Source organism: Janthinobacterium violaceinigrum (assembly GCF_009208555.1).
GTDB lineage: Bacteria > Pseudomonadota > Gammaproteobacteria > Burkholderiales > Burkholderiaceae_D > Janthinobacterium > Janthinobacterium violaceinigrum.
Genome location: NZ_WFLI01000015.1, coordinates 1 through 55,387, shown reverse-complemented (window position 1 = coordinate 55,387; position 55,387 = coordinate 1). Strand labels below are relative to the sequence as shown.

The window sequence follows — 55,387 nt, the reverse complement described above, 5'->3', positions numbered from 1 at the left end:
CTTGCGCGTGGCTGTGCGACAACTGCAGCATCTGCGTGTCGAGCGCGGCCAGGGTGCTGGAGCGCGTGGTATAAAAATTGGCGATGGCGACGGCCAGCATGGCCAGCACGACGATGGAAACGGCGATGGCGATCAGCCGCGCCTTAAGAGAGGACAACATGGTGCATCCAATAAAAAAGATAAAATCGGGAGGGATGCGCCATGGTCGATGAATAAGATTTTGTCGTCAAGCAATACTGACTCTCAATTACCCATAAACAACAATTGATACCATATATTAATCATATCTCGCCGCGCAGCTTGCGCAGGGCCGCCGATTCGCCGCCCGTCGCCGCGATGCGGAAACGGGCAAATGCCTGTTCCAGCTCGGGGTAACGGCGCAAGCCGCCTTCCGTAAAATAAGGCCCGCCGGGGATGTCGCCCCAGGCCACAGGGGCGGTCAAGGCGCCGGCAGCGGCCTGCGCCAGCAGCGGCGCCAGCGCGCTGCGCAGGCCGGCCACTTCCCCATCGGCGGGCGCCAGGCGCGCCAGCAACTGTTCCAGTTCGGCGGCAAGGGCCTGCAAGCGCAGCTGGTCCATCATCTCTCCTCAATTCTTGATCGTGCCGATCAGCACGGGGGCCGACCACAAGTTGCGGTTCGGTAGCAAATACTGTTGCGCCCCGCCCCTGCGCCGCACCAGGCCGCCCAGCTCCTGCGTGGGCGCCACCTGGCTGACGAAGACGTTCACCGTGCCCTTGGGCATGATCTGGTACACATCATACAGCGGCGCCTCGCTCTTCAAGGGCAAGCCGAAACAGTCGGCCAGGCTGGCGCACTGGCCCGAGGCCAGCTGCAGCTGCGCGCTGGTGGTGAAGTACGGCGAATACGGCGACACGCTCTGCCCATGGGGCACGATTTTCACCAGCGCGGCCGACATGGCTTGCACGTCGGGCAAGGTGCTGCCGGAAGCGAGCTGCTCGACCGCCCGCGCATATATCGTCTCGGCGGGGGCGGCAGGATCGGCCGCGCGCAATTCGCGCAGGAACTGCTGCCCTGCCGTGCTGTCCAGGTAGGGGTCGATGGCTGCGCGCTGCAAGCCCGCCGTCTTGAAAGTGCTGAGGTCATTGATTTCGCGCGCATGCACGGCGCGCAAGGCGTCGATATCCTGCGCCGGCATGGCCGTGGACGCGGCGGCAATGGGGATGGGCAGCGGCACCGGCGTGGGCGCGTTGTCCAGCTGTGCCCGGACACCGGGCGCGACGGCAAGCAGAAAGGCGGCGGCCAGCCCGCATAGTGTACGCATGCTGCATCTCCTTGGAAGACTCGTTCAGGGGAAGATCCCATCCCGAATCTACAAGGAGCAAACCGCGCCAACGCGAGCTGCATCAAGGCCGGCGCAGACTGGCGCGCTGGCCAGCATTCGCCTTCGATGCAGCGCAAACGCCGCGCATAAAAAACCGCCAGGGCTTGCGCGCCGGCGGTTTTTGAGCATGCGGCCGAAGCCGCATTTAGCCTAACTTAAGCGGCTGGCGCTTCGTTGCCTTCGGCAGCTTTCATCGACAGTTTCAGACGGCCGCGGTCGTCCGTTTCCAGCACTTTTACGCGGACCAGCTGGCCTTCTTTCAGGTAGTCGGCCACGGCGTTGACGCGCTCGTTGGCGATCTGCGAGATGTGCAGCAAGCCGTCCTTGCCTGGCATGACTTGCACGATGGCGCCGAAGTCCAGCAGTTTCAGCACGGTGCCTTCGTAGGTCTTGCCCACTTCGACGGAAGCGGTCAGTTCTTCGATGCGGCGCTTGGCTTCCTGGCCGGCAGCAGCATCGACGGAAGCGATGGTGACCACGCCTTCGTCGCTGATGTCGATCTGGGTGCCCGTCTCTTCGGTCAGCGCGCGGATCACGGCGCCGCCCTTGCCGATCACGTCACGGATTTTTTCCGGGTTGATCTTGATGGTGATCAGACGCGGTGCGAAATCGGACAGTTCGGTTTTGACGTGCGGCATGGCTTTTTGCATTTCGCCCAGGATGTGCTCGCGGCCTTCCTTGGCTTGCGCCAGTGCCACTTGCATGATTTCCTTGGTGATGCCCATGATCTTGATGTCCATCTGCAGCGCCGTGATACCGTTGCGGGTACCGGCTACCTTGAAGTCCATGTCGCCCAGGTGATCTTCGTCGCCCAGGATGTCGGACAGCACGGCAAACTTGCCGCCTTCCTTGATCAGGCCCATGGCGATACCGGCCACGTGTTCTTTCATCGGCACGCCGGCGTCCATCAGTGCCAGGCAGCCGCCGCACACCGATGCCATCGACGACGAACCGTTCGATTCCGTGATTTCCGATACCAGGCGCACCGAGTAGCTGAACTCTTCAGCGGCTGGCAGGGCGGCGATCAGCGCGCGCTTGGCCAGGCGGCCGTGGCCGATTTCGCGGCGTTTTGGCGTACCGACACGGCCCGTTTCGCCGGTGGCGAACGGAGGCATGTTGTAATGCAGCATGAACGAATCGGTGAACTCGCCCATCAGCGCGTCGATCTTCTGGCTGTCGCGGGCGGTGCCCAGGGTGGCAACGACCAGCGCTTGCGTTTCGCCGCGCGTGAACAGGGCCGAACCGTGGGTGCGTGGCAGCACGCTGGTGCGGATCGAGATCGGACGCACGGTGCGCGTGTCGCGGCCGTCGATGCGTGGCTCGCCGTCCAGGATTTGCGTACGCACGATTTTCGCTTCGATGTCGAACAGGATGTTGTTCACTTCGGCGCTGTCGATCGCTGCGCCGCCGGCAGCAGCTGCTTCAGCGCTCAGGTCGGCGATCACTTCCGACGTCGCTGCTTTCAGCTTGGCCGTACGCTCTTGCTTGTCCTTGGTTTGATACGCATCGTTGATCTTGGCGTTGGCGAAATGCGCGACGCGGGCGATCAGTGCTTCGTTTTTCGGCGCAGGCGCCCATTCCACTTCCGGCTTGCCGCCGTCACGCACCAGGTCGTGAATCGCGTCGATGACGACTTTCATCTGGTCGTGGCCGAAGACCACGGCGCCCAGCATGATTTCTTCGGACAGTTGCTGCGCTTCCGATTCGACCATCAGCACGGCCGTTTCGGTACCGGCGACAACCAGGTCCATTTGCGACGTTTTCAGTTGCTGGACGGTCGGGTTCAGGATGTACTGGCCATTGGCGTAACCGACGCGCGCAGCGCCGATCGGGCCGTTGAAAGGCACGCCCGATACGCACAGGGCAGCCGATGCGCCGATCATGGCGGCGATGTCCGGATCGATTTCAGGGTTGACCGACAGCACGTGAATGATGACTTGCACTTCATTCAGGTAGCCTTCCGGGAACAGCGGACGGATAGGACGGTCGATCAGACGGGAAGTCAGTGTTTCTTTTTCGGAAGGACGGCCTTCGCGCTTGAAAAAACCGCCCGGGATTTTACCGGCAGCATAGGTTTTCTCGACATAATCAACCGTCAAAGGGAAGAAATCCTGGCCTGGCTTGGCATCTTTGCGTGCCACCACCGTTGCCAGAACGACGGTATCTTCGATCGACACCAGCACTGCGCCGGATGCCTGACGTGCGATTTCGCCGGTTTCCAGGGTCACTTGATGTTGACCGTACTGGAAGGTTTTCGTAACTTTGTTAAACATGGGGTATCCCTTTTCTAATTGCCGACAGATTTTCAGGGGCTGTCGTTCACCTCACCACAGGCGGCGTAAAAATGCTGCCTTTACTTGTTACCACCTTTGCTACATTGCTGCTAAAACATGATATCGGTAAGAGAATACTTCACTTACGGATATAAATCCGGAATTCAAATGACAAAATGCCCGCGTCAGCGAACTGGCGCAGGCATTTCTGTATAAACCTTGTACGGCAAAAATTACTTGCGCAGACCAAGTTTAGCGATCAGGTCGCGATAACGGGTAGCGTCTTTAGCCTTCAGGTAGGACAACAGGCTCTTACGACGGTTGACCATCATGATCAGGCCGCGGCGGGAGTGGTGATCTTTCGAGTGGGCTTTGAAGTGGCCGTTCAGTTCGTTGATGCGAGCTGTCAGCAGTGCAACTTGCACTTCAGGGGAGCCGGTGTCGTTTTGACCACGTGCGTTGTCCGCGATGATAGCGGCTTTGTTGATGTTTTCTACTGTCATGATAAACCTTTCACATGCGGTGCACAGAGTCTGAACCCTATCCACCGTGAACTACGATTATTAAAATACTGGCCGATGCTTCCAACCAGACGCGCAAGTATATCGGAAAAATGCCCGCCTGTATCCTGCCGTGCGCGCTTTTCTCGGTGCATGATAGGGTTTTCCTGCATTTCAGGAGGTCAAACATGAAAAAGCTGCTCAAATTAGCAACACCGCTGCTGCTTGCCGCGCTGGCCGGCTGCGCCAGCTGGAACGCCCCGCCGCCGCAGGCGGGCGAACCGCGCGCCGCCGTGGAAGCGCGCCTGGGCCGGCCGACCAACATCTACCAGTTGCCCACGGGGCTGGAGCTGGAATACGCAACGGGACCGTACGGCCAGTACACCTATATGGCCCGCTTCGGTCCCGACGACAAGTTAATTTCCTATGAGCAAGTGCTCGACACGCCGGGCTTTGCCCGCATCAAGGTGGGCGTGTCGACCCAGCAGGACGTGCTGCACACCCTGGGCCGCCCGACGGAAAAATCCTATCTGCCGCTGCCCAAGCTGTACGTCTGGTCCTACCGCTACAAGGAATCGGGCGTGTGGGATTCCATGATGCATGTGCACTTCGACCACGACGGCATCGTGCGCATGATGATGAATGGGCCCGACCCGGACAAGGAAGAGCGGCGCTTTTTCCGCTGATTCATTACCTGTGCAACAACGCCTGATAATACCGTAGCGAGCGGAAGAGAGAGGTGGCTAAGAAGCGCAACCGCACTCTGGTACGGTGAGCATCAAATTCGGGGGGCAGACCCGGCGGGTCTGCCCCCCGACTTACGGCTGGGGATCGATGCGCTCATCCTTGGCATGCAGTTTATTCAGTGCCGACAGATACGCCTTGGCCGACGCCACGATGATGTCCGGGTCGGCGCCCACGCCGTTGACGATGCGTCCGTCGCGCGACAAGCGCATCGTTACTTCGCCCTGCGACTGCGTGCCCGTGCTGATGGCATTGACGGAGAACAAGACCAGTTCCGCCCCGCTGGCGGCCGCGCTTTCGATGGCGTTGACGGTGGCGTCGACGGGGCCGTCGCCCTGCCCTTCGCAGCTCAGCTGCTTGCCGCCGACGAGAAATTCCACGCGGGCGCGGGGCACGGCGCCCGTCGTCGACTGCTGCGTCAGCGAAATAAAACGGTAGTGCTCACTCTCCTGCGCCTGCTGTTCCTCGCTGACGAGGGCCATGATGTCTTCATCAAAGATGTCGGATTTGCGGTCCGCCAGCTCCTTGAAGCGGATGAAGGCGGCGTTGATGTCCGCTTCCGATTCCAGCGCGATGCCCAGCTCGTGCAGCCGCTGCTTGAAGGCATTGCGGCCCGATAATTTGCCCAGCACGATCTTGTTGGCCGTCCAGCCCACGTCTTCGGCGCGCATGATTTCATATGTTTCGCGCGCTTTCAAGATGCCGTCCTGGTGGATGCCGGACGCGTGCGCAAAGGCGTTCGCGCCCACGACGGCCTTGTTCGGCTGCACGGCAAAGCCCGTGATCTGCGACACCATTTTTGACGCGGCCACGATTTGCGTCGTGTCGATGCCCACCGTCAGGTTGTAATAGGCGGCGCGCGTGCGCAGCGCCATCACCACTTCTTCCAGCGCCGTATTGCCGGCCCGCTCGCCCAGGCCGTTGACCGTGCACTCGATCTGCCGCGCGCCGCCTATCATGACGCCGGCCAGCGAATTGGCCACAGCCAGGCCCAGGTCGTTATGACAATGGACAGACCAGATGGCTTTGTCGGAATTCGGTATGCGTTCGCGCAGGCGCTTGATGGTATTGCCGAAGATTTCAGGCACGGCGTAGCCCACCGTGTCGGGAAAATTGATGGTGGTGGCGCCCTCGGCGATCACGCCTTCCAGCACGCGGCACAGGAAATCCTCATCGGAGCGGCTGCCGTCCTCGGGACTGAATTCGATGTCGGCCGTGAATTGGCGGGCAAAGCGCACGGCGTTCTGCGCCTGCAACAAGACTTCCTCGGGCGTCATGCGCAGCTTCATCTGCATGTGCAGGGGCGAGGTGGCAATAAAGGTGTGGATGCGCTTGCGCTCGGCCGGCGCCAGTGCTTCGGCGGCGCGGGCGATGTCGCGGTCGTTGGCGCGCGACAGCGAACAGATGGTCGACTCGCGCACGGCGCCCGCAATTGCCCGTATCGACTCGAAATCGCCCTGCGAGGCAGCGGCGAAGCCCGCTTCGATCACATCGACCTTCATGCGTTCGAGCTGCTTGGCGATGCGCAGCTTTTCCTCGCGCGTCATGGAAGCGCCCGGCGATTGCTCGCCGTCGCGCAAGGTGGTGTCAAAAATGATGAGTCGGTTGCTGGTGCTCATGGCTGCTCCTGGCTGGCTGAAGACTGGCGGCGCTACCGACTCGGCGCATCAATGCTCGGGGTCGGTCTGTATGATGCTGACGGGCTTGCCCTTCGCCATGCGCCAGAAAAACACGGCGTAGCCGGACAGGCCATAGGCGACGAAAATCGGGAACAGCACTTTCGGCGGGTCGATGGAAATGAGCGCAAAGAACAATGCCAGCAGGAATACCACGATGAAGGGCACGGACTTGCGGAAATTCACATCCTTGAAACTGTAGAACGGCACGTTGGTGACCATGGTCAGGCCGGCGAACAGGGCGATCGTCCACGACACCCAGGCCAGCTGGTTGCCGGCAAATTCCAGGTCGTTCATCAGCAGGATGAAGCCGGCCACCATGGCCGCCGCCGCCGGACTGGGCAAGCCCTGGAAGAAGCGCTTGTCGACCACCTGGATGTTCGTGTTGAAGCGGGCCAGGCGCAGGGCGGCGCCGGCGCAATACACGAAGGCGGCCAGCCAGCCCAGCTTGCCCATGCCGCGCAGCGACCACTCATAGATCACCAGCGCCGGCGCGGCGCCAAACGACACCATGTCGGACAGGCTGTCGTACTGGGCACCGAATTCGCTCTGCGTATTCGTCAGGCGCGCGATGCGGCCGTCGAGGCCGTCGAGGATCATGGCGATGAAGATGGCCCAGGCCGCGTGTTCGAATTTCTGGTTCATGGCCATGACGATGGCGTAGAAGCCGCAAAACAGGGCTGCCGTCGTGAAGGCATTCGGCAACAGGTAGATGCCGCGGCGGCGCAAGGTTTTCTTGCCAGTGCCATCGGTCACCGGCTGGCGCACGAATTTGCTGAAGCGGGACGCTTTGGATGCTGCGGGGGTGCCGTTCTTGCCTCTACGACGGGGGAAGTTTGCCATGTTGTTCCATATCTTGTGTACTGCCGGGGATTCGGTGCCAGATGACGGGTGCACGGCCATTACACCATGCGCCTGCCGATGTTGCCATTATAGAGGAGCCGCCGCCAAAGAAAAGCGCGGCGGAGCAAACCTGGCAACATTGAAGGCCATTCACATGATTACTTGAACTTGATTTTCGCTACCAGTCCCATGTTCAGGGTCGTTTCGCCCGGCTCGAAACTCGGTTCGGCCACCTGGCTGCCGCCATAGCCCATGGAGTCGGCGCTCATGGCGCGTGCGCCGGCCACGTTGACGCGTTGCGCGTAGTTGCCCGAACCTTCGAAATCGATGGTGTCGATCACGGCGTCATTGACGTTGCGGCCCATGGCGCCGGCAATCGCAGCCACGCGCTCGTTCAGGTTCTTGTAGGCGGCGGCGATGCGCTGGTCGTCGAGCTTGCGGATGGTGGCGGGCGCCAGGCCGAAGTTCAGGCGGTTCAGGGTCAGCACGCCTTGTGCCGCGGACACGGTTTTCGGCAAGGCGGCCAGATTCGTCGTCGTCACCTGCAGATACTGGCCCACTCTCCAGCCGGTCGGCACGCGCGGCTTGGCCGCGACACCCGGCGGCAGGGGCGCCGTTTCCGGGTACACGGCATACGTGTAGTAGCCTTGGGTCTTCAGCACGGCTTGCGGATCGGCTTTCTTGACGATGGCCACGCCCTGGTTCATCTTCTGGTTCACGCGCGAGGCGGCGGCGGCCTTGTCCTTGTCCTGCTCTTCGATGGCCAGGGTGACGGTCACCTGGTCATTCGCATGCACCACTTCGCCATTCGCGGGCACCACCACAAGGGTGCCCGCAGTGGGCAAGGCCTGGGCTTGTGCGCCCAGGGCAACGGTAGCAACGGCCGCAGCCAGCAACGATTTCATGACGGTCATAGTATTCTCCTGGAAAATAATGGGGCAAAAACGACCATGGGGCCAGAAGCCCCATGATTTTTCAAACAATCTACTGCGGAAAACTACCGCTTTACGCAGCTCAAACGCTTGCTTACTTGAACTTGACCTTGCCGACGACGCGCATGTCCAGGGTCGTTTCGCCTGGCTCGAAGCTAGGTTCGGCAACGGCGCTGTCATCGGCCATCTTGGCACTGCGCATCATCATCGGTGCGGCGGCAGCACGGTTTTCGGTGACATAGTTGCCCGAACCTTCGAAGTCCACCGTATCGAGCACGGCGTCGGAAACGTTGCGGCCCATGGCCTTGGCGATAGCGGCTACGCGCTCGTTCAGGTTTTTATACGTGGCGGCGATGCGCTGGTCATCCAGCACGCGGATGGTTTCCGGCTTCAGGCCGAAATTCAAGCCGTTCAGGGTCAGCACGCCTTGCGCTGCGGACACGGTTTTTGGCAGCGCAGCCAGGTTGGCCGTCGTCACTTCCAGGTACTGGCCCACGCGCCAGGCCGTAGGCAAGCGTGGCTTGGCGACGGCGCCGGCTGGCAATGGGCGCTCTTCCGGATACACGGGATAGGTGTAATAGCCATACGATTTCAGCGCGGCAGAAGGATCGGCCTGCTTGACGATGGCGATGCCCTTGTTCATCTTCTGGTTCACGCGCGACGCGGCGGCTGCCTTGTCCTTGTCCTGTTCTTCCACGGCCAGCGTCGCGACGACCTGGTCGTTAACATGCTTGACTTCGCCAAATGCGGGTACGACCACCAGGGTGCCGTTGGTCGGCAAGGATTGGGCTTGTGCGCTCAAGGCAACGGTGGCAGCGGCGGCAACAAGGACGGATTTCATCACGGTCATAGGGTACTCCTAGGTGGTTAATAATGGCTGACAACAAGGCATGCAGCGGCAGCCGTACTGAACTGCGGCGCCACATGCGCTTGAGAAACTTGTCAAACTGTGTAGATTCTAACGCCTCATTCATTCCCGTGGCGCAAATTAACAAATCGTCACAAAATGCGTCAGCCAGTCACATCTGCTCACATTTAAATAACAACGTTATTTTATATAACATTGATATCAATGCCCCGCCACCACGCCGCCGCTGCGGCGGCCCGGCTTGAAACTATGGCGGCGCGCGCGCCAGGCGATGGCCAGCGCCACCAGCAGCAAGGCCAGCATGGCCCACGGGAACGAGGCCGCGCCATAGCCGTCGAGCAGCATGCCGCCCGCCAGGCCGCCGCCCGCGATGGCCACGTTCCAGATGGTGGCCACCATGGCTTGCGCCACGTCCATGCCGTCGCCGGCAGCATCAGCCGATGCCGTCTGCAGCAAGGTGCCGGCGCCGCCAAAGGTGACGCCCCAGATGGCCATGCTGATATAGATGACGGCCGGCACGTCCATCGCCAGGCCCAGCGCCACCACCACCAGGGCAAACGCGGCGATGCAGCCGAGCACGAGCTTGCGCAGCCAGCGGTCGATCAGCTGGCTGACCAGCCAGATGCCGGCCAGCGAGCCCACGCCATACACGAGCAGCACCAGGTCGACGCGGGGACGCAAGCCCGACGGCGCCAGGAATGGCGCGATATACGTATATAAAATGTTATGCGCCAGCATCCAGGCGACGATGACCGCCAGAATCGGCCGCACGCCCGGCGTCATGAACACCTGGCGTATGCTCAGGCGTTCGCCGTTCTTTTGCCCCGGATAATCGGGCACGGCCAGCAACACCCACGCGACCAGCACCACGGCCAGGCCGGACATGATGCCGAAGATGCTGCGCCAGCCCAGCATGCCGCCCATCAGGGTGCCCAGGGGCACGCCCAAGGACAGGGCCAGCGGCGTGCCGATCATGGCGATGGCCATCGCCCTGCCCTGCTGCTCGACACCCACCATGCGGCGCGCATAACCGGCCATCAGACCCCAGGCCAGCCCGGCCGCCATGCCCGTCACGAAGCGCGAGACCAGGGCGACGAGGTAGTTGGGTGCCAGGGCCGTCGCCGTATTGAAGATCAGGAAGCCGACGATGGCCAGCAGCAAGACATTGCGCCGGCGCCAAGTGCTGGTGAGGGCCGTCAGGGGAATGGCCGTCAGGATGGAGCCGATGGCGTAGACGGTCACCAGCTGGCCCGTCATGACCTCGGAAATGCCGAGGTCCCGGGCAATCTGCGGCAGCAAGCCGGCCGGCAAGGTTTCCGACAGAAGGGCAAGAAACGCCGTCATGGCCAGGGCCAGCAAGGCCAGGACGGGAAGGCGATCGGAAATGGAAGATTCTGCAGCGCCCGGAATGGGCACTGCCGCGGTAGTGCGGTCAGTCATAGGGGTCCTTCTGGTTGCGCAGGCAATTAATAAAGTGCCTGGCGTGCTACGAAAGCGGTGATGCGCGTTGCGGTCGGCAGATACCGAAACAGATGCAGTCCATGTAAAACTGCAAAGGAAGGGCGGGATTATATAGGAATATGAAAAGACAGGAGGCGGGCAAAAGCGGGCGGACAAGAAAAACCGGGCTTCCGCAAGAAAACCCGTTTCCAGGGGACCGGGGCAGCGTCCTTATTTGCCGCGCCGCAGGAAAGCCTGAATGGCGTCCACCGTCGCGGCCGGCTGCTCTTCCATCAGCCAGTGGCCCGCATCGGGCACCACCAGTTCAGTGACGTTGGTGGCGGCATTGCGCATGACCACGGCCTCGTTGGCGCCGAAGGACTTGGCGCCGCCGATCGCCAGCACGGGCATGGTCAGCTTGCTTGCCATCGAGCGCAGATTGTCTTCGGCATCTTGCGGGATCGCCAGAAATTGCGCGAAGGCCGCATGCATGGCGCCCTTGCGCGCATACAATTTGGCGTAATGGCGCCGCGTTTCCTCGTCGATCTTGGCTGGCGTGCCGGCAAATTCATTCCAGAAGCGGTCCAGGTAGATGCGCTCGCGCCCCGCCACCAGGCGTTCGGCATCGGGACCGCCAAACGAAAAGTGCCACAGTTGCGGACTGCGCACGATCTGTTCCCACGGCGGAATGCCGGGTACGGGCGCATCCATGACGACCAGTCGGTCCGTCTTGTCCGGGTAGCGGGCCGCATACGCGTATGCCACCATCGTGCCGATATCGTGCCCGACAACGTCGGCGCGGTCGATGCCCAGCTTGTCGAGCACGGCACGCATGTCGGCCGCCTGCGTGCGCTTGTCATAGCCACCCGCCGGACGCGAAGACAGGCCCATGCCGCGCAGGTCGGGCGCCACCACCGTGTGCTCGCCAGCCAGCCCCGCCGCCAGCGGCGCCCACATGTCGCCCGTATCGCCAAAGCCGTGCAGCAACAGCACGGCCGGGCCGGAACCGCCCACGCGCACGTGGATCGTGCCGTCGGGCGTGGCGACATTCATGGTCTTGAAGCTCTTGGGATAGGCGGGAACGCCCGCCTGCGCGTGACCAAAGGCAAACAAGGTCAGAACGGTGGTCAGAAACAGGCCCAACAGACGAGTTGGGAGCGAAGCCAGGGCTATCGTGTGCACGTGCGCCTCCTGATCAAGATGGTGCCGAAACCGGCAGCATTCAGGGTAACACCGGCAGGAACCAGTGCCGCACCTCATTGATAAAAAAGTCAACATGGAGCAATGCGCGGCAGGCGGGAAGCATCCGCCATCGCTGACGAAAAAAAACCGGCTTGCGCCGGCTTTTCATGGTGAATCCGCAAAAAATGTTTAGTTTTTCGACTGGTCAACCATTTTGTTCTTGGCAATCCAAGGCATCATGGCGCGCAGTTTGGCGCCCACTTCTTCGATCTGGTGCTCGGACGTCAGGCGACGGCGCGAGATCAGGGTCGGTGCGCCTGCCTTGTTTTCCAGGATGAAGCTCTTCGCGTATTCGCCCGTTTGAATGTCTTTCAGGCATTGACGCATTGCATCCTTGGTGGCCGAGGTCACGACTTTCGGGCCCGTCACGTATTCGCCATATTCGGCGTTGTTCGAGATCGAGTAGTTCATGTTGGCGATGCCGCCTTCATAGATCAGGTCGACGATCAGCTTCAGCTCGTGCAAGCACTCGAAGTACGCCATCTCCGGTGCGTAACCCGCTTCCGTCAGGGTTTCGAAACCGGCCTTGATCAGTTCCACGGCGCCGCCGCACAGCACGGCCTGTTCGCCGAACAAGTCCGTTTCGGTTTCTTCACGGAAGTTCGTTTCGATGATGCCGGCACGGCCGCCGCCGTTGGCCGATGCGTACGACAGGGCGATATCGCGGGCGATGCCCGATTTGTCCTGGTACACGGCGATCAGGTGGGGCACGCCGCCGCCCTGGGTGTAGGTGGCGCGCACGGTGTGGCCCGGGGCTTTCGGCGCGACCATGATCACGTCCAGGTCGGCGCGTGGCACGACTTGGCCGTAATGCACGTTGAAGCCGTGGGCGAAGGCCAGTACGGCGCCTTGCTTGGCGAACGGGGCGATGTTTTCGTTGTAGACCTGGGCGATGTTTTCATCCGGCAGCAAGATCATGATGACGTCGGCCGCTTTCACGGCGTCGTTGACTTCCGCTACTTTCAGGCCCGCTTGCTCGACCTTGGTCCACGAAGCGCCGCCCTTGCGCAGGCCGACGGTGACGTTGACGCCCGAATCGTTCAGGTTTTGCGCGTGCGCGTGGCCTTGCGAACCGTAGCCGATGATGGCAACGTTTTTGCCTTTGATCAAGGAGAGGTCAGCGTCTTTGTCGTAAAAAACTTTCATGGTATTTCCTATAATTTGATGATGCGTTGTTGTTTTAAATGCGGCGCCAGGGCCGCGTAGAGCTGCTTATATTTTTATACTTTGAGGATGCGTTCGCCGCGGCCGATGCCGGAACCGCCCGTGCGGACGGTTTCCAGGATGGCGGCGCGGTCGATCGAATCGATGAACGCGTCGAGCTTGACCTTGTTGCCGGTCAGTTCGATCGTGTACGTCTTTTCGGTGACATCGATGATGCGGCCACGGAAGATATCGGCGGTGCGCTTCATTTCCTCGCGCTCCTTGCCCACGGCACGGACCTTGATCAGCATCAACTCGCGTTCGATATGCTGGCCTTCGGTCAAGTCCACCACCTTGACCACCTCGATCAGGCGGTTCAAGTGCTTGGTGATCTGCTCGATGATGTCGTCCGAACCGCTGGTGACGATGGTCATGCGCGACAGGGTCGAGTCTTCCGTCGGCGCCACGGTCAAGGTTTCGATGTTGTAACCGCGTGCCGAGAACAGGCCCACCACGCGCGACAGGGCGCCCGCTTCGTTTTCCAGCAAGACAGAAATAATATGGCGCATGATTAGAGATCCTCCGAGCCGAGCATCATTTCGGACAGGCCCTTGCCGGCTTTCACCATTGGCCACACGTTTTCGGACTGGTCGGTAATGAAGTTCATGAATACCAGCCTGTCTTTCATGCCAAACGCCTCTTTCAGGGCGCCGTCGACGTCGCCCGGTTTTTCAATTTTCATGCCCACGTGGCCATATGCCTCGGCCAGCTTCTCGAAGTCGGGCAGCGAATCCATGTACGACTCGGAATAGCGCGAACCGTAATCGATTTCCTGCCACTGGCGCACCATGCCGAGGAAACGGTTGTTGAGCATGATGATCTTCGGCGTCAGGTGATACTGCTTGCACGTGGCAAGCTCCTGGATGCACATCTGGATCGAGCCTTCGCCCGTGATGCAGGCAACGGTGGCGTCCGGATTGGCCATCTGCACGCCCATGGCGTACGGCAAGCCGACACCCATGGTGCCCAGGCCGCCGGAATTGATCCAGCGGCGCGGCTTGTCGAAGCGGTAATACTGAGCCGCCCACATCTGGTGCTGGCCCACGTCGGACGTGATGAAGGCGTCGCCCTTGGTGATCTCGAACACCTTCTCGACCACCGATTGCGGCTTGATGACGAGGTCGGACGTCGGGTATTTCAGGCATTCGCGGCCACGCCATTCGGCGATCTGCTTCCACCAGTTCGACAGCGCATTGACGTTCGGCTTGGCTTCGGCCGCGTCCAGTTGCGCGAGGAATTCGATCAGCACATCCTTGACGTTGCCGACGATGGGAATATCGACCTTGACGCGCTTGGAAATCGACGAGGGATCGATGTCCACGTGGATGATCTTGCGCGGATGCGAGGCGAAATGTTTCGGGTTGCCGATCACGCGGTCATCGAAACGGGCGCCGATGGCGATCAGCACGTCGCAATTCTGCATCGCCATGTTCGCTTCGTAAGTGCCGTGCATGCCGGGCATGCCGACAAACTGCTCGCTCGAGGCGCGGTAGGCGCCCAGACCCATCAAGGTATTGGTGCACGGGAAGCCCAGGCGGTCGACCAGCTTGTTCAGCTCGGCCGATGCGTTCGCCAGGATCACGCCGCCGCCCGTGTAGATCATCGGGCGTTCGGCTTGCAGCAGCAGCTGCACGGCCTTGCGGATCTGGCCCGAGTGGCCCTTGTCGACGGGACGGTAGGAACGCATCTCGACTTCCTTCGGATAGTCGAAATGGCATTTGTGCATGCTGATATCCTTGGGGATATCGACCAGCACGGGTCCCGGACGGCCGGTACGGGCGATGAAGAAGGCTTTCTTGATCGTGGCCGCCAGGTCCTTGACATCCTTGACGAGGAAGTTGTGCTTGACGACGGGGCGCGTGATGCCGACCGTGTCGCATTCCTGGAACGCATCCTGCCCGATGGCGTGGCTCGGCACCTGGCCGGAGATCACCACCATGGGAATCGAGTCCATGTACGCGGTCGACAGGCCCGTGACGGCATTCGTGACGCCCGGACCGGACGTGACGATGGCGACACCGACTTTGTTCGAGCTGCGCGAATAGGCATCGGCGGCGTGGATCGCGGCCTGCTCGTGGCGTACCAGGATATGCTGGAATTTGTTTTGCTGGAAGATGGCGTCGTAGATGTAGAGTACGGCTCCGCCCGGATATCCAAAGACGTGCTCGACGCCCTCTTCAGCCAGACAGCGCACGACAATTTCTGCGCCCGTAATTGGTCCTGCTGCTGCTTCGGTATTCATGAAACATTCCTTTCAAGGTCCATTGGAGATTGATCGGATGTTCTTTCCTGACGAAGTTCGCTGTGCGCGACAGTGCTCCTGCTTCCCTTTTCATGCGGTCACGCAATTTCTTTGGGCACCCATAGATACCTTACAAAACAACGCTTAACGCAACTCGTTTGGCCGGAGTTTCTGTGGCGCCTGTACGAACCGCTCGCGCTTGTGGCGCGGGTTAGAACAAACTGCCTACAAATGAAAGCGCGTCTTGCCGCGGATGGCCTTGTGTGCCGGTCGCGACCTGACCATAGGGCTTTGGGGTGTTCAAAGCGTCCTATACGGTATCGCGTCGCACCATTATGGTCAAGGAAAATGTCAGCCGAATGGCCTTTTTGCGCGCACGCCGTGCAAAAACTCTGCGGAAACGCACATTTTTTGCTAGCATGCACGGGGTTGCAAAAAGCATACCCGCCCCCATTTCGCCCACCGCACCCGCAGCCGCTAAGATCCCCCATACCGCATGGCAACAGACAAAGAATTATCCGACTTTCTAGAAAATGTCGAGCGGCGCGCTTTCAAGCAAGCCGCCTACGCGGTCCGCAAGGAAGAATCGGCACTCGACATCGTGCAGGATGCCATGATCAAACTGGCCGAGAAATACGGCGACAAGCCGGCCGCCGAACTGCCGATGTTATTCCAGCGCATCTTGCAGAACACCATACTCGATTATTTCCGCCGCGAAAAAGTTCGCAACACCTGGGTCAGCCTGTTTTCCGGCATGAAGCCCTCGGGCGACGAGCATGAAGATTTTGATATACTTGACACTTATGAATCGGAACAGGGCTCCAGCGCCGCCGAATCGTCGGCCGACCAGGTCGAACGCGCGCAAATCCTTGATTTGATTGATGCAGAGGTACAAAAACTGCCGTCACGTCAACGCGAAGCCTTCCTCATGCGTTATTGGCAGGACATGGATGTGGCTGAAACAGCGGAAGCGATGGGTTGCTCCGAAGGTAGCGTGAAAACACATTGCTCTAGAGCTACCCACACGCTCGCCGAATCGCTGAAAGCCAAGGGAATAAAATTATGAACACCGACGATCTCAATTTCGCTTACAAAGTGCGCCATGCACTGAACGAAAAACTCGACGACCTGCCCGCATCGGCCACCGATCGCCTGGCAGCGGCACGCAAGCTGGCCCTGTCGCGCAAGAAGGCGGACGCACCCGCCGCCGTCACCGTGCGCCAGAACGTGTTCGCCGGCGTGGCCAGCAGCCTGTTTGTCGAACCGCTGTCGTGGCTGGGCCGCATGAGCGTCGTCATCCCCCTGCTGCTGCTGGTCGGCGGCATGGTGGGCATCTATCAGTTTGAGCAAGAACAACATATTGCCGAACTGGCAGAAATCGACGCCGCCGTGCTGTCGGATGAATTGCCGCTCTCCGCCTATATGGACCATGGCTTCAATGCCTATCTGACGAAACGCGAGCAATAAGCATGGCACGCTTGAGCGTACGCAAAGGCTGGCTGGCCGGCGGCATCGGCCTGGGCGCCTGCGCCCTGGCTGGCGCCGCCTGGATGGGCCAGCACCAGGCCCCGCCTGCCGCCGCCCCCGTGGCGGCCACGCCCGCAGCAGCCGTGGCGCCGGCCCCGGCCGTCAAACCCGGCTCGCCCCGCACGTCCGGCAAGGGCGGCACGCCGCCCAAGGCCAGCGACAACCCGTCCTGGAACAAGCTGTCGCGCGCGCAGCAGGAAGCCCTGCAGCCGCTGGCGGGCGAATGGAACAAGCTCGAAGCGCTGCGCAAGCAGAAATGGCTCGATATCGCCAACCGCTTTGCCTCCATGACGCCGGACGAGCAAACCCGCGTGCATGAACGCATGCGCGAATGGATCAAGCTGACGCCGGAGCAACGCCGTCTCGTGCGCGAAAACTATGCGCGCACGAAAAAAATTGATCCTGGTCAAAAGACCGCGCAATGGGAGCAATACCAGCAATTGCCGGAAGATCAAAAGAAAAAGCTGGCGACGGAACTCGTGCCGAAGAAGCCGCTGGAAAAAGTGCCTGCGATCAATTCGAATACGAGCAAACCGGCCCCGATCCTGCTGCCTGCCACGCCGGCAGCGCCCGTCGCTGCTGCGCCTGCACCGGCCCTGCCGCCCGTTCCCGCAGCAGCAAGCGTGCCCGTCGCCGATCCTGCCGCGGCTCCCGCCACCGTGCCCGTCACGCCACCGACCACGCCTGCCCCACTGCCGACCAATGTCAAATAGCACGCCTGCCGCCAGCATCACCCATCCCACGATCAAGCGCCGCCTGATTTCCATGGTGTACGAATCGCTGCTGGCCGTGGCCGTGCTGTTCCTGCCCTTCTTGCTGTTCGAACTGGCCGTGCAAGGCGCGCATACGCCGTTGACGGAACACATGCGCCAATGCCTGGCCTTCCTCGTCATGGGCGCGTATTTCATCCACCAATGGAGCCGCGAAGGGCAAACCCTGGCGATGAAGACGTGGCGCCTGCAACTGGTGCTGCCGGGCCACGCCCACGTACCGCTGCGCGTGGCCGCCTGCCGCTACGTGCTGTCCTGGATGTGGCTGCTGCCGGCGCTGGTGGCCGCGTATGTCTTCGACCTGCAGCACTGGACGGCCCTGGGCGCCATCGGCGTGGGCATCCTGGCCTGGTCGGCCTCGGCCCTGTTCACGGGCAATGGACAATTCCTGCACGACAAGCTGGTGGGCACGCAGATCGTGCAATTGCCGGCGCCCGCCAAGAAGCCGAAGAAAGTCGCCGCCTGAGTTTTTATGCGGCTTGACCTGGGTCATTGAAGCGCCACTGGGGCTCTGCGATCATGGCATGCCATGAACAATACCGCCCCCCTCCCCCACACACGTTTCGCCCCATACCGCGCGGAAGTCTGCAGCGAAGACGAAGTCAAGCTGCTCGTCCACACCTTCTATGCAGCCGCGCGCGACGACGCCATGCTGGGCCCCATCTTTGCCGCCGAGGTCAAGGATTGGGATGCCCACCTGGCCACACTGGTCGATTTCTGGTCAGGCTTGCTGCGCGGCACCATGCGCTACCACGGCAAGCCGCTGGCCCAGCACGCGCAAATGGAACACCTCACGCCCTGCATGTTCCGCCGCTGGCTGACGCTATTTTTTGCCACGACGGAAAGCATGGGCAATGCGGCCCTGCAAGAGAAGGCCGATACCATCGCCTTGAATATTGCCGAACGGCTATGGAAAAGCTTTGCAGAAAGCCACGCCATCACGGCGCCGCAGCTTTAGAAGCGTTCGTAGCCTTGCAGATAGCGCCACTGCCCTGACGGCATGGCGCCCATCGAAATACGGCCGATGCGCAGACGCTTCATGCCGACGACTTCCAGGCCCACCATCTTGCACATGTGGGCGATCTGGCCCGGCTGCACGTTTTTCAGGGCGAAACGCAGACGCGTTTCATTCTGCCAGCTGACCTTGATCGGTGGCAAAGGCTTGCCATTGAAGGGCAAGCCGTGATTGAGCAGCGCCAGGCCGTTGTCCATGATGGCGCCCGCCACTTCGACGATGAATTCCTGCTCCACCGTTTTCGCTTCGTCGACCAGCTTGCGGGCCACGCGGAAATCCTGCGTAAACACGAGCAGGCCGGAGGCCATGGTCTCGAGCGGATTGGTGATGGTCAGGCCGATCAGGTGGCGTTTCAGGAAACGCGTGACGGAGCTGGGCGCCACGTTCTCAGGCGTGAAAATGTCTTCGGGACGCAAGCAGCTCAGGGCCGGCTTGCCTTCGCTGCCCACGCCGCCGTTGATGCCGGCCGGCTTGTGCAGCAAAATCGTCACGGGCGGCATTTCGTCGAGGGTCGCGTTCGGCAACAGCACCACTTCCTGGTTGTCCGCCACGCGCGCGCCCGACTCTTCCACCAGCACGCCATCGACCGTTACCCAGCCGCCCTCGATATATAGCTCGGCCTCGCGGCGCGAACAAGGCACGTCTTCGGACAGGCGCTTGGCCAGGCGGACGGTGGGCATTTCGTGTGGTGTGGTCATGGGGAGGCGCAAAAAGCAAGGGAGGAGAAAGCCGGTATTGTAACCGACCCGCTCCTCCCCTTTTACGACTTGCGCCGATGACTGTCGAATTACGCTGCTGATTGTCGGATTACGCGCAGAGCGCTAATCCGACCTACGCGGTGCATCCGGTAGGTCGGATTAGCGGCTTGCCGCGTAAGCCAACAATCAGGCTTGCGCCTTCGCCAGTTCCTCGGCAAAGAAGCGGTGGCCCATCTCTTCCAGGCCCAGGGTCTGCAGCACTTCCTGCAGGCGTTCCGTCGGACGCTGGCGCGGCAGGTTCTTGTAGCTGGCGATGATCAGTTCATTCTTCATCGAATGCTCCCATCCCACCAGTTCCGTCACGCTGACCTGGTAGCCATGCGCTTCCAGCTGCAGGCAACGCAGCACGTTGGTGATCTGGCTGCCGAACTCGCGCGTGTGCAGCGGGTGGCGCCACAGTTCCGTCAAGACATTCTTGCCCAGGCTCTTGCCCTTGTTCTTCTTCAGCACGGATGCCACTTCCGCCTGGCAACATGGCACCAGCACCATGAATTTCGCCTTCTTCTTCAAGGCGAAATGGATGGCGTCATCGGTGGCCGTGTTGCACGCGTGCAAGGCCGTGACGATGTCGATCTGTTTCGGCAACAAGTTCGATTCCGTCGATTCGGCCACGGACAGGGGCAAGAACGACATGCCGGGGAAGTTGAATTTTTTTGCCAATTCCTGCGAACGCTGCACCAGCTCTTCGCGCGTCTCGATGCCGTAGATGTGCGAACCGTCGCTGCCGTTCTTGAAGAACAGGTCGTACAGGATGAAACCCAGGTAGGACTTGCCGGCCCCGTGATCGACCAGGGACACGCCCGGGTGGTCCAGCTGCACTTCGCGCAGCAGCGGTTCGATGAACTGCGTCAGGTGGTACACCTGCTTGAGCTTGCGGCGGCTGTCCTGGTTCATCTTGCCGTCGCGCGTCAGGATGTGCAATTCCTGCAGCAAGGCGACCGACTGGCCATCCTTGATCTCGGGCATGTTGCTGGCGGCGGTGATGATGTCTTTCGGCACTGAAGCCGCGGCGGCAGGCGCCGCGCCCTTAGCGCGCTTCATCGATCCACGCCATCTGTATCGCTTCGAGCACTTTTTCGCCGCCGCGCGTGTGGTCATCGTCGAAGCCGTCCAGTTCCACCACCCAGTTATGCAGGTCGGTGAAACGCACGGTCAGGGGATCGATGTCCGGATGCGTGTCGTACAAAGCCTCGGCAATCGCGTTGATGTCGGACCATTTCATGTTAGTGGCTGCCTTCGCTGACCTGATTGATCGTGTATTTCGGGATTTCGACGACGAGGTCGGCCTCGGCCACGATGGACTGGCACGACAGGCGCGACACGGCTTCCAGGCCCCAGGCCTTGTCCAGCATGTCTTCTTCCAGTTCCGTCGCTTCGTTCAGGGATTCGATGCCTTCGCGTACCAGCACGTGGCAGGTGGTGCAGGCGCACGATTTTTCGCAGGCGTGCTCGATGTCGATGTCGTTTTCCAGCAGGATGTCGCAGATGGACTTGCCGGCCGGTGCTTCGATGACGGCGCCGTCCGGGCAAAGCTTGGCGTGCGGCAGGATAACGATTTGTGGCATGGTTTCTTCTTTCAGTCTGTCATTCGGAGCGCGGCCGCGGCATCAGCGGCGCGCTGTTCAATTTTTGTTAAACGACCTGGTCGAGCGATTTGCCGGTCAAGGCCGTGCGCACGCTGCGGTCCATGCGGCGCGAGGCGAAATCCTCGGTGCCGTCGGCCAATGCCTCGATCGCCAGCTTCAGGGCCTGGTGGTCGATGGCGCCGCTTTGCGACTGCACGATGGCGTCGCGCACCTTGTTCATCAGGCCGTCGACGGCCGCGCGTTCGTCCGCATCGAGCAAGGCGCCGTCTTCGTCCAGCGCCGACTGCGTGGCCAGCAGAATGCGTTCCGCTTCCACCTGCTCTTCGCGCAGCGCGCGCGCCACCATGTCGACGTCGGCCGACGTGTACGAATCCTGCAGCATGCGCGCGATGTCGTCGTCGCCCAGGCCGTAGGCGGGCTTGACGCTGATCGACGCTTCCACGCCCGAGCGCAGCTCGCGCGCCGAGACGGACAGCAAGCCGTCCGCATCGACCTGGTAGGTGATGCGGATGCGCGCGGCGCCCGCCACCATCGGCGGAATGCCGCGCAGCTCGAAGCGCGCCAGCGAACGGCAATCGCTGACCAGCTCGCGCTCGCCCTGCAGCACGTGCACGGCCAGGGCCGTCTGGCCATCCTTGAAGGTCGTGAATTCCTGCGCGCGCGCGCACGGGATGGTCGAATTGCGGGGGATGATCTTTTCCACCAGGCCGCCCATGGTTTCGATGCCCAGGGACAGCGGGATCACGTCCAGCAGCAGCCAGTCGTCGCCGGCGGCACGGTTGCCAGCCAGCAAGTTCGCCTGGATGGCCGCGCCCAGCGCCACCACCTTGTCCGGGTCGATATTCGCGTGCGGCGTGGTGTGGAAGAATTCGCTCACGGCGCGCTGCACGTGCGGCATGCGCGTGGCGCCGCCCACCATCACCACGCCGTCGACGTCGTCCGCATCCACGTTCGCGTCGCGCAAGGCTTTCTTGATGGCGTTCATGGTCTTGGCGACCAGGTGCGCCGTCATCTTGACAAATTCCTCGGCCGTGATGCGCAGGTGAATCTCTTCACCCGAATTCAGGGCCGCGTCGATCATCGTTTCCGACTTGGTCGACAGCAATTCCTTGATCTCGCGCGCTTTCACCATCAGGATGGCCGTGTCTTCGTCCGACAGGGGCGCCAGCTTGGCGTGTTCGCTGATCCAGCAGAACAGGCGGCGGTCGAAATCGTCGCCGCCCAGGGCCGAGTCCCCGCCCGTGGACAGCACTTCGAACACGCCCTTGCTCAGTTTCAGGATCGAGATGTCGAAGGTGCCGCCGCCGAGGTCATACACGGCGTACACGCCTTCGGAAGCGTTGTCGAGGCCGTACGCGATGGCGGCGGCCGTCGGCTCGCTCAGCAGGCGCAGCACGTTGATGCCGGCCAGCTGGGCCGCATCTTTCGTGGCCTGGCGCTGCGCATCGTCGAAATACGCCGGCACGGTAATGACGGCGCCCACCAGGTCGTCGCCCAGCGAGTCTTCCGCGCGCTGGCGCAGGGTGGCGAGGATTTGTGCCGACACTTCGACGGGGCTTTTCACGCCGGCCACGGTTTTCAGCTGCACCATGCCAGGCGTATCCTGGAAATCGTAGGGCAGGTTTTCCGCGTAGGCGATGTCGGCCAGGCCGCGGCCCATGAAGCGCTTGACGGAAACGATGGTGTTCTTCGGGTCGGTGGTTTGCGCAGACAAGGCCTTGTAGCCGATGTTCGCATGGCCGTTCGGCAGGTAGCGCACGACGGAGGGCAGCAGCGAGCGCCCGTCTTCGTCGTTGAGCACCTCGGGGATGCTGTTGCGGACAGTGGCGACCAGGGAATTGGTGGTGCCCAGATCGATGCCGACGGCCAGGCGGTGCTGGTGCGGCGCGGTCGACATGCCTGGTTCGGAAATTTGCAGAAGTGCCATTGTATTCGTGCCTCGATTAATTTTTTGCGTGATGCAGCTGATGCCTGGTGCGCATTATAAAACGCGGGCCAGACTGGCGCTTGGCACGCCGGTCAAGCGGTCTGGCGATCAGGCTTCGATGGCCTCGTAGGCAAACCGGACTTCCTCGCCGAATTTGTCGAGGAACATCAGGGCGCGCACGCTTTGCGCGGCGTTCACATAATCGCCGCCGTCGAGCTGGGCGGCCACCTGGGCCAGCAGCGCCTTGCGTTCGCCGCGCAGCTGGCGGTCCAGGGCGTCGAGCGCGTCGGCATCCTTGCCGGCCCGCGCATCGCCCAGCTCTTCGCGCCATTCCATCTGCTGCATCAGGAAGCTGACCGGCATGGCCGTGTTCGATTCCGTCTGCAAATCGACGCCATTGAGCTCGCACAGGTATTGCGCGCGCTTTTGCGGGTGTTTCAGGGTCTGGTAGGCTTCATTGGCGCGCGTGGCCCATTGCATCGCCACGCGCTTTTCAGCACTGCTGGCGTTGATGAAACGGTCCGGATGGACCTTGCCCTGCACGTCGCGGTAGGCCGCGTCGAGCGCGCTCATGTCGAGCCCGAACTGCGGCGGCAACTGGAATAATTCGAAGTGGTTTTGCATAATGGTCGGTGGTCGCTGTACCGCAATCGATGGGTACAGCGCACCGACCGGGGTCTTGCCAGCTGTTTAAATCCTGAAGGACTCGCCGCAGCCGCAGGCGTCTTTTTCGTTCGGATTGTGGAACTTGAAGCCTTCGTTCAAGCCTTCGCGCGCGAAATCGAGTTCCGTGCCGTCGATGTAAGGCAAGCTTTTCGGGTCGACGAAGACTTTCACGCCGTGCGATTCGAAGACGCTGTCTTCGGCCGCCACTTCATCGACATATTCGAGCTTGTAGGCCAGGCCCGAGCAGCCCGTGGTACGCACGCCAAAGCGCAGGCCCATGCCCTTGCCGCGCCGTTCGATATAACGGTTGATGTGCTTCGCCGCTTTTTCGGTCAGTGTGATCATGTATTTCTCCGCTCCTGTTCCCACATGGGAACAGGTATCAAAATCCAACAAATTCTAGAGTGCCTGAAAAACGTTCAGGGCAAGGCGCATTGCCGAAGGCAGTACGACTAGTAAGACAAGGCAATGCAACGCAGCCATGGGCGTTTTCTCAGGCGCTCTACGCTGCCGGATGACGGGTCTGGTAGTCCAATACTGCCGCCTTGATGGCGTCTTCAGCCAGGATGGAGCAGTGGATCTTCACTGGCGGCAGGGCCAGTTCTTCGGCGATCTGCGTGTTCTTGATGGCCAGCGCCTGGTCCAGGGTCTTGCCCTTGACCCATTCCGTCACCAGCGAGCTCGACGCGATGGCCGAACCGCAGCCGTAGGTCTTGAATTTCGCATCTTCGATCAGGCCGTCGGCGCCGACCTTGATCTGCAGTTTCATCACGTCGCCGCAGGCAGGCGCACCGACCATGCCAGTGCCGATGGTTTCATCACCCTTGTCGAAAGCGCCCACGTTGCGCGGGTTTTCGTAGTGATCGAGTACTTTGTCCGAGTAAGCCATTTTGATGCTCCTTTAATATTCTTGCCGGCCCCCGAAGGAGGCCACGGTATTGGTTAGTGGGCAGCCCATTGGATGGAATTGATGTCGATGCCATCCTTGAACATGTCCCACAGCGGCGACAGGTCGCGCAGCTTGTGTACTTTCGATTTCAGCAGGTTGACGGCAAAGTCGATGTCTTCCTCGGTCGAGAAGCGGCCGATGGTGAAACGGATCGAGCTGTGCGCCAGTTCGTCGCTGCGGCCCAGGGCGCGCAGCACGTACGATGGTTCCAGGCTGGCCGAGGTGCAGGCCGAACCGGACGACACGGCGATATCCTTGATCGCCATGATCAGCGACTCGCCTTCGACATAGTTGAAGCTGACGTTCAGGTTGTGCGGCACGCGGTGGTCCATGTCGCCGTTGATGTAGACTTCCTCGATCTCCTGCAAGCCCTTGGCCAGGCGGTCGCGCAAGGCCTGGATGCGGCCGATTTCGCTGTCCATTTCTTCCTTGGCGATGCGGAACGCTTCGCCCATGCCCACGATCTGGTGCGTCGGCAGGGTGCCCGAGCGCAGGCCGCGCTCATGGCCGCCGCCGTGCATCTGCGCTTCCAGGCGTACGCGCGGCTTGCGGCACACGTACAGGGCGCCCACGCCTTTCGGGCCGTAGGTCTTGTGTGCCGTGAAGGTCATCAGGTCGACCTTGGTCTTTTGCAGGTCGATGACGACCTTGCCCGTCGCTTGCGCGGCGTCACAATGGAAGATGATGCCTTTCGAGCGGCAGAACACGCCGATTTCGTCGATCGGCTGGATCACGCCGATTTCGTTGTTCACCAGCATCACCGACACGAGGATGGTGTCCGGGCGCACGGCCGCGGCCAGCTGCTCGACGGTGATCAGGCCGTTGTCCTGCGGTTCCAGGTACGTCGCTTCAAAGCCGATGCGTTCCAGTTCGCGCACCGTGTCCAGCACCGATTTGTGCTCGGTCTTGACGGTGATGATGTGCTTGCCCTTGGTCTTGTAGAACTGCGCCGCGCCCTTGATGGCCAGGTTGTTGCTTTCCGTCGCGCCGGACGTCCAGATGATTTCGCGCGGGTCCGCGTTCACCAGGGCCGCCACGTGGCCGCGTGCCTCTTCCACGGCTTTTTCCGCCGTCCAGCCATACATGTGGCTGCGCGAGGCCGGATTGCCGAACTGCTCGCGCAGGTAGGGAATCATCTTGTCGGCGACGCGTGGATCGATCGGCGTGGTGGCCGAGTAATCCATGTAGATCGGGAAATGCGGTGCGGTTTCAAAGTGCACTTGGCCTACGTTTTTTTCTGGGGCGTTCATCAATAACTCCTGCAATCAGCAACTGGTATTTTTGTCATTATCAACCGAGGGCGGCGTGGTTACGGTGCATCACCATCACGCTTTGCTCGGCATTCTTTTGTCTCTGCTGGTCGACCAGGTCCTGCAAGGACACAGAATCCAGATAATCGACCATTTTTTCGTTGAGTGTGGACCACAATTCATGCGTCATGCAGCGCGCGCCCGTGGCCGCGTCGGCGCCGTGGCAATGTTCCTTGCCGCCGCACTGCGTGGCGTCCAGCGGTTCGTCGACGGCGATGATGATGTCGGCCACCGTCACCTTGTCGGCGCGGCGCGCCAGGCTGTAGCCGCCGCCGGGGCCGCGGATCGATTCGACGATCTCATGGCGGCGCAGCTTGCCGAACAGCTGTTCCAGGTAGGACAGGGAAATCGACTGGCGCTGGCTGATGCCGGACAAGGTGACCGGTCCCTTGCCCTGGCGCAGGGCAAGATCGATCATCGCTGTCACGGCAAAACGGCCTTTTGTAGTCAGACGCATACATCCTCGGGTCAACTGGTTTAAAATATTGCGGCTTTTCAACTTCTCAAACCCTGAGTAGTTGAATGATTTAGTCAAGTATAACAAATTCGGCGGGGTTTGTCAGAGCGCCCCTCGATGACCACAGGGCTGGCAGGGGCATGGCCGGCCGCGCCAGGCGCGGCGGCATCAGGAAAACAACAGTCGGGAAAGCGCGGGCATGCGCAGCGGCAATTCTCAGCCCCGCAAAGCGCTTCTTACTTTCATCAGTTCAAAGCCCAGCAGGTTCAAGCCGTCCCAGCGCGAGGGATCGCCGATGCGCGGATTGTCCGACGCCAGGCCCACGCCCCAGATGCGGTCGACGGGACTGGCTTCGACGATGACGCGCTCGCCCGTGCCCAGCAAGAACTTGCGCAGCGCGGGCTTTTGCGAGAACTTGGCAAAGTTGCCGTCGAAGACGATGCCGGCGCGCGCCGCTTCCCACGCCTTGGCATCGAAGTTCGCCACTTCGCGCCCCAGCTTCTTCACTTCCGACGGACGCTCGGCCGCCACGATGCGCGCCTGGACGGCCGTGTCGCCAAACAGTGCCGCCTTTTGCGCCATCATGTAGTGCTCGGCCGTCGCATACGTCACACCAGCAAGGCTGAACGGCGACGGAAACCACTGGCTGAAACAGCTCTTGTCGGGCACCTGCGGCTGCGCCGGCGTGTGGCCCCAAAAATACAGATAGTCGGGCACGCCGCCCGCCGCGATCCACGCCTTCAATTCTTCCACGTTACTGATTTGCATATTCCCCGCACTTCCGCCAGACAGGCGATGATTCAAGCTCAAGCACGCAATAGTTGCATCGGGCCAAACAAGGCCTGCATGTCACGATTGCCGATAAAGGACAGATTATACGGATGTTCCGCCGTCACCTGCGGCAAGGATGCCGCCACCGGCAGGCGTTTGACCAGCTCGGCAATCTTGCCCCACAGCACCAGTTGCGGCAAGGCTGGCCCGCCCTGCTGCGCCAGCGCTTCCAGCACCACCTGCAGGAAAGGCAGCCAGCCGCGCGCATCCTGCACGGGCGGCACGTGGGAACGGAACACCAGCGCCGCATTGAGCAGCAGGAAGCCTTGCTCCGTCATCTTGCGCTGCAAGTCGGGCAGGGTCTGGATCACGCCGCTGTCGGCTTGCTGCGCGGCCGCCGCCACGGGCGCCATGGCCGTGCCGGACGTGTCGCCGCCCTGCAGCTGGCCATCGGCCACCAGCAGCATCTTCATGAAGTTGCGCAGGGACGTGGCGCGGTTGACGGGCTTCGACAGCCCGGTCGCCGACCACAGGCTGCCCACGGCGCCATCCATGAAGCACACGCCCGTGGCGCTGTCGGCGCGCGGATACGGCCCCTCGCCCACCAGCACGTAGCGCACCTGCGCCAGCGGCAGGGCAAATGCGGCAAACAGGCGGCCCTGCGTGGGCAGGTAATCGTCGATGGCCAGCGCCGGCAGGTAGGCAGGGTCGGCCGCCATCACGGCGTGCAGGCCGCGCAGCAGGATGGGACGCCAGGAGGCATGCGCCAGGGACAGGGCATCGGTGATGCTGGCAGGAACGGTTGTTGCGGTCATGGCGCGTAAAATATTTGGGCAAACGCAAATTGTAGCGCACCGGCAAGCTGGCATTAACGAAAACACACGACCCAGATCAATCGCGCATGAAAAAGCCCCGCCGGTTGCCGGGCGGGGCTTGCTGCAGTGCGCCGTATCAAAGCTATTCGGCGTCGGGCTGCTGCGACGGATGCGCGGCGGCAAACGCCGGCAAGCCGGCGCAATGCGCGTGGATGCGCGCCACGCGCGGGTACGGCGCCAGGTCGATGGCAAAGCGCAGCGCATTGAACACTTGCGGCACCAGGCAGCAGTCGGCCATGGTGGGGCGGTCGCCATGGCAGAACAGGGCGGTGCCGGCAGGATCGCCCTGCGCCAGCAGCGCCTCCACGGCCGCCAGCCCCTCGGCCATCCAGTGGCGGTACCATTCCTGCTTGACCTCGTCCGACAGCCCCAGCGTCCCTTTCAGGTACTTCAGGACGCGCAGATTCGTCAGCGGATGGGCGTCGCAGGCGATGGCCAGCGCCAGCGCGCGCACGCGCGCCCGTCCCAGCGCGTCCGGCGGCAGCAGCGGCACGGCTGGCCGCGTCTCGTCCAGGTACTCGAGCATGGCCAGCGACTGCGTCAGGATGGCGCCGTCGTCGTCGAGCGCCGGCACCAGGGCCGACGGGTTGACGGCGCGGTAGGCGGGCAGCAGCTGCTGTCCGCCGTCCTGCAGCAGGTGCACGGGGATGCTGTCGTAGGCGATGCCCTTCAGATTGAGGGCAATGCGCACGCGGTAGGCGGCCGAACTGCGGAAATAGGTGTACAGCTTCATGGGCGGCCTCCTCAGGCGCGCGTGGCGCCAGCGTACGGGGCCACCGTCTGCTCGATGCTGCCGAAGATGCTGGCGCCGGCCGCGTCGCGCATCTCGATGCGCACCGTGTCGCCGAACTTCAGGTAGGCCGTCTTCGGGGCGCCATGTTCGATGGTTTCATACATGCGCACTTCGGCCAGGCAGCAGTAACCCACGCCGCCGTTGTCGATGCTGGAGCCGAACAAATTGCCCTGCTTGTTCGACACGGTGCCCGAGCCGACGATACTGCCGGCGCCCAGTTCGCGCGTCTTCGCCGCATGCGCGACCAGCTGGGCAAAGTTGAAGGTCATGTCTTCGCCCGCATTCGGCTTGCCGAACGGTTTATTGTTCAAGTCCACCAGCAGCGGCAGGTGCAGCTTGCTGTCCGCCCAGCCGGCGCCCAGTTCGTCCGGCGTGACGGCGACGGGCGAAAACGCGCTGGCCGCTTTTGATTGGAAGAAGCCGAAGCCTTTCGCCAGTTCGCCCGGGATCAGGTTGCGCAAGGAGACGTCGTTGACCAGCATCACCAGGCGAATCGCCTTCGCCGCGTCATCCACGCCGGCGCCCATGGCCACGTCGCCCGTGATCACGGCCACTTCCGCTTCCAGGTCGATGCCCCAGTCTTCGGACAGGGCGAAGATGGGGTCACGCGGGCCGATGAAGCTGTCCGAACCGCCCTGGTACATCAGCGGGTCCGTGTAGAACGAGGCCGGCACTTCCGCGTTGCGCGCCTTGCGCACCAGTTCCACGTGGTTGATGTAGGCGGAACCGTCGGCCCACTGGTAGGCGCGCGGCAGCGGCGAGTGGCACAGCGCGGCGTCAAATGGCTGCGCGTCGGGCGCCCTGCCGCCGTTCAGGTCCGCGTACGCCTGTTCCAGTTTTGGCGCCACGGCGTCCCAGTTGTCGAGCGCCGCTTGCAGGGTGGGGGCGATGGCGGCCACGCGCTGGTACTGGCGCAGGTCGCGGCTGACGAGGATCAGGGCGCCGTCGCGGCTGCCGTTTTTCAGGGTTGCGAGTTTCATGGTGTTCCTTGTTCGGTGTATTGGTCAGAGAGTGTCGATCCGGGGCGCTCAAGCGTCGGCGGGCGCGTGCATCCAGGCGGCGTGCTTGGGCGCGCGGCGCGTCTGCGACCATTCTTCCAGCATTTCCCATTTGACGGCGTCCAGTTTGGCCATCATTTCGGGCGTACCCACGTTGGCCGCCAACTCCAGGCGGTGGCCGTTCGGGTCGAAGAAGTAGATCGACTGGAAGATGGCGTGGTTCACGGGGCCCAGCACCTCGATGCCGCCCGCCACCAGGCGCTCCTTGGCGGCCAGCAGTTCTTCCATGCTGCCCACTTCCAGCGCCAGGTGCTGCACCCAGGCGGGGGTATTGCGGTCGCGGTCCATGGGCGGCTGCGTGGGCAGCTCGAAAAAGGCCAGCACATTACCCTGGCCCGCGTCGAGGAACACATGCATGTACGGGTCCGGCGCCTTGGTCGACGGCACTAGGTCTTCCGCGATGGCGAGGACGAAATTCATGTTCAAATGCTTGACGTACCACTCGACGGTTTTCTTCGCGTCGATGCAGCGGTAGGCGACGTGGTGGATCTGCTTGATTTTCATGCGGTCTGTCTCCGATGGATGGCGCCGTGGGCGCGATGTTTTTCAGCTTTTCACCATTAGAATCCAGTTACAGCTATCATACAAACAATTTTTAACCATCGATTTATCGGATTATCTTATGAGTCCCAGCCTGCGACAGATGCGCGCCTTCGTGGCGCTGGCCAAGACCGGCAGTTTTACCCTGGCCGCCGAATACCTGCACGTGACGCAGTCCGCCTTGAGCGGCTTGATCAAGGAGCTGGAAAGCGTGCTGGGCGTGCGCGTGGTCGAGCGCAGCACGCGCAAGACGCAGCTGTCGGAAATCGGCCGCGAACTGTATCCGCTGTTCGAGAAGATGATCGAGGACCTCGACGGCGCCATGGCCGGCATCGCCCAGCGCAAGGCCCTGAAAACAGGCATGGTGCGCATCGCCGCGCCGCAGATGATGGCTTGCACCCTGCTGCCGGAAGTGATCGCCGCCTACCGCCAGGCGCACCCGGACGTGCAGCTGCGCCTCGTCGACTGCCCCGTGGAAAACGTGTCGGCCCGCGTGTTCAGCGGCGAAGTCGATTTCGGCATCGGCCCCGAGCGCGATCCGACGGCGGAAATCGCCGCGCAGGTGCTGTTCGAGATGCCCTTCGTGCTGGTCTTCCCCGAGCAGCACCCGCTGCGCCAGAAAGAGCGCGTCACCTGGGCCGACGTGGGCGACTACCCGTTCATCTCGCTGCAGGGCCAGTTCACGGAACGCCTGCTGCGCGACATGCACGGCGCGTTTCGCGAGCTGTCGCTCAATCCCTACAATGAAGTGACCTTCATGACGACGGCGCTGGCCATGGTCAGCGCCAACCTGGGCATCACGGTGTGCCTGCCGTACGCGGAACCGATGGTCAAACTATACAATTTGCACATGCGCGCCCTGCACGAGCCGGAACTGACGCGGCGCTTTTTCGTGTACACGAAGACGGGCCGTTCGCTGTCGCCGGCCGCCGAAAGCTTCATGGCCTTCCTGTTCCAGTTCGTCGAGACGCATGAATGGAACGTGGGCGGCAACAGCGGCGCACGCGACACCCTACCCGCCGGCAACGCGTCCGGCAGCACCTTATAATGGCGCATCGCCCCTTGCCCCTGACGCCATGACCCAGCCTGACCAGCACGACCTGTCCGCCATCGACGCCGCCACCATCGCCATCAACCGGCGCATGACCACATTCGACGGCCACGAGCAAGTCTGGCTGTTCGGCTATGGCTCGCTGATCTACAAGGCGGACTTTCCGTATATCGAACGGCGCCCCGCCAGCATCGAAGGCTGGACGCGGCGCTTCTGGCAGGGATCGCACGACCACCGCGGCACGCCCATGGCGCCTGGCCGCGTCGCCACCATCGTGCCGCAGGCGGGCGCCGTGTGCGACGGCATGGCCTACCTGATCACGCCCGAAGTCTTCGCCCACCTCGACCACCGCGAAAAGAACGGCTACCTGCGCCTGGCCACCGAAATCACCTTCGAGGACGGCAGCAAGGTGGAAGGGCTCGTGTACATCGCCAACGAGGAAAATGCCGCCTTCCTGGGCGCCGCCCCGGAACTGGACATCGCGCGCCAGATCGCCCGCTCAAGCGGCCCCAGCGGCCCGAACAGCGAATACCTGCTGCACCTGGCCAGCGCCCTGCGCGAACTGGGCAAGAGCGATCCCCATGTCTTTGCCATCGAACAGCATCTGGCGCAACTCCAGGTACCGATCCAGACACCGACCCAGGATAGCACCGCAGCATCCTCCGGCGTCTGAGACAGCCTGAGACAGCCTGAATCCAGGCCCAGCCTCCGGATTCCCGGACGACGGCCCACCACTCCCGCCGAGCAGCCGCCCTCCCCAATCGCAGGCCCGCGCCTGCCCGCATTGCAGCACATGAGCGCAACCCTGCAGCGTCAGCGTTGACGACGGTGTCACTTAAAACAGATCCAGCTGCCCCGCATTGCCCCCTTTCGCTTTCGCGCCCAGCGGCGGCACCACCAGAGGCCGGCGGAACTGCGTGCAATCGAGCTGCTTGAAGCGGCCGCCCTTGCCGTGCAAGCCCAGCCGGTGCACGGCTTTCTCGAAACGCTGGCGGATGAGATCAGCCCACACGCCTTCGCCCCGCATGCGCGTGCCGAACGCGCTGTCGTAATCCTTGCCGCCACGCATTTCGCGCACCCGGTTCATCACGCGCTGGGCCCGCTCCGGAAAGTGCGCTTCCAGCCATTGCTGGAACAAGGGACTCACTTCCCACGGCAGGCGCAGCACGACGTAGTGGGCGTGGATGGCGCCCGCGTCGCGCACGGCTTCCAGCAGCTGCTCGATTTCCGGTTCCGTGACAAAGGGAATGATGGGCGCGATGCTCACGCCCACGGGGATGCCCGCGTCGGTGAGGGTGCGAATGGTACGCAGCCGCCGCGCCGGTGCGGCCGCGCGCGGTTCCAGGGTGCGCGCGATGGCCGGGTCGAGCGTGGTGACAGTGACGGCCACGGCCGCCTGGCGCTTGGCCGCCATGGGCGCCAGGATGTCGATATCGCGCTCGATCAGCGACGATTTCGTGATCAGCGCCAGCGGATGGTCGCACTCCTGCAAGACCTCCAGTACGCGCCGCGTCAGTTGCCGTTCGCGTTCGCACGGCTGATACGCATCCGTATTGACGCCCAGGGCGATCGGTTCGGGCGCATAGGATGGCTTGGCCAGTTCGCGCCGCAAGAGTTCGGGAGCGTTCACCTTGGCATAGATGCGGCTTTCGAAGTCCAGGCCCGGCGACAGGCCCAGATAGCTGTGCGTGGGACGGGCAAAGCAGTAAATGCAGCCGTGTTCGCACCCCCGGTACGGATTCAACGAGACATTGAACGGCAAATCGGGCGACGCATTGCGCGTGAGGATGGTGCGCGCCTGCTCGTCGCTGACCTGCGTCTTCCAGGTGGGCGCCTCCGCCTCGCCTGCCGCCTCATCCAGGCCGCCCACGCTCCAGCCGTCATCGAAACCGTCACGCGCATGCACTTCGTGGCGCCCTTGCAGGTTCGACACGGCGCCGCGGCCCTTGCGGGCCTTCAGCGATTGCGGCGGCAGCATGGCTTGCCCGGCAAAGCTGTCATCGTGCTCTGGAATGATTGCTTTCATTAACGGCCCCATCAACTGTATATACGTACAGTATACTATGCCGCTGTTCGGGCAAGATCAAGGGCTACCGTGATGCCATTTCAAGCTTTTTCACCATGCGGCATGACATAACTCAACTGCTGCGCGACAAAGCCGTCAAATGCCGCGATCAAGGGAACGAAGCGGGACGTGTCCTGCTCCAACTGCATCAGGGCATAGCAAGTCGCTTCCAGGGTCGATAACTGGTCTGGTGCGTGCGCCTTGCGGATCAGGTAATGGGAAGCAGGCGTATCGCGCAGGGGCAGGCGCGGCAGCTGCTGCAACTGGGGATTCAGATACAGCATCTTGCGGCTCTTGCGCCAGGTTCCGTCCAGCACCACCAGCCGCAAGCGTGCCGGATCAAGCAAGACGGCAGGGGCGAGCGCTGGCGGCGGCGCGATGCCCAGCGAACGGTCGCCGGGCGTATCCGGGTACAGCAGCACATTGTGCTTGTCGGCCAACAATGCGGCCAGGGTGGCGGGTGCGAAATGCTCGCCTGTCAGCAGTTGGCTGTTGGGCAGGCTCAGGTGCAGCAAGCGGGCACTGCCCTTGGCATTATGAACTTCCAGCGGATGCTGCAGGATCAGCACGTCCACTGTGTGGGCAAGCGGCGCGACCCAGCGGCAGATGCAGCTGGCGGCGGCACGCAGGCAAACTTGGCAGCGTACCCGTTTGGCCGGTTCAACGTGGGAGGATGATGCAGAGCTGGGGCTGGAGGTGCTAGATGAGCGGCTGGTGGTCATGGCGGAGCGCGTACGCGGGATTCTTCAAGCCGCGATTGTAGCGCCCGCGCCATGCCAGCGGGAATGGCCAACAGGAATGGCCAACTGAACGGCCGGTGAAAACGGCCTGCAATGCTGACAACAACGATAAATCAACAACGATAAATTGCATCACTTTTCATTGCTGAGCACAAGGACTCAAACCACGACTTAAAATAAAACGCCTTAAAACTCTTCCCATTCATCGGCGCCCGATGCGACCGGTGCGCGTGGCTTGCTGCTGTGCGCCGTGTCCGGTTTCGCTGCCTTGGCGGGGCCGCTGGCGGAGTGGGCAGCGGCAGTGGAGGCAGTGGAGGCGGAGGTGCGCGCAGAACCGGTCACGGCCCGCCGTGCGGCAGGCGCGGCCGGGGCGACAGACCTCGCCGTCGCCGGGCGCGCCACGCTGGCCGACACATATTGCTGCGTGGCGTCGAGCTTGAACAAGCCCACGACGTCGGCCAGCTTGGCGGCCTGTTCCTGCATGGATTCGGCCGCCGCAGCAGCCTCTTCCACCAGGGCCGCGTTTTGCTGCGTCACCTGGTCCATCTGACCGATGGCCTGGTTGACCTGTTCGATGCCGGCGCGCTGTTCATCGCTGGCGTCGGTAATCTGGTTCATGATCTGCGTCACATGGCTGATGCTTTGCACGATTTCATCCATGGTGCGGCCCGCCTTGTCCACCAGTTGCGAACCAGCCTCGACCTTTTGCACGGAATCGTCGATCAAGCCTTTGATTTCCTTGGCCGCCGCGCTGGAGCGCTGCGCCAGGTTGCGCACCTCGGAGGCCACCACGGCAAAACCGCGGCCCTGCTCGCCGGCCCTGGCCGCTTCCACGGCTGCATTCAGGGCCAGGATATTCGTCTGGAAAGCAATGGCGTCGATAACGCTGATGATGTCGACTATCTTGCGCGAGGAATCGTTGATCGAACCCATGGTGCTGACCACTTCCGACACCACCACGCCGCCCTTGCTGGCGATCTGCGAAGCGTCGATGGCCAGCTGGTTGGCGCTGCGCGCATTGTCGGCATTGAGTTTCACGGTGGACGTCAGCTCTTCCATGGAAGACGCCGTCTCTTCCAGCGAGCTGGCTTGCTCTTCCGTGCGCGACGACAAGTCCAGGTTGCCGGCGGCGATTTCGCTCGACGCCGTGCTGATGGACTCGGTTCCCGCGCGCACCTGGCCCACGATACTGACCAGTTTATCGTTCATGTTTTTCAGCGCATGCATCAATTGCCCCGTCTCATCGCGGCTTTCCACCACGATATGGCTGGTCAGGTCGCCAGCGGAAACAGCTTCCGCCACTTCGACGGCGCGCGTGATGGGCCGCGTGATGGAACGCGTGATCCAGTATGCGCAGGCTATGCCCAACAGGATGGCGACCACGCCCAGCGAGATCAGCAGCATGCGGCCGTTCTCGTAGCGCGAACGGATCTGCGCGGCCGTTTCATCGAGCAACTTGGCTTCCAGCACTTCCAGTTTTTTGAGCGACGCCAGGTAGATGTCGCGCTTGACGGCCATGTCGCCTTCATACAGGCGCTTGCCCTGTTCCAGGTCGCCCGCATTCTTGGCCTTGAACACATTCTTGCGCACTTCCGTGTAAGCCTTGCGCGTGCTCAGCACGTCCTGGTAGAGCGCCTGCTCTTCAGCATTCAGCTGGCTCTTGCCGATATCGTTCTGGATTTCCGTGGCGCGTGCCGACGAGGCCGCCATTTCCGTTTCAAACTGTTTCTGGTGTTCGGGATCGCTGACTTTCCAGGCGGCCGCCGTGCGCGCCGCGTTCACCTCGATGACCTTGGTCCACTCCCCGATCAGGCGCTCATTGCGCACCTTGACGTTGACGAGCGCATCGGTTTCCTTGCTGGCGCTTTGCATCTGCACGATGCCCACCACGGTCAGGCTGGTCAGCAGGAGCAGGACGGCGGCAAAACCGCCACCGAGACGTACGCCGATTTTGAGGTTTTTCATTGCGTGATTCCTATCTGAAGAAAACGATGCACAGACGCCACGAAACCGACCTACTGCTACATTGCAATATAGCAGGCATCTGCCGTGCGGCAATCACGAACGGTGGCGCAACGGTACCCGCGCCACCGGAATGGCAGCGCGCCGCAGCGCACTACTTTGGAGCAGATTGTGAGTGAATCGGAGTGGCATTGCAAGAAATAACATGCAGAAAAGCAACAACCAGAAGACGCTATGCCGCCACGAACGGGCGGCAGGCAAGCAGAGTCAGTTTTGCTTCACATAGATCAATTTTGACGTATCGAAACCCAGCCCACTAGCCTTCTCGATCAGGCGCTGCTGCACGGCGGGGTCCATAGTGGGCGTGCGCGACAGCAACCACAAGTAGGACTTGTCGGGGCCGCTGATCATGGAATAGCTGTAATTTTGCTGGTCGAGGTCGAAAACGATGTAGGAACCATAGAAGGGGCCGAAAAACGACACTTTCAGGTAGCCCACATCTTTCCTGTCCACGAAATACGCCTTGCCTTGCGCTTCCTTCCATGCCGCGTCCGCATCCTTGTAGCCACGGTTGAGTACTTTCAACCCGCCATCCTGGCGCAGGCTGTAGTCGGCCGTCACATGGCTCAGCCCCCGCTCGAACGAGTGGTCGAGGCGGGCGATCTCATACCATTTCCCCAGATAGCGGGTCGTGTCGAAATTGCTAACAGGCACAATATTATCGGGCCGGCCCACGCAGCCGGCCAGCACGAGCACACACAGCAACAGCAATCTTTTCATGCTTGTCTCCAGATGTTGAATCAAGGTGGCGGCGCCAGGGCAATGGCGTCAGGGCAGCAACGCCTGGTCGACGATGCGGCGGATTGCGCCAGTGTTTTGCATGCGCACGATGGCTGCATTGAATTGCTCGATAAAATCATCGCGATACGGATAGGCCGCCGGCCGGCGCACCGTGAAACCCAGGTGTCCCTGCTGGCTGGCCAGCTGCGCCGTTTCGTGGACCGCCTGCATCGGCGTGCCGGCCGGCCCCTCGCGCCGGATGCGCTGCAGCTCCCACTGCGCCGACAGGCGGTCGCTGACATAGCAATCGATACGCCCGCGCATCAGCTTGAGCAGATTCGTGCGCGTGCCCTTGGCCGGATCGAGCACGATTTTCTCGGCGCGCAAGGACGCCATCAGCCCCGCGTCGCCCAGCAGAAAACCCGCGTTCACGCCGATGTGCAGGCCGCCGTAATCGGCGGGCCACTGGCGCAGCGCGCGCCGTGCCAGCACGTCCTGGTTGCACAGCAACACCAACTGTTCCATCAGCAGCGGCACGGAATAGCGCACGTACGGCCGTTCGCTGCGCCACGAATACGGCGGATACAGGGCAAACGCCTCGCCCGTCTGCAGCATCAGCAGCCCCCGCTTCCAGGGCACGGGGCGCAGCTGCACCGCATAGTGCGGCATCGATTGCACGGCTGTGCGCACGATCTCCGTGTAGATGCCTTTCAGCTGGCCATTCTCGACGTAGGAGTACGGCGGATAGTCGTCGTCGCCATAGATCACCAGCGGCGTCGCAGCGCCGGCCTGCGCTTCGGCAGCGATGAACAGGCACAGCGCGGCAGGCAAGATGAGCATTCTGAACATGCCCGAAGATTAGCATGGAAGCGCCAAAACCGATCATCCGTTCGTACTGTCCGTGCCCAGCATTTCATCGAGCTGCGCCAGGGTGCCTGCGTCCTTCACGACGGCGCGCAGCCACAGGTGCAGCGGCAGCTCGCCCCAGCTGGCGGCCTTGTCCGCCAGGTAGGCGACGGGGCTGTGCGGCTCCGTGCGGCGGAAAAAATCGGCCACCTGGCGCAGCTGGGCCAGCGCCTGCTGGCGCTGCACGATAACGCCCCCGCCGCTGCCGGCATCCTGGCCAGCGGCGATTGGCGCGCCGGCAAAGTCCGCGCCCGCTGGCAGCGGCGCGATGAAGTGAATGATGTTTTCCAACGCTTCGCGCGCGGCGCGAAAGCTTGGACCATCGGCGCCGAAACGCGCATCGACGCTGCGTTCGAACGCCAGCAGCGACTGCATGCAGTATTGTGCATCGGCCAGCAAGGCGTCGGAAAATGCGCGCGTGTTCCGCTGCCGCGCCGCCTCCATCTGCGCCAGGGTCGCCCCGTCGTCGTGGCGCGCATCGCCCCAGCCCTGTTCCGCCGCGCCCTGCGCCAGGATGGCGGCCGCGCGCTGGCGCGCCGCATCGAAATCCTGCAGCGAATACAGGCCGTCGGCGCCTTCGGTCAGCGGGATCTCGCGCAGCAGCTGCGGCGTGCGCGACAGCAGCCAGAACACATTGCCGATGCGCTGTTCCTGGTCGCCCTCCTCCGCCGGCGGATACAGGCCATCCCAGTAACGCTCGCACAGGCCGGCCAGCAGCGCGTAGCCATCGCCCAGGCCGCGGAAACGGCGCGTCTTCGCGTGCGCCTCGGCCAGCCACACGGCCACGCGCAGATCCTTGCTGCTCGCTGCGATCAGCTGTTCGCAGCGCGTCGCCACGAAGGGCCAGTCGGCTTCCTTCAGCGCCGTCACCCACTCGCCCTGGTCCAGGCTGGGGTCGTCGTGCTGGCGCGCGCGCGCGATGGCGTCGAGCTCCTGGCTGAAAGTGATGTCTTCGCCGCAGGGGCTGACGGCGCTGACGGGGTGCAGCAACTGCTCCAGATTGAACATGGCGCTCTCCGCGGATTGACGTGACTGGATGACGTTATTTGATGGCGTACTTGAACTGCCCCTGCTTGTTCGCGCTGACGCGTATCGAGGCTATCGGCTCGCCTTCGGCCATGCGCGCCAATACCGCTTCGGCAATCGCCGGCAGCAGGCTGCCGTTGAGGATCTGGTCGACATTGCGCGCGCCCGAGTCGACCTCGGTGCAGCGCGCCAGCACGGCGTCGACCAGGCCCGCGTCGTGGCTGAACTGCGCCTGGTGGTTGCGCGCGATGCGCGCGCCGATGCGCGCCAGCTTCAGGGCGATGATCTCGGCCAGCACCGCGTCATTCAAGGGATAGAACGGCAGCACCTTCAGGCGCCCCAGCAAGGCCGGCTTGAAGTGCGCCACCAGCTGCGGGCGCACCAGTTCTTCCAGCGCGGCCGGCGTGGGCAAGTCCTGCGCTGCCCGGTTCAGGCAGGCGGCCATCATGGCGCCCGAGCCCAGGTTCGAGGTGGCAATGATGATGGTATTGCGGAAATCGACTTCGCGCCCTTCCGCGTCATCGAGCACGCCCTTGTCGAAGACCTGGAAGAACAGTTCCAGCACGTCGGGATGGGCTTTTTCCGCTTCATCGAGCAGCACCACGCTGTAGGGCTGGCGCCGCACGGCTTCCGTCAGCACGCCGCCTTCGCCATAGCCCACATAGCCGGGCGGCGAACCTTTCAGGCCCGCCACGCTGTGCGCCTCCTGGTATTCGCTCATGTTGATGGTCACGAGCTTGCGCTCGCCGCCATACAGCAGGTCGGCCAGCGCCAGCGCCGTTTCCGTCTTGCCCGTGCCGGACGGCCCCGTGAACAGGAACACGGCTTGCGGCTTGTCCGGGTCGTCCAGGCTGGCGCGCGCCGTGCGCACGCGCTGCGCCACGGCCGCGATGACGTGGTCCTGTCCCAGCACCCGTTCGCGCAGCGCCCCTTCCAGGGCCAGCACCGTGCGGATCTCGTCCTTGAGCATCTTCCCCAGCGGGATGCCGGTCCAGCCCGCGACGATGCCGGCCACCACCTGCGCATCGACTTCCAGCGGCGACAGCGGCGCCTCGCCCTGCAGCGCCGCCAGCTCGTCCTTCAGCGCCAGCAGGCGCGCCGCGCCGATCTCGCCCGGCCGCTCGCCGCGCAGCTGCGTGCGCAACTCGCCGATCTGCGCCACCAGCGCCTTTTCACGCTCCCAGCGCTGCGCCAGCGCACCGATCGCCGCCTGCCCCTCGCCATGCTCGCGCCGCAGCTGCGCCAGGCGCGCGGCACCGGCTTTGTCGGGCGCTTCGCCATCGGCCGCCTCGCGGGCCAGGGCGGCGATTTCCGCGCCGATGCGTTCCTGCCGCCGGTTCGCGTTTTCCAGCTGCGCCGGCGTGGCGCGCTGGCCCAGCGCCACCTGGGCGCAGGCCGTATCGAGCACGCCGATGGCCTTGTCGGGCAACTGGCGCCCGCTGATGTAGCGGTGCGACAAACGCACCGCCTCGACGATGGCGGCGTCGCGCACGCGGATGCCGAAATGGCGCTCCATCAGCGGCGCCATGGCGCGCAGCATGGCGCAGGCGATGTCTTCGCCCGGTTCTTCCACCTTCACCACCTGGAAGCGCCGCGCCAGCGCCGCATCCTTTTCAAAATACTTTTTGTACTCGCTCCAGGTGGTGGCGGCAATCGTGCGCAGGGCGCCGCGCGCCAGCGCCGGCTTCAGCAGATTGGCCGCGTCGTTCTGCCCCGCCTGGCCGCCGGCGCCGATCATCGTGTGCGCCTCGTCGATGAAGAGGATGATGGGGTGCGGACTTTTCGTCACTTCGTCGATGACGTTCTTCAAGCGGCTTTCGAATTCTCCCTTCACGCTGGCGCCGGCCTGCAGCAAACCCATGTCGAGCGCGTGGATGCGTGCGCCCTGCAGCACCTCGGGCACGTCGCCGGCGGCGATGCGCAAGGCCAGGCCTTCCACCACGGCCGTCTTGCCCACGCCCGCCTCGCCCGTCAGAATCGGATTATTCTGGCGCCGGCGCAGCAAGATGTCGACGGCCTGGCGTATCTCCGCTTCGCGGCCGATCACGGGATCGAGCTTGCCGTCACGCGCCAGCTGCGTCAGGTCGGTGGTGAACTGGTCCAGCGCCGGGGTTTTGCTGGCCAGGCTAACAACAGGATCGTCGCCGGTGTCGGAAAGCCGCGGCACTGCCGCGCTTTCCTCCTCGCCGGAGCCGGCCGTCAGCTTGTCCGGATGGTGCTTCAATTGCTCGACGCTGAAACCGGCGAACAGCTTCGAACCGCGATACGCGAGCTGCGACAGTTCCGGCTCCGTCAGCAGCGCCAGCAGCAGGTGGCGGCTGCGGATGGGCCCCGGCTGCGCCGCGTCCAGCGAGGCAATCAGCCAGGCATGCTCGAACAGCAGCGGCAAGTGGGGCGAGAACACGGGCGTGCGCGCGCTGCCCGTCCTGAAGCTGCCGATCTCGCGGCGCAGGTCCGCCTCCAGCGCCGTCAGGCTGATTTCGCTGCGCCGCGCAATGGTGACGAAATCGCTGCGCTCCTGCTCCAGCAGGGCCAGGAACAGGTGTTCGATATCGACTTCATACTGTCCCAGTCCCACGCAGATGCCGGCGGCGCGCGTGGCGGCCGTGCGCGCCGTGTCATTGAGTTTGGCGATCAGGGTTTTCAAGTTATTGCTCATGCGGCAGCTCCCTTGCGGTTGATCGAATAGCGCAGCGACGATGGCTGCAGCACGGCGTCGAAATTGACCGTCTCGCCGCCCGCCGTCACGGCCAAGGTGCCGCTGATGACGAAGCCGACCCGGTTGATGCTGCCCGCGTCCCGCTCCATGCGGGCGCGCACATTGCGCAGGCGCGGTTCATGGCGTTCGATGGCGGCCTTCAGCGCGGCGCAGATGCGGGCGCGGTCGTCGCTGCTGGACAGGCACATGCCGGCGAAATCGATCAGGCCATAGTTGACGATGGAAGCGGCGCATTCCGGGTAGGCGTCGAGCGCGCCGGGCGGCAGGGCCACGCGCGTGTTGAGCAGTTCCTCGAGGTCGCGCGCCACCGCATCCTTCAATTGTTCCAGCGACAGGCGCGCCGCCACGCCGCCCGCCGCCGCGCTGCCGTCGCCCATCAGGCGGTCGAACAGGCCCGGTACATAACTGTCCATGCGCTCTCCTGAAAAGTCGGCGCGGCGCGCAGGCGCAGGTGGCCGAAGCGCGCCGCGCGCCATGGATCAAGCCACGCGGTTCGCGGCCAGGTCCCAGCCACCCGAGGTATTGCCGCCGGCGCCGCCCGTCACTTTTTGCTGCGTGTATTTCCACTTCACTTTCGAGAACTTGAAGCCCACGTGTTCGCCGAGGATGTCGCCCTCTTCCACGTTCGGCGTGACGGCGCCGATCAGCACATTTTCGATCTCGATTTCAAAATATTTGACGCGCTCGCCCTGGCCGTCGGCGCGCATGAATTCGAAGCGTGCCTTGGGTATGGTCTTGCCGGCCGAGCAGGTCTGCAGCAGCACCGGCGAGGCCAGGTCGGCCAGCTTGGAGATGACGATGTCCTTGTGCTCGCAGCGTTCGGCCGTGTGGCCGCCGCCCGTCGACGCGGTGGCGGACTTCGGCTGCTCGACGCTCCAGCTGACCGATTTGCATTCGATCCAGTCCTTGTGCTTGTCATCGGTGGATTCGCCCTTGATGCCGTCTATCTGCAGATATACATCGATTGCCATGGTGTGCTCCTCTGGTTGAAAGATGATCCGGTGGATCAGGAATTGGTCGACTTCGGCAACTCCGCGACCAGTCGGAGCGAAACGGATAATTCATCGAGCTGAAAGTGCGGCCGCAGGAAGGACACGGCGCGGTACACGCCGGGCCGGCCCGGCACTTCATGCACCTGCACGGAAGCTTCGCGCAGCGGGAACTGCGCCTTCTGTTCCTGGCTGGCGTTATCGTCGAGCAGCACGTACTGCATCAGCCAGCGGTTCAAAAAATCCTCGATATTGGAGGCGGCGGCAAAGCTGCCGATCTTGTCGCGCATCATGGCCTTCATGTAATGGGCAATGCGCGAGACGGCAAAGATGTACTGCAGCTGCGACGACAGCACCGCGTTCGCATTGGCCGCATCGCTGTTGTACTTGCGGCTTTTCTGCGCCGACTGCGCGCCGAAGAACGCCGCATACGCCGTGTTCTTGCAATGCACCAGCGAGATGAAACCCAGGTCGCTCAATTCCTTTTCGCGGCGGTCGGTGATCGCCACTTCGGCCGGGCATTTCAGGGCCACGTCGCCCTCGTCCGTCTTGAAGGTATGCGTGGGCAGGTCGTCCACCAGGCCGCCGCCCTCCACGCCGCGGATGGCGGCGCACCAGCCATAGTCGGCAAAGGCGCGCGTCAGCTTGCTGCCGAATGCGTACGCGGCATTGCACCACAGGTATTTGTGGTGGTCGCTGCCGTCGACTTCCTCGACAAAGTTAAAGCCTTCCACGGTGGTGCCGTCGACGGGATTGAACGGCAGCCGGCCCAGGAAACGGGGCAAGGTCAGGCCCACGTAGCGCGCATCCTCGGATTCGCGGAAGGCTTTCCATTTCGCGTACTCGATGGTATCGAATACCTTGGCCAGGTCGCGCGGCTTGCCCAGGTCGCCGTAGCTTTCCAGGCCAAACAGTTCCGGCGCGGCCGAGGCGATGAAGGGCGCATGGGCGGCGGCAGCGATGTGCGACATCTGCTCGACGAAATACATGTCTTCCGGCTGGCGCGAGATGGCGAAGTCGCCCAGCAGCGCGGCGAACGGCGCACCGCCAAACGTGCCGAATTCCTCTTCGTAGACCTTCTTGAACATGCTGCTCTGGTCGAATTCCAGCGCCGCCTGGAAATCCTTCACCAGTTCGCGCTTGGTGGCGTTGAACATGCGGATCTGCAGGCGCGTGCCCGTATCCGAATTGCCGACCAAGTAGCGCAGCCCCGTCCAGCTTTGCTCGAGCTGCTGGAACGGCGCCGCGTGCATGATTTCGCTGAGCTGGGCGGAGATCAGGCGGTCGATTTCCGCCACGCGCCCGTCCAGGGTTGCCGACAGGCTGCTGGACATCAGCACCGTGCCGTCGAGCACCTGCGCCACCAGTTCCGAGATCAGGTCGCGTGCGCGCGCATGTTCGGCGCCGGACTTGGCGACGCGGCTTTGCTCGACGATCTGGTCCAGCAAGTCGGTGGCGGCCGGCGCGCCGGCGGTCGATACTGCGAGGGCTTCTGCCTGGGCGCTCATCTCAATCCTCCTGCGCTGGGAACTGCGGTTTCAGGGTAGCCAGGCTGTCCGTGTTGTTCAGCACTTCCGTCAGCAAGTCTTCCAGCTTGTCGTTGCCGGCCAGCTTGTTGCGCAGGTCGGCCAGCTTGGTGCGCGCCTCGAGCAGCTTGCGCAAGGGTTCCACCTGGCGCACCACCGATTCGGGACGGAAGTCGTCCATCGAGCGGAAATGCAGGTCGACGGCGAACGTGCCGCCCGCCTCGCCGAGGCGGTTCGGGACGGCGAAACGGGCCACCGGCTCCACGCCGGCCAGCACTTCGTCGAAGTTGTCGCGGTCGATGGCGACGAACTTGCGGTCTTTTAAGCGTTTTTTATCGCTGTCCGGATTGCCGCCAAAGTCGCCCAGCACGCCGACCACGAAGGGCAACTCCTTGTTTTCAATCGCGTCGCCAATCTCGACGTCGTAGGTCATTTGCACGCGCGGCGCGCGTATCTTTTGCAGGCGTTTTTGCACGCTGTCGGACTTGGGCATGTCGCTTCCTTTGCTAACGGTGGTGGGAACGCGGGCTTATTTCAGGCCGCTGAACGGGTCGGCCGCGCTGCCTGGCGACGCCGCGCCCTTCGCCGCCGGCGTGCCGGAGCTGGAAGTTGCAGCGCGCTTGCCTGCCGCTGCAGGGCGCTTCGCTGGCGGCGGCAGCAGCACGTCCTCGCCTATGCTCGCGCGCAGCAGCTTGGCCAGGTCCTGCGCTTCCGACCGCAGCGAGCCGTTTAGATTGTTTTGCCGCGACAGGTCGGCCAGCGCCTTGCCGGACAGGCGCAGGCCGCTGACGGCGACGATGCTGTTGGCGACCTTGTCGTCCGGGTCGCGCTCCAGCGCTTCGAGCGCATGGCCGATGGCGTCGCCGTACTGGCCGCGGTCGAACTTCATCTGCGCCATTTGCAGCCATGGCGCCTTGTCGGCCGGGTAGCTGTTGCCGCCGCCCTTGAGCAAGGTCATGGCCCGCTCGTACTGGCCGGCGCGCGCGGCCGCATCGGCGTCGCTCATCACTTGCGCCAGGGTCGGCGCGGCAGGAATCTTCGGTGCCGGCTGGTCCGGCGCAGCGCAGGCGGCCAGCAGCACGGCGCTGGCGAGGCAGGCAATACGGGGCAATATGGTGGCTGGCTTCATCGGGGCATTCCTTCACGTGGAGGACGCTACCGCTGGGAAAGATGGGCGGCGCCTTGCTGGAGGCCATTATTGATCGCCCATTTTTTTGCCAAATTGAGATTAATCAGCAAAGAAGAAGTTCCACATCACAGCCGCGTGCAGCGACATGAATCCTGATCTGGCGCAGCAATTGTCTTGATCGCAGGCGGACTTTGCGTCAACGCAAGTAGTCTGTCCATGCATGCGCTTAAATGACTGCACCACGTTCATTTCCACGCACCATTTTTTGCAAAAGAACGCCCATGCCATCTGACGCCCCGTTCCGCCACCTGGCCCGCGCCGCCGCGCTGCTGCTATTGGCGTTGCTGCAGGCCGGCTGTGCGGGCGGCGCCATCGGCAGCCTGGCCAACGCGGCGCTGCACATGGCCGGGGCGGCCAAGCCGCCGCCCGAACTGCCCGACGCGCAAAAACCGCCGCGCAACGTCAGCATCCGCCTGCATGCGGCGCAGCGCCTCAACACGGACGCCGACGGCCGGCCGCTGGCGCTGGTGGCGCGCATCTACAAGCTGCGCCAGAGCGCCGCCTTCGAGCAGACGCCATACGACAGCTTCCTCGACACGCAGCGCGAAAAAGCCGCGCTGGGCGCCGACCTGATGGAAGTGAAGGAAGTGCTGCTGGTACCGGGCCAGCGCTACGAGATACAGGAAAAAGTCAGCAAGGAAGCCAGCTTCATCGGCGTGGTGGCCCTGTTCCGCGCACCGGCGGCACAGCGCTGGCGCGCCACCTTTGCCGCCGCCGACGCGGAACGGGGCGGCATCACCGTCGGCCTGCACGCCTGCGCGCTCAGCGTGGCCGGCATGGACAGCGGCATGGCGCCGCTGGCCGCCCTGCGCTGCCAGTAACGGCAGCGGCAGCACGCACACACTCTAGGAGAAACGCAATGGGCATGGCAGCGAAAGTCTTGTGGGGAGAAGGCCTGTTCCTGCGGCCGCAGCATTTCCAGCGCCAGGATCAATATCATGAAGCGCGCCTGCATCACACGGCCAGCGCGCTGCATCCCTACCTGTGGGGCGTGGCGCACATGGAGTGGGACCTGGCGGCGCTGAGGACGGGCACCTTGCGCCTGCAAGCCCTGTCGGCGATCTTCCGCGACGGCGAAGTGTTCGAGGCGCTGGGCGACGGCGCGCCCGGCAGCGATACCCTGCCCCCGCCCGTGGACCTGGAAGCGCTGCCGCCGGCGGTGCAGGAAGTGACGTATTACGCGGCGCTGCCCATCCTCAGCGGCGAAGGCATGAATTACACGGCGCAGGCGTCCAAGGCCGGCACGCCGGCCAGCACGCGCTTTGCGCACGCCATGCGCGCCACGCCCGACCTGTTCACGGAGTCCGCCGTGGCAGACGTGGCCTACCTGAAGAAGGCCGTGCGCCTGATTCCCGACAGCGAAGCGCGCGGCTCCTACGACTGCCTGCCGCTGATCGCCCTGCGGCGCACGGTCTCGGGCGGCTTCGAGCCCGTGCCTTCGTTCATGGCGCCCAGCCTGGCGATTGCCGGCGCGCCGCGCCTGCAGGGCGTGCTGGAACACCTGCTCGACGCGCTGCAGGCGAAGGTGAGCGCGCTGCACGGCCACCACCGCGAACCGAGCCGCAACGTGATCGAATTCCGCTCGGGCGACGTATCCTCGTTCTGGCTGCTGCACACGGTCAGCACGGCCGCCGCCGCGCTGATGCATTACGTGCGCCATCCGGCCCTGCATCCGGAGCGCCTGTACGAAGCGTTGCTGGGCCTGGCGGGCGGCCTGCTCAGCTACTCCAAGCATTACACCCTGGCCAGCCTGCCCGCCTACGACCACGCGCAGCCAGGCGCCTGCTTCGACGCCCTCGACGCCATCATCCGCGAACTGCTCGACACCGTCATTTCCTCGAAGTATTTTTCCATCGCCCTGGTCGAGGACAAGCCGTCGTACTACCTGGGCAAGCTCGATTCGGGCAAGATCGACCAGCACACCACCCTGTACCTGGCGATCCGCGCCGCCATGCCCGCCATCGAACTGGTGGACGTGGTGCCGCTGCGCGTGAAAGTGGGTGCGCCCGACGACGTGGAAAAATGCGTGCTTACGGCCATGCCCGGCCTCAAATTGTCGCATGCGCCGCAAGTGCCGGCCGCCATCCCCGTGCGCCCGGACACCTATTACTTTGCGATGGAAAACCGCGGCGCGCTGTATGAACAGATGCTCAAGGCGCAGTCGATTTCCGTCTACGTGCCGGCCGGCATACGCGACCTGCAGCTGGAACTGATCGCGGTGACGGCATGAGCCAGCTCATCGAACGGCGCGCGGCGCCCTCCCTGCTGGGACCACGCGGTCCCGCCCCTGCCGGCGCCCGCCATGCCGGCAGCGCCCTGCTGGACCTGATGCACGAAGGCTTTTACATGCTGTTCATGCTGAAGCACGGCTCGGCGCCCGGCGACGAGCAAAGCTTCATGGACCGCATCACGGCCTTCCTCGACGACTTCGAGCGCGAGGCAAAAAAAATCCGCGCCGATGGCGACGATATCGCGGCGGCCAAATATGCGTTCTGCGCGGCGGTCGACGAAATCATCCTGGCCTCGCCCTTTGCCCTGCGCAAGCAGTGGGAGCGGCGCCCGCTGCAGTTGCTGATCTTTGGCGACCAGCTGGCCGGCGAACACTTCTTCGACCGCCTCGACGCCTTGCGCGGCAAGGGCGCCATGCGCGTGCAGGCGCTGCAGGTTTTCCACATGTGCTTGCTACTGGGATTCCAGGGCAAGTATGCGATCGACGGCGGCGAAAAGCTCAGCTACCTGACGGCGCGCCTGGGCGACGAAATCGCCCACATCAAGGGCAAGAGCCGGGGCTTCGCGCCGCGCGCGGAGCGTCCCGACCAGGTGGTCAACAAACGCGGCAGCGACGTGCCGCTGTGGGCGCTGTCGAGCATTTTCGCCCTGCTGGCCATCTGCGCCTACCTGGGCTTGAAAACGCATCTGACGCGCGGCACGCAAACGACCTTGGCCGCGTATGCGGACCTGGTCAAGCTGGCGCCGCGGCCGGCGCACCTGACCATCACCCTGCCCTGAACACCTCACAGAACCTGCTGCGCGTCGAGACTTGCGGCCTGCGATGCTCAATGTGCATTCGCACACTTGCGCTTCTCGGCCACAACTCTCATCCGCTCGCTACGGTTTTGTGAGGTGTCAACCAAATCTATTGCGCGATCCTGAACTCGATGCGCCGGTTTCGCGCCCGGCCATCGGCCGTGGCGTTGCTGGCCACGGGGCGGTCCGGTCCCTGGCCCGACACCAGCACCGAATCGGCCACGACGCCCTTGCTGGCCAGGTAGGCGCGCACGGCTTCGGCGCGCGCCTGGCTCAGGGCCACATTGCTGGCGCGCAGGCCCGTGTCGTCCGTATGGCCGATCACTTCCACCTTGCGTCCCCGCAGCTTGAGCATGACAGCCGCCATCTCGTCGAGGATGGCCAGGCCGGCGGGCGTGATGGACGCCTTGCCGCTGTCGAATTCGATGATGCGCTTATCCAGCGCCGCATCGAGCAAACCCTGCTCGGCCTCGGCCGCCCTGACCCGCAAGCCGTTGTTGACGGTGTAGGTGGGATTGAGGCTGGTGGCGATGTCGCTGGCGATCTGCTGGCGCTGCGCCTCGTTCGCCACTTCGCCGCGCACGCTGACGTTGTTGCCGTCGATGCTGATCTGCCCCCGCGAAATGAGCTTCAGGTTCGGCGCGATCAGCTTTTGCACGTAGGCGTTCCAGTTGGCCGGCACGGCCACGGTGCCGATGGCGATCTGGTCGACCACGCGCTCGGCGCCGTACAGTTCGCGCAGGCGGGCCAGCACGGCTGCCTTGCCCGCCTCGTCGGCCAGGGTCCCCGTGACGAGGATCTGCCCCGGCATGGGCGTCTGGGGCGCCTGCGCCTGGGCGTGGCAGGGCGCGGTGGCGGCAAGCATCAGCAGCAAAGTGGCAAACGGTTTCATCGCACTCCTTCAGGCAAAGGTATCGGCAAACATGGCGCAGGCCGAGCGCAGCGACAACTGCTCCTGCTGCAAACAGGCGGAAAACCGGCTGAGCGCCGCATCGTGTCCCATCTGCTGCTCCACCCAGTCCAGCTGGTCGAAGATGATCAGCCGTTCGCCGCCGGCCTGCGGATCGATCAGCGCGCGCAAGCCATGCGGGTCGGCGCCGCAAAAACCGATCACCAGCACGGGCGCCTCGTCGAGGTGGGAAAAGAACAGCGCCAGTTCGAAATCGGCCTGGCGCAGGAAAGGCGCGATCAGGTGCAGCCAGAAGCTGGCCACCAGCTCGCGCAGCTGCGCGTCCTGCGGCAGCGGCAGCACCAGGCTTTTTTCCAGGCGCGGCAAGCCGCTCTGGCGCACGGGCCGCAGCAGCAGGCCCAGGCCCAGCAGCAATTCGCGCACCGTCACGGGGAATGCGGGCGAGGCCAGCATCGCCTGCAAGCCCTGCACCGTCTGCGCCTGCAAGAAGGCGGCCAGCCGCGCCGCATGGCACGGCGCGGCCGGCTCCACTTCCACCACGTTGCCGGCCAGCGCCAGCAGGGCCGGTCCCGGTTCGGCGCTGGCCACGATGCCTTGCGACAGCTGCTCCACGCGCTGCCACAGGGGCGCCAGCGCCAGCGGGCTGCAGGCGACAAAAGCCTCGGCATCGTCGACTTCCAGCGCGCCCATGGCCATGAAGGGAAAGCGCCTGTGCGACTGGTCGTTGCTCGCTTCCAGGCGCCCGGCGATGGCGCGCCGGCTGCGCGTGCCGACGAAGGCAAAGCGCAGCGGCGGCAAGGCGTCGTAATTGAGCTTCCAGCGCGGTTCCACCGTCAGGGCACTCATGACCTGCGCCAGCCAGTCGTCGAGCAGCTGCACCAGCGCGTGATTGTCGCAAGCCTTGATGAAGTCGCCCCGCGCGGGGACCTTGCCGAAGTAAGCGAGGCGCACCTGCTGCGGCGCGCGCATCATGGCGCCACCCCGGCCACCGCTGCGGCGGCGATGGCGGGCGCGGGAGGCGCAGGAGGCACGGCGGGAACACCGGGCGCGCCGACGATGGTCTCGGGCAGCTGCATGCCGCGAAAGCCCTGCTCCTGCAGCGCCGCGGTCCCGCCCGCGCCGGCGCCCGCCGTCTCGGCGCTGCTGATGATTTTCAGGTCGACTGCCACGGCCACCTCGCCGCGCGCCCAGCGCAGTTCGAACACGCCGCCGTCCTTGCGCTTCTTGGCCGCCGCATCGATCATGCGCTTCAAGCCGAATTGCCCCGGCTCGTTGAACAGCTCCACCGTGCGTCTGTCGAAGGTGACGGCCGTGATGCGCGCGCCCTGGGCGCCTGCCGCGCCTTGCGGGCCCGGATGCAGCATATTCGTCCACTGGGCCGGGGTATTGCGGTAGCGCAGCTGCTGGCCGTCGATCTCCACCGTGTATTCCAGGGTGCCGGGCGCGGGCGACGGCTGGATCTGGAACACGGTCTGCGCCACGCCGGAGGTAGCCGCCACGCCGCCCGCGCCCAGCGGCGCGATCCAGCCGGGGAAACGCGCCACCACCTGCGGCGCCAGGCTGATGCCCATGTCGGCCCAGGTGCGCGGCGCCAGCACGTCGCCGCGCCGCACCACCAGGGGTCCCATGGAGGTGGTGACGAATTTCGCCACCAGTCCTTCCGGGCCAAAGAACTGGCCGATCTCCAGGTTGCTCGCCTCGATGCGCGCCGTGGGCGCAAACGGATATTTGTTCGCCAGCGATTTCTGGAACGGTTCGTACACCTGCGCCGCCCAGGTCTTGTTGATGTCGAGTTCCGCCGGCGCGACGATGACGGCAAAGGTCTGCATCAGCGGGCGCACGAGGATGGGGCGGATGGCCTGCTTTTGCGCGTCGCTCATCCCCGTGAGCAGCTGCTCGTCGACCAATTTCAAGGCGTCGGCCAGCTCGGAACCGCTGCCCTCCAGGGTCTGCTGCATGAACTGGCGCGCGCCCGGCCCAGGATCGCCCTGGTTCCTCAGCTGGTTCAAGCGGCTGCGCAGTTTCGACAGCGCTTCCAGGTAGGCGCGCATCAGGGACGCATTGTTGTCCCTGGCCGCCACCAGCTTGCCCACGCCGGCAAATTCGCGGCCCACGGGTCCCATCGGTTTATCCAGGCGGGCCGGGTCGAGCTGCGCCTGCATGCCGGGATTCGATGCCAGCTGCGACGGCGCGCGGCGCAGCACCGTTTCCTTGAACCAGGCGACGATGCCCCGCTCGGCCTTGCGCAATTGCGCATTCTGCAGCGCCGGGTTGTCCCACGAAGTCTCGTCGTAGATGGCCGTCAGCAGTTTGGCGATCGGCGACGACTGCGGGTCGCCCAGGCGGTTCATCGCCTGCACGGCGCCGTCAAAGCCTTTCAGGTCGGCAACGGCGACGCCCTGCACGAACTTTTGCCACTCGCGCGCGTAGTCGGCCTTGTACATGGCCACCAGGTTCTTCTCGATCTGTTCCGGACTGCCTTCCAGGGTCAGGTCATCGGTGGACGCACTTTTCAGCACCCAGTCCGCGCTTTGCAGCTCGCGGTTGGCGGCGTCGCGGAACGCGCCTTCGACGAATTTCTCCCACGCCTGTCGCGTAAAGGCGCCCGAGACGGCGTAGCTGCCCGCCAGCAGGGCTTGATCCTGTTCGCCGACGATGCGCGCCACCGTCATGCCGGGAAAGCGCGTCGAGGCGCGCGCCTTGACGTCTGCATACACGCGCTCGCGCGCCGGCATGCCGCGCACCACGCGGCGCAGGTTTTCGCGGGCCTGGTCGACCAGCGCCAGCTTCTGTTCGATGCGCGGCCAGGATGGATCGCCGATCTGCGCCAGGTAAAACGTCAGCAGCCGCTCCGCGCTGCGTATCATCTGTTCGCGCGGCATGGAGCCCCGGTTGCCTTCCAGCCAGCCGCGCCAGAAACGCGTCATCTGGTCGTTCAGGTGGCTGCTCTCGGCATGCGTCTTATCGGCCAGCATCAGATAGGTTTTCAGCGCATTGTAGGCATCTTCCACGTTCGTCGCGCTGGCCGCCTGGTACTGCACGCTGCGCGGCGCAGCGGAAGGTGCGGAAGGCGCGGAGGCCGGGGTCTGCGGCGTGCGCGCCGCGGGCTGCAGCTGGTCGGCGCTGGCGTTCATCTCGAACAGCAGCGCTTCCAGCGCGCCCGCCACGGGGGCCAGCATGACCTGGCGGGCGCCGGCAAAATATTCCTCGCGCAGCTTGCGTTCGAGCAGTTCGCCCTGATACAGGCCCAGGCGCAAGGACCACGGCCGCTGCGTGCGGTACGCTTCCAGCTGTTCTATGCGGTCCTGCAAGATCTCGAGCGCTTCCAGGCGCGACTGCAAGTCCAGGCGCCGCTCCTGCAGCTTCACCACTTTATTTAAATCGGCCTCGACGTTGGCCACCAGTTGCCGGTTGCCCAGGTAGGACCAGCTCCAGCCGCCCAGGCAGGCGCCCAGCGACACCGTGGCGGCAAAGAACACGGCATATTTGAAGCGCAGCTTGGCGCGGTTGGCATAGTTGGCCACCAGGTGCTTGTCAGCAAAAATCACCTTGCGGAACAGTTCCAGCAGAAAATAGCCATGCTGGCGCGTACCCGCGAGCAGCACGGCCGGGGCCGGCGCGAAGGCCAGGTCGAAGCGGCGCGCCACCTGCTGCGAGGAGGCGCTGACGGGCTCGCCCTCCTGCAGCGCGCTGGTGAAGTAAAAGCCGCGGAACACGGGCTGGAACTGGAATGGATTTTCCTCGAACAGGGTGGCGATGAAGGCGCGCAAGGCCGGCTTGACGGCGGCAAACTCGAGCGGAAAGGTGAATACGCCGGGCGCCATCGTCTTGCGTTGCCGGTGCGCCATGTTGGCCAGGCTCAGCTCCGTCAAGCCATCGTGCAATTCATCGAAACTCTGGTCGAAAAACGCCAGCAAGTCGGCCGTGGGCAGCTTGCGCTGGTAAGGCATGGTGGCGCCCCAGACGCGCTCGCGCTCGCTGCGTTCGGCATCCGCGAAAAACTCTGTGAAGCCGGCGATCAGGTCCGCCTTGGTAAACACGATGTACAGGGGCGCGAACACTTCCAGGCGCTCGATGACGTCCTGCACGCGCTTGCGCAAGCTGCGCGCCAGCTGCATGCCCACGTCCGGGTCGCCTTTCAATTCGGCAATGCTGACGGCGATGAGGATGCCGTTGATGGGCGCCTTGCGCCGGTATTTTTTCAGCAGGTCGAGAAAGCCGAACCACTCGCCCCGGTGCTCGTCGACGGCGCAATAGCGTCCCGCCGTGTCGAGCACGATGCCGTCCGTGGTGAAAAACCAGTCGCAGTTGCGCGTGCCGCCCACGCCTTGCACGATCTTGCCGTCGGCGAAGGGAAACTGCAGGCCCGAATGCAGGATGGCGCTGCTCTTGCCGGCAGCCGGATTGCCGATGATCATGTACCACGGCAATTCGTACAGGGCGGCGGCGCCCGATTTAATGCCCAGCTTGGACGTCTTGATGGTTTCGATGGCGGCCAGCATGCCCGTGCGCACGGCGTCCAGTTCGCCCTGCTGCGTGCCACCGGCCGCCGAGGCCGATGCCGCCTGCGCGGCAGCGATCTCGGCCTCATTGAGGATGGCTTGCCCCAGCATCTGCGCATTGCGCCGCGCGCGGCGCCGGCGCCACAGCCACAGGCCCAGCCACGTGACAAAGGCCAGCAGCAGCAAGGCCAGCGCCCAGACCAGCGCCACTTCCAGCGCCTCGGCGCCCAGGTACAGGAACACGGCCAGCGCCACGAAGCCAACGATGGTCAGATTGCGGCTGTCGGTGAAGAAATGCCAGAGTCGTCGCAGCATGATGAGCCCAGGGTGAAGTCGCAAACAGGATGGACGCCGCCGCGCAGCAAGGCGGATTCGGCCCATGCTGACAGCAATGGGACGCGCCTTTGTTGACATATGACAAGTAACAGGCGCCAGCGCGCGGCAGGCTTCGGCAGGCCATTGATGCTGCGCAAGTAAGCTTGCAGCGCTGAAAATCCGGCCGCCGCGCGGCGCTAGAATGGCTGGCGCGGCTTACTTGCCCAGCACGCGCGGTTGCGGCAATTCCGTGTGGCCAAAATCCATCATGGTCCACCGTCCGCCCCAACGCAGGCCCACCGATTCGGCCGTCACGCCATATAAACGGTAGCCGCGCATGGCCCAGGCATTTTTTTCAGAAATGATGAGCTTTCCTTCATGCATGAATGCACAATCGGCCGCCAGGCCGTACTGGTGATAGCTTTGAAACGCCCTGGCGTTCGTCACGTTCGGACCGGCCGCCGCCAGCTGGTCCTGGCGCGCGGGACTGCGATAGCCTTCCAGCAAGACCATGTCATAGCCATGCACCTCCTTCATGATCTTGAAGACCAGCAGCAGGCGCTGCGCGTAATCGTGGTCGAGCAATTGCCAGTTGCGGCTGGCGCCGCCCAGCAGCGGACGCAGCTGCGTCACTTCCGCCGTGGAAAACAGCAGCGGCGGCAAGGTGGGCGGCGGCACCAGCTGCTCGCCCTTGAGCAAGTCGCTGACCTGATCGTTGATGACATGCTGCTGATCGGCATAGCCACGCAGGGCGATGCGGTCGCTGGACAGCCAGGCCAGCAGCGGCGGCACGACGACCAGCACGCTGCCTGCCAGGCTCATCCAGCGGTGGCGCCACAGCAGTTGCCAGGCGCGCGCCACGCCCGAGCCCGTGTGCCGCTGAACGCGCTGCCACTGCGCCCCGCTGCCCCGCTGCAGCCCCTGCGCACGCCGCTGCATGCGCCAGCCGAGGTTGACGAGCGCGTGCAGCACGATGGCGCGGCCGCCGGGAAACAGCAGCAGCCAGCAGGCAAAACAGGCAAGCAGAAAATACATCAGGACCAGGGCGACGAACATGGGGCGCTCCGTGACGGGATCGGCATGGGCCGGGCAGCGTGCTCGGCAGTATCGCTAGATCGTAGGCGTCCGCGGCCCGCCTGAGCGCGGTTTACATCAAGGTCAGTCGAGTTTGATCCATTGCGGAGGTGATATTTTGTCTTTATTGAAAACCGGAGATGGCCAGTCCAGCGGTCCTACCCTGCTGGGCACGGCGGGGGTGGTGGCCGCGCAAACCGATGGCAAGCGCATCCTGTCGCAGCTGGAACACGGCGCCGCCGCGCCCGCCGCCAGGCCCGCCCTGCGCTGGCGCCCTGGCCGCCGGCACTGGGCCGCC

The 55,387-nt window shown here is 63.5% G+C and carries 57 protein-coding genes (1 of these 57 cut by a window edge); 12 read left to right on the top strand and 45 right to left on the bottom strand.

From position 1 onward, the window contains the following. The 5 genes from GCN75_RS14570 to rpsO form a co-directional block, all read right to left on the bottom strand. On the bottom strand, positions 1–160 hold the start of the coding sequence (locus GCN75_RS14570; RefSeq protein ID WP_193317515.1) for a methyl-accepting chemotaxis protein. Its footprint begins 1,787 nt before the window's first position; the window shows 160 of its 1,947 coding nt (coding positions 1–160); the start codon lies at positions 158–160; the stop codon falls past the left edge of the window. A 121-nt stretch (positions 161–281) separates the two neighbouring features. Next, complete coding sequence (locus GCN75_RS14565; protein ID WP_226941398.1) at positions 282–578, bottom strand: hypothetical protein; 297 nt, start codon at positions 576–578, stop codon at positions 282–284. A 9-nt stretch (positions 579–587) separates the two neighbouring features. Then, complete coding sequence (locus tag GCN75_RS14560; RefSeq protein ID WP_152283149.1) at positions 588–1,283, bottom strand: hypothetical protein; 696 nt, start codon at positions 1,281–1,283, stop codon at positions 588–590. A 215-nt stretch (positions 1,284–1,498) separates the two neighbouring features. Continuing rightward, positions 1,499–3,616, bottom strand: a complete 2,118-nt coding sequence (gene pnp, locus GCN75_RS14555; RefSeq protein WP_152283148.1) for a polyribonucleotide nucleotidyltransferase — start codon at positions 3,614–3,616, stop codon at positions 1,499–1,501. 233 nt (positions 3,617–3,849) lie between these two features. Next, the gene (rpsO, locus tag GCN75_RS14550; RefSeq protein ID WP_010399743.1) at positions 3,850–4,119 is read right to left on the bottom strand and encodes a 30S ribosomal protein S15; all 270 of its coding nucleotides are present in this window, start codon (positions 4,117–4,119) and stop codon (positions 3,850–3,852) included. A 185-nt stretch (positions 4,120–4,304) separates the two neighbouring features. On the opposite strand from rpsO, the gene bamE reads away from it, so the two are divergent. Beyond that, positions 4,305–4,802: an outer membrane protein assembly factor BamE domain-containing protein gene (bamE, locus tag GCN75_RS14545; protein WP_152283147.1), complete on the top strand. Its 498-nt coding sequence runs from the start codon at positions 4,305–4,307 to the stop codon at positions 4,800–4,802. Positions 4,803–4,934: 132 nt separating this feature from the next. On the opposite strand, the gene GCN75_RS14540 is transcribed toward bamE, so the two are convergent. The 9 genes from GCN75_RS14540 to GCN75_RS14500 all read right to left on the bottom strand — a co-directional run bounded on the left by GCN75_RS14540 (position 4,935) and on the right by GCN75_RS14500 (position 15,306). After that, a complete protein-coding gene (locus tag GCN75_RS14540) occupies positions 4,935–6,479 on the bottom strand; it encodes a 2-isopropylmalate synthase (protein ID WP_152283146.1) in 1,545 nt (514 codons plus the stop codon). Between the two features lie 48 nt (positions 6,480–6,527). Then, positions 6,528–7,379 carry a CDP-diacylglycerol--serine O-phosphatidyltransferase gene (gene pssA, locus GCN75_RS14535; RefSeq protein ID WP_152283145.1) on the bottom strand — a complete coding sequence of 284 codons (852 nt, stop codon included), beginning with the start codon at positions 7,377–7,379 and terminating at the stop codon, positions 6,528–6,530. 158 nt (positions 7,380–7,537) lie between these two features. After that, positions 7,538–8,293: an SIMPL domain-containing protein gene (locus GCN75_RS14530; RefSeq protein WP_152283144.1), complete on the bottom strand. Its 756-nt coding sequence runs from the start codon at positions 8,291–8,293 to the stop codon at positions 7,538–7,540. A 112-nt stretch (positions 8,294–8,405) separates the two neighbouring features. Beyond that, positions 8,406–9,161 carry an SIMPL domain-containing protein gene (locus GCN75_RS14525; protein ID WP_152283143.1) on the bottom strand — a complete coding sequence of 252 codons (756 nt, stop codon included), beginning with the start codon at positions 9,159–9,161 and terminating at the stop codon, positions 8,406–8,408. 219 nt (positions 9,162–9,380) lie between these two features. Further along, complete coding sequence (locus GCN75_RS14520) at positions 9,381–10,619, bottom strand: MFS transporter (protein WP_152283142.1); 1,239 nt, start codon at positions 10,617–10,619, stop codon at positions 9,381–9,383. A gap of 231 nt (positions 10,620–10,850) precedes the next feature. Further along, a complete protein-coding gene (locus tag GCN75_RS14515) occupies positions 10,851–11,672 on the bottom strand; it encodes an alpha/beta fold hydrolase (protein ID WP_152283201.1) in 822 nt (273 codons plus the stop codon). 318 nt (positions 11,673–11,990) lie between these two features. After that, positions 11,991–13,007 carry a ketol-acid reductoisomerase gene (gene ilvC, locus GCN75_RS14510; RefSeq protein ID WP_034750044.1) on the bottom strand — a complete coding sequence of 339 codons (1,017 nt, stop codon included), beginning with the start codon at positions 13,005–13,007 and terminating at the stop codon, positions 11,991–11,993. Between the two features lie 74 nt (positions 13,008–13,081). Next, complete coding sequence (gene ilvN, locus GCN75_RS14505) at positions 13,082–13,573, bottom strand: acetolactate synthase small subunit (protein WP_010399754.1); 492 nt, start codon at positions 13,571–13,573, stop codon at positions 13,082–13,084. A gap of 2 nt (positions 13,574–13,575) precedes the next feature. Then, complete coding sequence (locus GCN75_RS14500; protein WP_152283141.1) at positions 13,576–15,306, bottom strand: acetolactate synthase 3 catalytic subunit; 1,731 nt, start codon at positions 15,304–15,306, stop codon at positions 13,576–13,578. A gap of 496 nt (positions 15,307–15,802) precedes the next feature. On the opposite strand from GCN75_RS14500, the gene GCN75_RS14495 reads away from it, so the two are divergent. The 5 genes from GCN75_RS14495 (at position 15,803) to GCN75_RS14475 (ending at position 18,561) form a co-directional block, all read left to right on the top strand. Continuing rightward, a complete protein-coding gene (locus GCN75_RS14495) occupies positions 15,803–16,372 on the top strand; it encodes an RNA polymerase sigma factor (protein WP_034779551.1) in 570 nt (189 codons plus the stop codon). Continuing rightward, positions 16,369–16,773: a DUF3619 family protein gene (locus tag GCN75_RS14490; protein ID WP_152283140.1), complete on the top strand. Its 405-nt coding sequence runs from the start codon at positions 16,369–16,371 to the stop codon at positions 16,771–16,773. The genes GCN75_RS14495 and GCN75_RS14490 overlap by 4 nt, the downstream gene beginning before the upstream one ends. Before the next feature lie 2 nt (positions 16,774–16,775). Further along, entirely contained in the window at positions 16,776–17,546 is a 771-nt protein-coding gene (locus tag GCN75_RS14485) for a DUF3106 domain-containing protein (RefSeq protein WP_152283139.1), read from the top strand. Beyond that, positions 17,536–18,069, top strand: coding sequence for an RDD family protein (locus GCN75_RS14480; RefSeq protein WP_152283138.1), 534 nt, complete (start codon positions 17,536–17,538; stop codon positions 18,067–18,069). Before GCN75_RS14485 ends, GCN75_RS14480 begins: the two co-directional genes overlap by 11 nt. 63 nt (positions 18,070–18,132) lie before the next feature. Next, positions 18,133–18,561 (top strand): group III truncated hemoglobin, encoded by a 429-nt coding sequence (locus tag GCN75_RS14475; protein ID WP_152283137.1) that lies wholly within the window; start codon positions 18,133–18,135, stop codon positions 18,559–18,561. Here GCN75_RS14475 and GCN75_RS14470 read toward each other — a convergent pair. From GCN75_RS14470 to GCN75_RS14400, 15 genes are all read right to left on the bottom strand, one after another. Beyond that, positions 18,558–19,316, bottom strand: coding sequence for an rRNA pseudouridine synthase (locus GCN75_RS14470; protein ID WP_152283136.1), 759 nt, complete (start codon positions 19,314–19,316; stop codon positions 18,558–18,560). The two genes, GCN75_RS14475 and GCN75_RS14470, sit on opposite strands and share 4 nt — an antisense overlap. Positions 19,317–19,502: 186 nt before the next feature. Continuing rightward, a complete protein-coding gene (locus GCN75_RS14465; protein ID WP_152283135.1) occupies positions 19,503–20,417 on the bottom strand; it encodes a class I SAM-dependent methyltransferase in 915 nt (304 codons plus the stop codon). Continuing rightward, positions 20,404–20,598, bottom strand: coding sequence for a Fe-S cluster assembly protein IscX (gene iscX, locus GCN75_RS14460; RefSeq protein ID WP_152283134.1), 195 nt, complete (start codon positions 20,596–20,598; stop codon positions 20,404–20,406). The genes GCN75_RS14465 and iscX overlap by 14 nt, the downstream gene beginning before the upstream one ends. 1 nt (position 20,599) lies before the next feature. Continuing rightward, positions 20,600–20,941, bottom strand: coding sequence for an ISC system 2Fe-2S type ferredoxin (gene fdx / locus GCN75_RS14455; RefSeq protein ID WP_034750070.1), 342 nt, complete (start codon positions 20,939–20,941; stop codon positions 20,600–20,602). Positions 20,942–21,008: 67 nt separating this feature from the next. Beyond that, the gene (hscA, locus tag GCN75_RS14450) at positions 21,009–22,889 is read right to left on the bottom strand and encodes a Fe-S protein assembly chaperone HscA (protein WP_152283133.1); all 1,881 of its coding nucleotides are present in this window, start codon (positions 22,887–22,889) and stop codon (positions 21,009–21,011) included. 108 nt (positions 22,890–22,997) lie between these two features. Then, the gene (gene hscB / locus GCN75_RS14445; protein ID WP_152283132.1) at positions 22,998–23,513 is read right to left on the bottom strand and encodes a Fe-S protein assembly co-chaperone HscB; all 516 of its coding nucleotides are present in this window, start codon (positions 23,511–23,513) and stop codon (positions 22,998–23,000) included. 66 nt (positions 23,514–23,579) lie between these two features. Beyond that, on the bottom strand, positions 23,580–23,900 hold the full coding sequence (iscA, locus tag GCN75_RS14440) for an iron-sulfur cluster assembly protein IscA (RefSeq protein ID WP_010399774.1): 321 nt from the start codon (positions 23,898–23,900) through the stop codon (positions 23,580–23,582). Between the two features lie 157 nt (positions 23,901–24,057). Beyond that, positions 24,058–24,444, bottom strand: a complete 387-nt coding sequence (gene iscU / locus GCN75_RS14435; RefSeq protein WP_034750082.1) for a Fe-S cluster assembly scaffold IscU — start codon at positions 24,442–24,444, stop codon at positions 24,058–24,060. A 53-nt stretch (positions 24,445–24,497) separates the two neighbouring features. After that, the gene (locus tag GCN75_RS14430; RefSeq protein WP_152257109.1) at positions 24,498–25,754 is read right to left on the bottom strand and encodes an IscS subfamily cysteine desulfurase; all 1,257 of its coding nucleotides are present in this window, start codon (positions 25,752–25,754) and stop codon (positions 24,498–24,500) included. Positions 25,755–25,794: 40 nt separating this feature from the next. Next, a complete protein-coding gene (iscR, locus tag GCN75_RS14425; protein ID WP_065310626.1) occupies positions 25,795–26,271 on the bottom strand; it encodes a Fe-S cluster assembly transcriptional regulator IscR in 477 nt (158 codons plus the stop codon). Between the two features lie 216 nt (positions 26,272–26,487). After that, complete coding sequence (locus tag GCN75_RS14420; RefSeq protein ID WP_152283131.1) at positions 26,488–27,039, bottom strand: NADAR family protein; 552 nt, start codon at positions 27,037–27,039, stop codon at positions 26,488–26,490. A 38-nt stretch (positions 27,040–27,077) separates the two neighbouring features. Then, entirely contained in the window at positions 27,078–27,857 is a 780-nt protein-coding gene (locus GCN75_RS14415; RefSeq protein WP_152283130.1) for a uracil-DNA glycosylase family protein, read from the bottom strand. 142 nt (positions 27,858–27,999) lie between these two features. Continuing rightward, positions 28,000–28,650, bottom strand: a complete 651-nt coding sequence (gene maiA / locus GCN75_RS14410) for a maleylacetoacetate isomerase (RefSeq protein WP_152283129.1) — start codon at positions 28,648–28,650, stop codon at positions 28,000–28,002. A gap of 11 nt (positions 28,651–28,661) precedes the next feature. After that, positions 28,662–29,690, bottom strand: a complete 1,029-nt coding sequence (locus GCN75_RS14405; RefSeq protein ID WP_152283128.1) for a fumarylacetoacetate hydrolase family protein — start codon at positions 29,688–29,690, stop codon at positions 28,662–28,664. Between the two features lie 48 nt (positions 29,691–29,738). Further along, entirely contained in the window at positions 29,739–30,272 is a 534-nt protein-coding gene (locus GCN75_RS14400) for a VOC family protein (protein WP_092710160.1), read from the bottom strand. 118 nt (positions 30,273–30,390) lie between these two features. Here GCN75_RS14400 and GCN75_RS14395 point away from each other — a divergent pair, with 118 nt between their 5' ends. Then, positions 30,391–31,356: a LysR family transcriptional regulator gene (locus GCN75_RS14395; protein WP_152283127.1), complete on the top strand. Its 966-nt coding sequence runs from the start codon at positions 30,391–30,393 to the stop codon at positions 31,354–31,356. A 61-nt stretch (positions 31,357–31,417) separates the two neighbouring features. Further along, the gene (locus tag GCN75_RS14390; protein ID WP_152283200.1) at positions 31,418–32,032 is read left to right on the top strand and encodes a gamma-glutamylcyclotransferase; all 615 of its coding nucleotides are present in this window, start codon (positions 31,418–31,420) and stop codon (positions 32,030–32,032) included. Positions 32,033–32,194: 162 nt separating this feature from the next. Here the strand turns inward: GCN75_RS14390 and GCN75_RS14385 are convergent, their stop codons facing one another. From GCN75_RS14385 to GCN75_RS14330, 12 genes are all read right to left on the bottom strand, one after another. Continuing rightward, on the bottom strand, positions 32,195–33,385 hold the full coding sequence (locus GCN75_RS14385; protein WP_405002814.1) for a PA0069 family radical SAM protein: 1,191 nt from the start codon (positions 33,383–33,385) through the stop codon (positions 32,195–32,197). Positions 33,386–33,465: 80 nt separating this feature from the next. After that, entirely contained in the window at positions 33,466–34,146 is a 681-nt protein-coding gene (locus GCN75_RS14380; RefSeq protein ID WP_152283126.1) for a tRNA-uridine aminocarboxypropyltransferase, read from the bottom strand. 204 nt (positions 34,147–34,350) lie between these two features. Continuing rightward, complete coding sequence (locus tag GCN75_RS14375) at positions 34,351–36,129, bottom strand: methyl-accepting chemotaxis protein (RefSeq protein WP_152283125.1); 1,779 nt, start codon at positions 36,127–36,129, stop codon at positions 34,351–34,353. Positions 36,130–36,393: 264 nt separating this feature from the next. Beyond that, entirely contained in the window at positions 36,394–36,906 is a 513-nt protein-coding gene (locus GCN75_RS14370) for a lipocalin family protein (protein ID WP_152283124.1), read from the bottom strand. Positions 36,907–36,954: 48 nt separating this feature from the next. Continuing rightward, the gene (locus GCN75_RS14365) at positions 36,955–37,746 is read right to left on the bottom strand and encodes a substrate-binding periplasmic protein (protein WP_226941397.1); all 792 of its coding nucleotides are present in this window, start codon (positions 37,744–37,746) and stop codon (positions 36,955–36,957) included. A gap of 42 nt (positions 37,747–37,788) precedes the next feature. Beyond that, the gene (gene tssA / locus GCN75_RS14360) at positions 37,789–38,820 is read right to left on the bottom strand and encodes a type VI secretion system protein TssA (protein ID WP_152283122.1); all 1,032 of its coding nucleotides are present in this window, start codon (positions 38,818–38,820) and stop codon (positions 37,789–37,791) included. Positions 38,821–38,854: 34 nt separating this feature from the next. Beyond that, positions 38,855–41,497 carry a type VI secretion system ATPase TssH gene (gene tssH / locus GCN75_RS14355; RefSeq protein ID WP_152283121.1) on the bottom strand — a complete coding sequence of 881 codons (2,643 nt, stop codon included), beginning with the start codon at positions 41,495–41,497 and terminating at the stop codon, positions 38,855–38,857. Next, positions 41,494–41,970: a type VI secretion system baseplate subunit TssE gene (gene tssE / locus GCN75_RS14350; RefSeq protein ID WP_152283120.1), complete on the bottom strand. Its 477-nt coding sequence runs from the start codon at positions 41,968–41,970 to the stop codon at positions 41,494–41,496. Before tssE ends, tssH begins: the two co-directional genes overlap by 4 nt. Positions 41,971–42,036: 66 nt before the next feature. Then, a complete protein-coding gene (locus tag GCN75_RS14345) occupies positions 42,037–42,528 on the bottom strand; it encodes an Hcp family type VI secretion system effector (protein ID WP_034750126.1) in 492 nt (163 codons plus the stop codon). 35 nt (positions 42,529–42,563) lie between these two features. After that, complete coding sequence (gene tssC, locus GCN75_RS14340) at positions 42,564–44,054, bottom strand: type VI secretion system contractile sheath large subunit (protein WP_152283119.1); 1,491 nt, start codon at positions 44,052–44,054, stop codon at positions 42,564–42,566. Position 44,055: 1 nt separating this feature from the next. Continuing rightward, the gene (tssB, locus tag GCN75_RS14335) at positions 44,056–44,565 is read right to left on the bottom strand and encodes a type VI secretion system contractile sheath small subunit (protein ID WP_152283118.1); all 510 of its coding nucleotides are present in this window, start codon (positions 44,563–44,565) and stop codon (positions 44,056–44,058) included. A 36-nt stretch (positions 44,566–44,601) separates the two neighbouring features. Continuing rightward, positions 44,602–45,201, bottom strand: a complete 600-nt coding sequence (locus GCN75_RS14330) for a hypothetical protein (protein ID WP_152283117.1) — start codon at positions 45,199–45,201, stop codon at positions 44,602–44,604. 281 nt (positions 45,202–45,482) lie between these two features. Between GCN75_RS14330 and tssJ the strand changes: the two genes are divergently transcribed. From tssJ to icmH, 3 genes are read left to right on the top strand one after another with little or no spacing between them, the layout of a single operon-like run. Next, positions 45,483–46,082, top strand: coding sequence for a type VI secretion system lipoprotein TssJ (gene tssJ / locus GCN75_RS14325; RefSeq protein WP_152283116.1), 600 nt, complete (start codon positions 45,483–45,485; stop codon positions 46,080–46,082). Positions 46,083–46,120: 38 nt separating this feature from the next. Then, complete coding sequence (gene tssK / locus GCN75_RS14320) at positions 46,121–47,491, top strand: type VI secretion system baseplate subunit TssK (protein ID WP_152283115.1); 1,371 nt, start codon at positions 46,121–46,123, stop codon at positions 47,489–47,491. Beyond that, positions 47,488–48,270: a type IVB secretion system protein IcmH/DotU gene (gene icmH, locus GCN75_RS14315; RefSeq protein ID WP_152283114.1), complete on the top strand. Its 783-nt coding sequence runs from the start codon at positions 47,488–47,490 to the stop codon at positions 48,268–48,270. The genes tssK and icmH overlap by 4 nt, the downstream gene beginning before the upstream one ends. 127 nt (positions 48,271–48,397) lie before the next feature. Here the strand turns inward: icmH and GCN75_RS14310 are convergent, their stop codons facing one another. From GCN75_RS14310 to GCN75_RS14295, 4 genes are all read right to left on the bottom strand, one after another. Beyond that, complete coding sequence (locus GCN75_RS14310) at positions 48,398–49,180, bottom strand: OmpA family protein (protein WP_152283113.1); 783 nt, start codon at positions 49,178–49,180, stop codon at positions 48,398–48,400. A gap of 9 nt (positions 49,181–49,189) precedes the next feature. Next, positions 49,190–50,170, bottom strand: coding sequence for a type VI secretion system-associated protein TagF (gene tagF, locus GCN75_RS14305; protein ID WP_152283112.1), 981 nt, complete (start codon positions 50,168–50,170; stop codon positions 49,190–49,192). Continuing rightward, on the bottom strand, positions 50,167–54,015 hold the full coding sequence (tssM, locus tag GCN75_RS14300; RefSeq protein WP_152283111.1) for a type VI secretion system membrane subunit TssM: 3,849 nt from the start codon (positions 54,013–54,015) through the stop codon (positions 50,167–50,169). Before tssM ends, tagF begins: the two co-directional genes overlap by 4 nt. Positions 54,016–54,231: 216 nt before the next feature. Next, positions 54,232–55,071: a M15 family metallopeptidase gene (locus GCN75_RS14295; protein ID WP_152283110.1), complete on the bottom strand. Its 840-nt coding sequence runs from the start codon at positions 55,069–55,071 to the stop codon at positions 54,232–54,234. 136 nt (positions 55,072–55,207) lie between these two features. On the opposite strand from GCN75_RS14295, the gene GCN75_RS14290 reads away from it, so the two are divergent. Next, positions 55,208–55,387: hypothetical protein (locus GCN75_RS14290; protein WP_405002813.1), on the top strand; the 180-nt coding region annotated here is incomplete at its 3' end.

Excerpts from the sequence above, each read along its gene's own strand:
- fdx (WP_034750070.1), bottom strand. The coding sequence starts at position 20,941 with ATGCCACAAATCGTTATCCTGCCGCACGCCAAGCTTTGCCCGGACGGC.
- GCN75_RS14370 (WP_152283124.1), bottom strand. The coding sequence starts at position 36,906 with ATGAAAAGATTGCTGTTGCTGTGTGTGCTCGTGCTGGCCGGCTGCGTG.
- maiA (WP_152283129.1), bottom strand. The coding sequence starts at position 28,650 with ATGAAGCTGTACACCTATTTCCGCAGTTCGGCCGCCTACCGCGTGCGC.
- tssK (WP_152283115.1), top strand. The coding sequence starts at position 46,121 with ATGGGCATGGCAGCGAAAGTCTTGTGGGGAGAAGGCCTGTTCCTGCGG.
- GCN75_RS14400 (WP_092710160.1), bottom strand. The coding sequence starts at position 30,272 with ATGAAAATCAAGCAGATCCACCACGTCGCCTACCGCTGCATCGACGCG.
- GCN75_RS14405 (WP_152283128.1), bottom strand. The coding sequence starts at position 29,690 with ATGAAACTCGCAACCCTGAAAAACGGCAGCCGCGACGGCGCCCTGATC.
- GCN75_RS14470 (WP_152283136.1), bottom strand. The coding sequence starts at position 19,316 with ATGACCACACCACACGAAATGCCCACCGTCCGCCTGGCCAAGCGCCTG.
- tssA (WP_152283122.1), bottom strand. The coding sequence starts at position 38,820 with ATGTTCAATCTGGAGCAGTTGCTGCACCCCGTCAGCGCCGTCAGCCCC.
- GCN75_RS14295 (WP_152283110.1), bottom strand. The coding sequence starts at position 55,071 with ATGTTCGTCGCCCTGGTCCTGATGTATTTTCTGCTTGCCTGTTTTGCC.
- ilvN (WP_010399754.1), bottom strand. The coding sequence starts at position 13,573 with ATGCGCCATATTATTTCTGTCTTGCTGGAAAACGAAGCGGGCGCCCTG.
- GCN75_RS14475 (WP_152283137.1), top strand. The coding sequence starts at position 18,133 with ATGAACAATACCGCCCCCCTCCCCCACACACGTTTCGCCCCATACCGC.
- GCN75_RS14310 (WP_152283113.1), bottom strand. The coding sequence starts at position 49,180 with ATGAAACCGTTTGCCACTTTGCTGCTGATGCTTGCCGCCACCGCGCCC.
- GCN75_RS14415 (WP_152283130.1), bottom strand. The coding sequence starts at position 27,857 with ATGACCGCAACAACCGTTCCTGCCAGCATCACCGATGCCCTGTCCCTG.
- tssJ (WP_152283116.1), top strand. The coding sequence starts at position 45,483 with ATGCCATCTGACGCCCCGTTCCGCCACCTGGCCCGCGCCGCCGCGCTG.
- iscU (WP_034750082.1), bottom strand. The coding sequence starts at position 24,444 with ATGGCTTACTCGGACAAAGTACTCGATCACTACGAAAACCCGCGCAAC.
- GCN75_RS14330 (WP_152283117.1), bottom strand. The coding sequence starts at position 45,201 with ATGAAGCCAGCCACCATATTGCCCCGTATTGCCTGCCTCGCCAGCGCC.
- GCN75_RS14500 (WP_152283141.1), bottom strand. The coding sequence starts at position 15,306 with ATGAATACCGAAGCAGCAGCAGGACCAATTACGGGCGCAGAAATTGTC.
- iscX (WP_152283134.1), bottom strand. The coding sequence starts at position 20,598 with ATGAAATGGTCCGACATCAACGCGATTGCCGAGGCTTTGTACGACACG.
- tssM (WP_152283111.1), bottom strand. The coding sequence starts at position 54,015 with ATGCTGCGACGACTCTGGCATTTCTTCACCGACAGCCGCAATCTGACC.
- GCN75_RS14480 (WP_152283138.1), top strand. The coding sequence starts at position 17,536 with ATGTCAAATAGCACGCCTGCCGCCAGCATCACCCATCCCACGATCAAG.
- tssB (WP_152283118.1), bottom strand. The coding sequence starts at position 44,565 with ATGCCCAAGTCCGACAGCGTGCAAAAACGCCTGCAAAAGATACGCGCG.
- GCN75_RS14345 (WP_034750126.1), bottom strand. The coding sequence starts at position 42,528 with ATGGCAATCGATGTATATCTGCAGATAGACGGCATCAAGGGCGAATCC.
- GCN75_RS14365 (WP_226941397.1), bottom strand. The coding sequence starts at position 37,746 with ATGCTCATCTTGCCTGCCGCGCTGTGCCTGTTCATCGCTGCCGAAGCG.
- tssE (WP_152283120.1), bottom strand. The coding sequence starts at position 41,970 with ATGGACAGTTATGTACCGGGCCTGTTCGACCGCCTGATGGGCGACGGC.
- GCN75_RS14430 (WP_152257109.1), bottom strand. The coding sequence starts at position 25,754 with ATGAACGCCCCAGAAAAAAACGTAGGCCAAGTGCACTTTGAAACCGCA.
- rpsO (WP_010399743.1), bottom strand. The coding sequence starts at position 4,119 with ATGACAGTAGAAAACATCAACAAAGCCGCTATCATCGCGGACAACGCA.
- iscR (WP_065310626.1), bottom strand. The coding sequence starts at position 26,271 with ATGCGTCTGACTACAAAAGGCCGTTTTGCCGTGACAGCGATGATCGAT.
- GCN75_RS14530 (WP_152283144.1), bottom strand. The coding sequence starts at position 8,293 with ATGACCGTCATGAAATCGTTGCTGGCTGCGGCCGTTGCTACCGTTGCC.
- GCN75_RS14540 (WP_152283146.1), bottom strand. The coding sequence starts at position 6,479 with ATGAGCACCAGCAACCGACTCATCATTTTTGACACCACCTTGCGCGAC.
- GCN75_RS14380 (WP_152283126.1), bottom strand. The coding sequence starts at position 34,146 with ATGACCACCAGCCGCTCATCTAGCACCTCCAGCCCCAGCTCTGCATCA.
- GCN75_RS14385 (WP_405002814.1), bottom strand. The coding sequence starts at position 33,385 with ATGAAAGCAATCATTCCAGAGCACGATGACAGCTTTGCCGGGCAAGCC.
- GCN75_RS14560 (WP_152283149.1), bottom strand. The coding sequence starts at position 1,283 with ATGCGTACACTATGCGGGCTGGCCGCCGCCTTTCTGCTTGCCGTCGCG.
- GCN75_RS14465 (WP_152283135.1), bottom strand. The coding sequence starts at position 20,417 with ATGAAGCGCGCTAAGGGCGCGGCGCCTGCCGCCGCGGCTTCAGTGCCG.
- bamE (WP_152283147.1), top strand. The coding sequence starts at position 4,305 with ATGAAAAAGCTGCTCAAATTAGCAACACCGCTGCTGCTTGCCGCGCTG.
- hscB (WP_152283132.1), bottom strand. The coding sequence starts at position 23,513 with ATGCAAAACCACTTCGAATTATTCCAGTTGCCGCCGCAGTTCGGGCTC.
- tssC (WP_152283119.1), bottom strand. The coding sequence starts at position 44,054 with ATGAGCGCCCAGGCAGAAGCCCTCGCAGTATCGACCGCCGGCGCGCCG.
- GCN75_RS14375 (WP_152283125.1), bottom strand. The coding sequence starts at position 36,129 with ATGAAAAACCTCAAAATCGGCGTACGTCTCGGTGGCGGTTTTGCCGCC.
- pssA (WP_152283145.1), bottom strand. The coding sequence starts at position 7,379 with ATGGCAAACTTCCCCCGTCGTAGAGGCAAGAACGGCACCCCCGCAGCA.
- iscA (WP_010399774.1), bottom strand. The coding sequence starts at position 23,900 with ATGATCACACTGACCGAAAAAGCGGCGAAGCACATCAACCGTTATATC.
- pnp (WP_152283148.1), bottom strand. The coding sequence starts at position 3,616 with ATGTTTAACAAAGTTACGAAAACCTTCCAGTACGGTCAACATCAAGTG.
- GCN75_RS14565 (WP_226941398.1), bottom strand. The coding sequence starts at position 578 with ATGGACCAGCTGCGCTTGCAGGCCCTTGCCGCCGAACTGGAACAGTTG.
- ilvC (WP_034750044.1), bottom strand. The coding sequence starts at position 13,007 with ATGAAAGTTTTTTACGACAAAGACGCTGACCTCTCCTTGATCAAAGGC.
- GCN75_RS14485 (WP_152283139.1), top strand. The coding sequence starts at position 16,776 with ATGGCACGCTTGAGCGTACGCAAAGGCTGGCTGGCCGGCGGCATCGGC.
- GCN75_RS14490 (WP_152283140.1), top strand. The coding sequence starts at position 16,369 with ATGAACACCGACGATCTCAATTTCGCTTACAAAGTGCGCCATGCACTG.
- tssH (WP_152283121.1), bottom strand. The coding sequence starts at position 41,497 with ATGAGCAATAACTTGAAAACCCTGATCGCCAAACTCAATGACACGGCG.
- GCN75_RS14520 (WP_152283142.1), bottom strand. The coding sequence starts at position 10,619 with ATGACTGACCGCACTACCGCGGCAGTGCCCATTCCGGGCGCTGCAGAA.
- GCN75_RS14420 (WP_152283131.1), bottom strand. The coding sequence starts at position 27,039 with ATGCAAATCAGTAACGTGGAAGAATTGAAGGCGTGGATCGCGGCGGGC.
- tagF (WP_152283112.1), bottom strand. The coding sequence starts at position 50,170 with ATGATGCGCGCGCCGCAGCAGGTGCGCCTCGCTTACTTCGGCAAGGTC.
- GCN75_RS14515 (WP_152283201.1), bottom strand. The coding sequence starts at position 11,672 with ATGAATGTCGCCACGCCCGACGGCACGATCCACGTGCGCGTGGGCGGT.
- hscA (WP_152283133.1), bottom strand. The coding sequence starts at position 22,889 with ATGGCACTTCTGCAAATTTCCGAACCAGGCATGTCGACCGCGCCGCAC.
- GCN75_RS14495 (WP_034779551.1), top strand. The coding sequence starts at position 15,803 with ATGGCAACAGACAAAGAATTATCCGACTTTCTAGAAAATGTCGAGCGG.
- icmH (WP_152283114.1), top strand. The coding sequence starts at position 47,488 with ATGAGCCAGCTCATCGAACGGCGCGCGGCGCCCTCCCTGCTGGGACCA.
- GCN75_RS14525 (WP_152283143.1), bottom strand. The coding sequence starts at position 9,161 with ATGACCGTGATGAAATCCGTCCTTGTTGCCGCCGCTGCCACCGTTGCC.
- GCN75_RS14395 (WP_152283127.1), top strand. The coding sequence starts at position 30,391 with ATGAGTCCCAGCCTGCGACAGATGCGCGCCTTCGTGGCGCTGGCCAAG.